This is a genomic window from Armatimonadota bacterium, from assembly GCA_022563855.1.
Classification (GTDB): domain Bacteria; phylum Armatimonadota; class Fimbriimonadia; order Fimbriimonadales; family Fimbriimonadaceae; genus JADFMN01.
Map to the genome: position 1 here is coordinate 173,015 of JADFMN010000004.1, position 55,548 is coordinate 228,562.

The following is a 55,548-nucleotide window of genomic DNA, read 5'->3' on the forward strand; positions in this document are numbered from 1 at the left end:
ACCCGTGATCCGCTTGAACGTCGAATCGCGCGCGAGCCCGGCGCTGGTCGACGAAAAGGCGGGGGAATTGCTCGGAATGATCCGATCCTAGGTTCAAATCCACCGGGTGTTGGTACTTTTTCCGGCATACCGTTGCATATCAGATTCAGTCCGAACCATAATAGGGCGAGCCAGGAGCAATTCTGGCGCATGCGAGCAGACGCAGGATGCGTCGCCAGGCTGTGACCGAGACGGCTTGGGCATTGACACGGAACTGAAGGAAAGTTGGTCAGAGCTCTTGCCTCATCGGCCCCCCCTAGGCGCTGTTCCTGTCCTGCACGCAAATCTTGACAGGAGAAATATAGCGAAAAAAATGAATCGAACGCTCAAGTTCGCGCTGGGCGTTGCCCTTAGCGTCGGCCTGGTCATGCCAGCCGCCGCGCAGAGCAACTTCCCAGACGTGCCGGACAATCACTGGGCATACGAGGCGCTGGCCAACCTGAAGGGCTCCGTGCTCTTCGGCTACCCCGACGGCTTGTACCGCCCCTCTCGTCCGATGAGTCGAGCTGAGTTCGCCGTCGCCATCAACAACCTCTATAGCTTGGCTATGGGCAAGATGGCCGGCCTCAGCGACCAGTTGAACGCCCTGGACGCATACGTGAAAGGTATGAAGACGGGCGCGACCGAGGAGCAGATGGCCGAGCTCCAGGCGCAGATCAACGCGATCAAGACCAGCATCCCCGACGTGAGCTCAATGCGGGCGGACATCGCTTCAATGAAGCGGCTCGCCGGCGAGTTCGAGAAGGAGATGGCCTCCTTCGGCGTCGACATGGACGCGATGAAGCGGGACATGGCCGACCTCGAGAACCGGGTATCCGGTCTGGAAGGGCCAGGCGACAGGGTCAACCTCAGCGGAGATCTGATCTTCGTGGGGCTCGCTGGCCACTCGACCGACGGCATGCTTGGTCTGACAAAGACCGGACGTGTAACTGGTGAAGTGGGCGGCAACCCGGTTGGCATGGACCGCACCTTCCAGGTGTATCACAACCTGAACATCACGCTTGACGGCGATGCAGGCAACGGCGCTGCGTGGAAGGCTTCCATCAACTCCTCGAACGCCTACGGAGATTTCGGCTTCGGACTCTTCGCAAACTGGAATGGCAGTTTGATGGGCGAGGGCTACGGTCAGCGAGGCCCCGAGGATATGTGGGTCGATGAGGCCAACATCACCTTCGCAACAGACTGGATAGGACAGGACGCCGACATGACCGTCGGTCGTTTCTATCACTCCAGCGGCCCGTTCTTCTTGGCCAGACCTCACTACGCGGAGTTCTACGACAATCCGCGCACGAACAATGGAAAGCACGTGCTCGACGGAATTCGATCCGTCTTCGGCTTTGGCAGCGCAGACCTTACGGTTCTGCTCGCGCGAGTCGATGACTTCATCAATTCCGGGGGTGTACCGTGGACCGGCATGATGGGCGAGACTCTGTTCGGCCTCGAGCTGGACTTTGATCTTGGCGGCAGCGGCACGCTGAAGGGCGTCCACTACTGGGAGCAGTCCAACACGATCGGCGCCTTTGGTGTCGCTGGCGAAGACCGCATGCGCACGTTCGGCGCACAGGTGGAATTCGACTTCGATAACTTCGGCGTATACGGAGTGTTCTCGCAGACTGACTTCTATCTCGGTGACGCATCCGTCCTCAACAGCGACAACACCGCTACGGTGGTTGGCCTGAGCTACGAGCCTGGCGGCAACTGGGGCGCCAGTGCGTACTACGGCATGATCGAAGGCAACTTCGGTGCTGAAGGCTCCTGGGGTCGAGTAGGACCGTACTTCAACCCAGCGAACGTCGACGTGGTCGGCGCGCATCTTTGGCTAGACGTTGGCAACGACGTCAGGCTGTCAGGTGGCTGGAGGAGGTTCGAGCCAGCCGAGAGCGCGGCCATGGGTGCCTTCGGCATCATGATGGGCAACGACGACCTCACCGCTTTTGAGGTTGGTGTCGCGTTCGACCTGAACAGCAACTGGACTGCGAACCTCGGTTGGGAGAACATTGATGGATCCATGCTCAGCGCCCAGCAGGTTGACTTCAATTGGTACTCAATTGATCTAAACTACGCGGTCAGCGACAACGCCGACGTGGCGATCCACTACCTGTTCAGCGACGGGATGATGCCGCTCAACTCGGGCACCTTCTCAGGCACCAGCGTCTGGAAGGGTGGCATTCTGGGCGTACAGGCGACTGTACGGTTCTAGACTGAACTTGACCTAAACGACAGGCGCGGGTCCGACCCCTGGTCGGGCCCGCGTCAATTTGTGACTTTCAAAACGGCGGCGATAGGACTGCGTTGTCGAGCGGTAAGCTAAGCCGTCTAATAGATAGGAGCACATCCATGAAGTCAATGAGAAGGAACGTTTTTAGAATCGGTTTGGTGACTGTCGCCTTGTTCGCTGTGTCCGCTCTCGCCGTACCGCAGATCAAGCAGATCATAAAGATCTTCGGCGTCGGCTATGCTGTCAAGCAGTTTGGCGGTGACATCAACAAGGAGTTCAACAAGCTGACGGGGCACACCGACACAGAGGACAGCTTCACGAAGGTCGTGCCGATCATCACGATCGGGCTAGGTGCCCGCGGCGCCATCGGCGCAGCACAGGTGACCGGCGCGAAGGCGAACGTCGAGAAGGTCGAGGCCGTTGCCTCGCCCGAGCTTGAGCTGTTCGGCGAGATTCATCTGCGGGCGCTGATCCCGGTCGACTCGATCGACATAACGCGCGTTCAGGATATCAAGGCCGTGGACGGAGTCGGCGTGAGCGGAATCGTCGACTTGAAAGTCTGATCTCGTGGCCGTTGGCTCACGGGCTGCCGCGCCGTTCGCCTTCGGGGTGCAAATCTGGAGACCCGCACCACGATGGATGGATCGGCGGGTGTGTTCAACGCTGACTCACGACTTTCGACTTCCCTCGGGAGGGCGAGCGTCCCCGCGAGCCGCGCCGACCGCCGGACGGTGTGCCACGGACAGTTCCGATTCGGTTTGTCCGGGCTCGCCCAGCTTGAGTATTCAGTGGACTGAGAGTCCACTGGCCTGGATGCGGGCTAAGAGCCCGCGCTCCGGGGGATTACGCCCCGGCGACGTCGGCAAGCCAGCCCCAAAACCGTCATTCTGAGCGGAACCAAGGTGCCAGTAGCCAGCCCCAAAACCGTCATCCTGAGCGGATCGAAGGAGCGCGGTTATGGGGCTGGCTAGTTGAGGTAGACACCGGATTCTGCGGCAAGTGACTGAACTACGGCCAGAGGCAGCGTGATGAGCTACTCGTCGTCTGTCAGCGACACTGGGACTGGCCGGACGACTCTCCCATCCGACGTCTCTCCACTGACAGCCAGCCGCTTCCCGTACCGCTTGACGTACATGTACCGAGTCGCCCAGACCATCAGCGCGAAGACGCAGAGGATACCAAACCAATAGGCGCCGTCGAGCTGGCCGCCGATCAGGGTGTCCGAAGGGTGGAACGAGACCAGGATGCGCGGCAGGACGAAGATCAGGAACAGCATCGGCAGCACCGTCGCGACCGAGTACGCCGATGCGGCCTTCGCGGTCTTCACCTCATCGACAAGCCCGCCGCGGATCGCGACTCCAGCGCCGCACAGCATCAGCACCATCAGGAAAGACGTCTGTCGTGGGTCGTTCTGCCACCACGCGCCCCACTGCACCCTGCTGAATACGATCCCCGACGCCATCGTCAGCGCCGCGAAAAGCAGGGCCAGCTCTGTTGCCGCAGCGTTGCGCGCGTCGAAACCGTGTTCGCGAGTCTGGAGAAACCGCATTCCCAGCCAAGCAGAGTGAATGATCAACCCCGTCGCGACGAACGCACAAGGGAGGTGGAAGAACAGGATCCGGGCCAGCTCCGGATTAGGGAACGACTTGGCGGGCGGCGCAGTCAGCGCGTAGACGACGGCGCCGATGCAGCCCAAAACGAAGAGCGGCGTCTTCCAATTCATCTTCAACCTCTATTCTGAACAAGCCGCCCGGAAATGCCCAGGGAAAGGCTCAGTCGTTCCTCCACACCTGGCCGATCAGTATCGGGCCGGCAGCCAGCGTCACGAGCGCGTAACCGGCCAGCGCGACCAGGCTCTGGTTCCCCTGCTGGTCCAGCCCAGATCCAAGCCCGGCTTGCAGAGCGCCGACGCCTAGGAAAACGACGGGCACGAGCAACGGAAGGGAGACGAGCCCCGCCAGTATCCACCGGTTCGCCGCGCCCAGCACCAGCCCTCCGCAGAAGCTCGTCCCACCGGCGAGAGCCAGCGCGAGAAGCGCAAGTCCGAGCACGAACACCGTACCCTTGACGACAGGTATATCGACCATCGCGACGAACACCCCTCCAAGCAGCAGCGAAGCAATCAGCATGTGTAGCGCGTTGAAGACCGCCTTGCCGAAGAACGCCGCCGACGGATCGGAGAGCAGTTGCAAGAGCTCGAACGTCCCCTGCTCGTCCTCGATGATCATGGTCCGGGGTAGGGTCGAGACCGCCGCAAACACGAGCGCGACCACGAGCATCCCCGCAGCGAGCGACGGGCTCGGCTTGTCGATGTAGGTCGAGAACACCATCGTCAGCACGGTCAGCACGCCGAACATGCCGGCCGTGAAGAGCCCGTGCTTCGAGCGGAACTCCGTGCGGACTTCCTTCTGGAACACCGCGACCGCCTGGTCAAGCCAGCTCGAGCTCATGCGTCGCGTACCTCCTGTCGCTGGGGTCGTTGGTCGCGATGACCACCGCGCCTTGCCTTTTCTGCTCGTATACGATGCGCGCGACGATCTCTCGCCCGTTCTCATCGAGCGAGGCCGATGGCTCGTCTAGGAGCAATACGGGAGGCTCGTGCTGGATCGCCAGAGCTAGTTTCAGCCGCGCGCGCATCCCGCTGCTGAACTGCCCGACCGGCTTCTTTCCTACGTCGGTCAGACCGACTGTGTCTAGAAGCTCAACACGAGGGGAGGCAAGCCCGCGCAACCTCCCGGCGAACTCCAGGTGCTCTCTTGCGGTCAGATGGTGATAGAGCGCCAAATCAACCGCCGCATAGCCGAGCACGCTGCGGCTGTCGCAAGGCTTCGGATCGACCGACCCCTCGCTCGCCGACAGCAGCCCCGCGAGGATGCGCAGCAACGTCGATTTTCCGCTTCCGTTGGGCCCCAGCACGCACAGCGCATTGCCACCGAACAGCTCAAACTCAAGTCCTCGGAAGATCCACCGCGCGCCGAACCGCCGCCCGAGCCCAGAAGCGCTCATCAAGGCCACGGCACAAGCTCCGATTCGACCAGCCCCGACGAAGAGTCCCAGACGTACCGTCCGATGAACCGCGCGTGCGACCCGCCCTGGCAGATCGGCGTGCCGTTGACGACCTCGGGCTGCTCTAAGACCGTGTGCGAATGTCCGCCGAGGATCAGGTCGAACTCAGTGGTCGCCTCGGCCAGAAGCCGGTCCTTTGCGAGGCCGATGTGCGTCAGCGCGATCAGCAGATCGACCTGAGGGCGGAGCGACGCCGCGAGAGAGACCGCCACGGGCACTGGCTGGTCCCACAGGTACGCGCTGGCCGCCTGCGTCTTCATCCGCGTTGTCACCATCGGCACCATCACGCCCACGATACCGACCTTCATCCCACCGGCGTCGAGAGTCCAAGTGGATGGCAGAGGATCATCACCCCGTTTGAGATGAAGGTTCGCACAGACCAAGGGGTGCGCGGCTCCCTTTAGCTTCATAGTGAAAGCGGATTTCAGAACGTGCGACTCTCGGTTGCCGATCGTGCCCGCGTCGCACGCCGCTTCGGCCAACAGCGGCCACACAGGATCTGGCTTCACAGGAACGGCGAGGTTTCCGGCCTTGATGCAGTCGCCGGTGTCGAAATACAGGTCCACCTCCGCCCGAAGCGACAGGAGAAAAGGCAGTTTCGCGGGCGTCAAGCGTCCGTGCGTGTCGTTGGTATGGATCAGGGTGATCGATGCCACCCGCACACTCCCTTTAGTTGATCCTGCTGCTCAGCATAGCCAAGATCAGCATCAAGAGCATGAACGAGCCGCCGAGGACGTAGGTGATGTTCGTGATCTTGTCGTCGAAGCTGGCCTTGCCCTTGAAAGTCGTTCGGATTCCAGCAGCGCCGCCGGCCATCGCGTCGCCTTTGCCGGTGACGAGCACTAGCAAGGTGAATATAACGGCGACGAATACGCTCACGCCGAGCAGGATGTTATAGAAGGTCTCCAACGAGCTTTCCTCGGATCAGGCTAAAAGAATACCCTCCATTCTGGAGGAACGTTGAGCAGCGCCAGGACGCCAGAAAGGACGAATTGAGCTAGGATCGCCCCTGCTATGACCGCGAAAATCCCGCTCATGGCCAGTTTCCTGTAAATCGGCGGTGAGGCGATAGGCGACACAGCGCTGGCAGCCAGCAGCTCGTTGCCAGCCTTGATCCCGCTCATGATCTGCTCGTCGGTGGGCGGTTTCGTGGTGAAGGCAAGCTGGACGAACTGGCCGACTGGCCTCCATAGGAACATGGTCGTCAGCACGGCGACCATGAGCTTGAGAGTGCCATTGTCCTCGCCGCCGAGCCAGGGCGACGAGAGAATCCCCATGAAGATCATCGCGCCGACGGCGATGTTCGTGCCGCATCGCGGGTGCGACCGCGGCATCCGGCGGACGACGTCGACGTGCAGTCGCTCACCTCGCTCGATCGCGTGCACCACCATGTGCTCTGCTGCGTGAGTTCCGCTCAGCGGCAGCATCCGCAATCCGACTAGAAAGAGCGCGGTCGTCGCGACGTTCATGCCTTGCAGGACGTTGGGAACGTCCGTATCCAGGTGGAGCATGAGGACTGCGACCGCCAGAACGAGATAGTGCGCGACGAAGATCACGCCGGTCATCAGCCCCCCGGTCAGAAGCAGCCCCCAGGCGCTGGCGCCTCCCTTCACAGCGCCGTTCGTCAGATACACTCCCAGGGGCGTCGCCATGCCACCGATCACCCTTGGGCGGTAAGACGCAGTCGCTGGTAGCAGTAGTCGCGATGGCGTGAGCAGGCCGACCGGCTCTCCCACGCTGTCAACGATCACGATCGCTCGCGCGCCGGTCTCTTGGAACACCCGCAAAGCCTGAGCGCCGGACGCTTGAGGCGGCAGCGTCGTCGGCGACGGGTCGATCAGCGCGTCGATCGGGTCGTGCGGCTCTGCGCCGTGCGAGAGCGCCTCGATGAGCTGTGCCTCGTCGAGCAGCCCGACGAAGAGCTTTCCGTGCGCGACGGCCAACGAATGAACGCCCTCGCTGGTCATCGTCCTCGCAGCGACCTCCAACGAAGCGCCGACCTGGATCGGATCGACGGGCGCGGCTAGAACGCCCACCGGAAGGGAGAGCGGATCGGACTGCGAAAACTGGTGAGGCGTCATGGGTTCTTGTCAACTGCGGCGACAGGAAGATACAGTTTACTGGATCACTTTGCTAAGTTCCAAGACGCCGGTTTATGCCGATGCGTTGCTAATCCGGGACTAACCGAGCGCCTTCGTCCGCGTTTCGCCGATCAGCCAGATCATGGCACCGGAAGTAACGACGAGCAGCAGATCGTCCAAGACCGACAGAAGCATCGCGAATCCCTCCGCGAACATTAGGTGTTGCACCAGGCCCGGGACGAAGAGCGGCCAGAAGCCGAACGCCCCTAGGCCGACCGCGATGAAGATGAAGCACACAAAGCTAGCGATCCCGCGCACTGGTTCGAGCCGGAGCACGAGTCCTAGACCTAGGGCAGCCCTGATGCTCGATACGATGATGGAGAGGGTTCGGAAGTAACTGGCGTCTCGGGCCAGCAGCAGGTAGGCCAGCATGGCGAGCCCGCTGACCAGCCAGTAAATGGAGACGGCCATGTACAGGCCGTCGACGACCCTCTGAGGAACGCCGTGCCCTGTCTTGGGCTCAGCGGGCCTTGCCCCCGGAGGGCCGAGCTGCGCGTGGCAGAACTGGCATACGTCGGTGTGGTCGGGAATCGTCTGGCCGCAACTTGGACACGTCATCATTTCTTTCTTCCCCCGCCGCTTCTCCTCCTGAGCTAGGCTACTGGGTATACGGGTTGAAGTGCGAGCTGCGTTGCGTTATGGTGCTGAGTGGTGACCTTGCCGCCTGTCCCGCTGGAGGGTGGCGCTCCTGGGACACCGCGGTTTGCGGACTGAATGTCCGCGGACCGGGGAGCGGTCTTTCGACAGGCTCAGGAGAATGCCCGCGCTCCACTTTCCGAACTCCCGAACTTCCCGAAGCCGTGTGCCACGGTCAGGCCCGGAGGGTTTGTCCGTGCTCAGACGGAGCGCGGACTTTCCAGTCCGCATCCCGGCCTATGGACTCTCAGTCCAAACACCGCGAAGCCCGCTCATAACCTCCCCCGGCCACGATTGTTCGAGGCGAATGCCAGCCCACAGGCCGAGGGAGAGATTCGGAGCGACGCAGCTTTCGCCCACAATCCCTCCCCAGACCCGACAAAGATGTGCTTGCCGCTGGCAACCGCGGTCGGGGGAGGATAGGAGGGGGCCGGGACGCTCTTGCGGTTCTGCTGCTCTCACTACGAAGTTTGTGGCTCGCAAGAGCTAAGGTCGCCCAGGAGGACGACCCTCCATCGGGGAATCTCAAATCTCAGATTTCAAATCAGAAGCAAGCTCGAACCAATCCGATCCGAACCTCCGAACTCCCGAACCCCCGAACCCCCGAACCTCTGATACAATGAACCCATGCGCTGGCGACTCGGAAGACGGTCCGGAAAGCCGCTAAGCCGGGCTAGGAAGATAGCGATCTTCAGTCTGTTCGGTCTGAGCGGCGTGGTAGCGCTGATCTTGACGGTCACAGGAATAGGGCCGTACGATATGCCGCAGCAGGCTCGGCGGTTGCCCGAACTGCTCGAGGAGAGCGAGCGGCTGGGCCTGCCGATGACGCAGGCGGACCTCAAGCCCCAAGTACAGATTCCGGACGATCAGAACGCGGCGATCGAGGTGGTTCGTCTGGCTGAAGAGGCGGCGAATACCAACGTGACTGTGATCCCGAAGTATTACCTGGCCGGAACTCCAGAGCGCGCGGATCTCGAAGCGGATATCCAGACGGTCAGCCCGTTTCTGGACGGGATCGCCGAAGAGCTTGCTGGCAAGCCAGAGTGGTTCATTGACAGAGACTACGACCTCGGCCTGGTTCTCCCCCTTGTCGAGTACGGAGACTTCAAGGCGGTCGCAAAATACTTGGCGTTCAGGTCGTTCATAAGAGCCGAGCGCTCCGATATCGAGGGAGCGCTGGGCGATCTGAGGGCAGGTCGCGAGCTTCGACTCAGGATTCTCAACGATCCAGTCCTCGTCGCCTCGTTAGTCGTCATCGCGATCGATGCGATCATGCTGCGGGCCAGCGAGCACGTTATGACGGCATGGGCTGATGACCCCGACGCGTTGGCACAGCTAGCGGCGGTACTCGCTGAGACCGACCACAGGATCGACCCCCGGCCTGCCCTGCGCGGCGAGTTCTATTATTTGTTGGCCATCATGAGAAATCTAAAGCAGTACGGCGGACTGACTGGCTTGGGGCAAGGCACCAGCGGCTACGGCGGCGTAGTACTTGATCCCGACAATGTGCGCCGCTCAGGACTGCCAAGCGACATGTTCGCCAGAGCGTTCTCGGCGGCGATTGCGGAGGAGTGGAATGCGCTGTTCCGCTCGTTCGAGGGACTGGACGAGCCGCCGCGCGGCTGGGGCGCAGGGATCGACCGCCGAGCGAAGCGGATGAAGGAGCGCTACAAAGTCAGCGAAACCTATGTTCAAATCCTGATGCCGGTTTTCGGCAAAGTCGATGTTACGCTTACCCGAAACGACGTCGTTCAACAACTGCGCAAGGCGCTCGTGAAAGTGTTGAGATTCCGGGCCGAAAACGGTCACCTGCCTGCGTCGCTTGAGGAAGCTGGGGCAGCGTTTCCCGACGTGTTCAACGAGGGCGCGCAGCTTCAAGCGATTCTCACGGAGGACGAAGTGCGAATCTGGAGCATCGGTCCAGACGGCATCGACGATCTAGGTGTGCCACGAGACACTGTGAACAGGGATCGCGACGATCTCGCCGTCTTCTGGCCCGCGACGAAGCGGACAGAGTACGAAGGCCGGTGACGATCGTGGCGCGGGTCTCCAGACCTGCACAAACGGAGTGTGGTGCCTTGCCGCCGCTCTTCTCTGCGAGGCTGGCCTCGCTCGACCTGACGTTGTCGCGTCGGGCGGACTGAATGTCCTCGGACCGGGGTGCGGACCTTCGATCCTTCGACAAGCTCAGGACAGGCTGAGCTCAGGAGAACGTCTGCGCTCCAACTCCCGAACTTCCGATCTCCCAAACCTCGGATACAATTGACCTATGCGCTGGCGTTGGGTGAGAGAGTCGTCGCGTCCGTTGAGCCTGCCGAAGAAGGTTTTCGTTTTCGGGGGTTTTACGCTGCTGATCACGCTTGTCCTCATGCTGGCGGTCACGGGCGTTGGCCCGTACGATTTTCCTGCGGCGTCACGCTCGCTTCCTGACGTCATTGCGATTAGCCAGTCGCTCGGTCTTCCAATGACAGAGGATGAAGTTGAAGAGCCAGTTGAAGACGATCAGAACGCAGCTCTCGTCGTCGTGCCGCTCGCAGAGGCACTGGATGAGATTGTCGATGCCGATCTGAGAGATCGGGCTGTTTCACGGCTCCTAAGGGAGGAATCACTCAACGAAATCCGCTCGATAGTCGACGACGGCGCCAACCTGTTGGACGCGATCCAGGCCGCGCTGGACCATCGGTCAGGCTGGTTCATTGACAAGGATCTTGAGCATGGGCCGAACCTGCTCTATCCTGAGGTGGGCCATGTTCAACGGGCTTGCGACGTGCTTCGGTGTCGCGCTTACGTCAGGGCAATTGATGGCGATGTCGATGGGGCGTTACGAGATCTTGCGACATGTCGAAAGCTCGCTCAGTACCAAGGCAGCCAGTTTGGGTTTATCGGCCTGCTGGCGGCGGTAAACATCGAAGGCAGAACGCTAATGGCGAGCACACTGCTAGCCCACCTTTGGCAGGCGGACGAGACCGCCTTACGTAGCCTGCGCGATATGTTGGCTGACACGTACGTGCCAATCGATCCTCGGCCCGCGATGAGGCACGAGTTCTTTAATGGCGTCGCAGTCGCGAGAAATCTCGACCGATACGGAGGGCTGAAGGTAGTTCTAACAATAGGCTCGGAATCTCACGGCAAGCCATTCGTGTTCGATTCGATCGGGTTGCAAAGAGAGGGTCTGCCAAAGAGAATGTGGGAGCGAGCGTTCCTGGCTCGATTCGCCGAGGTTCTTAACGCTGGCTATACCCCGATCAAAGACGATCCGCACCCGCCGTTGGACTGGACAAAACCGATGGTGGATGAGTTGTTTCAACTCGATTTCGATCAGGAATTGAGTTCACGGTACGCCTTCATCATGGTTCCGGTCCTCTCGCAACTTGATCGGCGAATGGCCGCAGTGGATGCGAGACAGGCCCTAGCCAGAGCCTATGTAGTTGCGCTGATCCACAAAGCCAACCACGGCCAGCTCCCATTGGGTCTAGAAGAGCTAGACGGCGATTACCTAGATCCATTCAACGGAGCACCGCTAAAGTTCAAACATACCGCGGACGGATTTCGAATCTGGAGCGTCGATGCCGACGGCCACGACGACGACGGCGTTTTTAGGTGGGAAGCGCCAGGTCGCGATCATGATCTCGTTGGGACATTCCCGCCGCTACCTGAAGAACCGCCCGCGCCGTAGAGTGCTCCGTTATTCGGAAAGGACTCTCACTGTTCACCCCCTCACCTCAATCCTCTCCCTCCAGGGGAGAGGAGATAGCCGCCGATCACCGCGCGCCGATTACCAGCCTCGCGGGGCGAGCAGTTCTTTCTCGTCGATCGACGAAACGTTGATCCCGACCATCGGTTCGCCGAGGTTGCGGCTGATCTCGGCCAGCCTCTTCGCATCGTCGAAGAACAGCACAGCCTCGACGATCGCCTTCGCACGCTTCGCCGGGTCGCCGGACTTGAAGATGCCGGAGCCGACGAAGACGGTCTCCGCGCCGAGCTTCATCATCAGCGCCGCGTCCGCTGGGGTCGCGATCCCGCCAGCGCTGAAGTTCGGCACGGGCAGCTTGCCTGTCTCATGCACGACGCGCAGCATATCCAGGGGAGCCCGGTGTTCCTTCGCTAGCGCGTCAAGCTCGTCCTCGCGAGCATTGTGAACGACAGCCATCTCCGACATGATCGTGCGCATGTGGTTGACGGCCTCGACGACGTCGCCGGTGCCGGCCTCGCCCTTGGTGCGGATCAGCGCCGCGCCCTCGCCACACCGCCGCATCGCCTCGCCAAGGTTCCGCGCGCCGCACACGAACGGAACCGTGAACGGGTGCTTATCGACGTGGTTTGCGTTGTCGGCGGGGGTCAGAACCTCGCTCTCGTCGACGAAATCGACCTCAAGCGCCTGTAGGATTTCAGCTTCGACGAAGTGGCCGATTCGGCACTTGGCCATCACGGGGATCGTGACGGTCTCCTTGATGTCCAGGATCATCTCCGGGTCGCTCATGCGGGCGACCCCGCCGTCGCGCCGGATGTCGGCGGGCACGCGCTCGAGCGCCATCACCGCGACCGCGCCTGCGTCTTCGGCGATCTTCGCCTGGTCGGCGCTGGTGACGTCCATGATGACGCCGCCCTTGAGCATCTCTGCAAGGCCGACTTTCTCGCGCCACGTCTTCTGGGCGCCCGAGGGCATACCGTTCTGATCCATCTAACTGTGTCTACGCGCCCAATTTGCGCAGGGTGCGTCCTGTAGGAGCATTGTACCGACGCCCACCGAGCGACCTGGGGACTGCGATCCCCCTAATGATACGGGGAAATCCCCCGAGAATCCGATTACGCCGGTTTGGAATCGGCCCAAGAAACCTAAAGTAGGTTGTGAGGAATGCAAGTTCAAAACATCGAGTGCCAGCTAGCCAAGGCGCAAATGCGCCGGTTTTTGACCGGCGAAGCCATGCCGGACGAGCTTGTGAGCGACCTGGAAGGCCATTTGAAGGCTTGCCCGGAGTGTATGGCCGATGCGAATCGCCAGCGCGGCGCGCTGAACGCGATGCTGACCGACAAGATAATCGGAGGGAAGCCGACTGCCAAAGCCGTCGTGAAGCCCAAGCCCCAGGGCGTAACCGGCAGGTTTGTCCGGCGCCGATCAGAATCGGGCACGGCTGTCGCGGACAAAGCTGTGGTTGAACCGACCTTGCGGACTCCGCGCGACGTGCTCAACGCACCTGATCGTCAGTTCAAGTCCAAGATCAAGACCAAGGTCAAGAGTTCGACCGCCAAGACGCTCGTGTACAGCTTAGGCCTAGCAGTCGTTCTCGTCCTGATGAGCACCGTTTTCAAGGATCCGACTCGTCTGTTCGGTCCAAAGGCAAACGAAGCCCAAGGCAACACCCCGCCCGCCGTTCAGGGAGAGGATAACAGCTCTGAGCCGGTGGAGAACGGAAGCACGGTTGAACCCACGGGCGACAGGGCGACGAGCGATTCTGGGGCGAATGACCTCCCGGAAGCGACGTCGAACTCGCCAGCAGCAGCGGAGAGTTCTGGCGACAATGACTCGTTTCTTGGCAGCGAAGTCATCATAGCGGACTCGATCACGGGCCAGGAAACGGTAATGATCCCTCCACCCAAGCCAAAGCCGACCGAAGGCACCGGCACGATAAAGGTGTACCTACCGGAAGGCTAGCAAAGATTCAGTAAATCCGAGGAAACAAAAATGCGAAAACTCATCCCGATCATGCTGTTAGCGGCCTCATCGCTCGCCGTCGCTCAAGGCGGAGACCAGAACGAAGCCACCGACGTATCGATTGCTGCCGAGACAGGCGTGGTTACGATCGCGTCGAAGGGGGCGGACGTGCGAAATGTGCTGTACGACCTGTTCACGCAGAGCAAGAACAACTTCGTGCTCGAGGCGAACATCCGGTTCATTCTGTACCTGTCGCTCACCGGCGTCGAGTTCGAAGAGGCTTTGAACATCGTGTGCACCGTGACGAGCCTGGAGTACGAACTCGATAACGGCATCTACTTCATTGGAAAGAAGAAAGTCGGTTCAGGTCCGTTGCCCAAACGCGATTCGCGGCCGAAACCGCAGGCAAAGCGTGGAAAATTGACCTCTGCAGAGCTTCAAAAGCATTTGACAACGAGGTTCATGAGGGCCGACTTGCGCAAGGTTTACGAGTCGTTTTCAGAGCAGACCGGCGTCGAGATCATAGTCGACGCAAACGTACCGATGTACAAAATCGACGCTTTCCTGATCGATACCTCGCTGGAGTACGCCCTGGACGTCTTGGCTAGAGCCACACAGCTGAAGTACACGCTCAACGACAACAAGCAGATCGTCATTTCGAAGAAATCCTAAAATCCCGTAACGCCAGAGAAGCGGCCAACCGCAAGGTTGGCCGTACTCTTTTGTGTCGTTGGGATGGATCGGATCAAATTGCCAGGCGTCTATTGAATTGGGAGCGGCGAGATGAGAGCTTTTGTCTGTCAAAATGCAGAAGCGGGTTGACGGAGAACATGGAAAGCAACGTGCGACGGGTCTGGATTACGGTGATCAAGTGGGTCGCTGTGCCCGCCGTCGTCGCCGCAGTCGGGTTCTTCCTCGTCGGACCGCGAATCGGCAGGCCTGATTCGAGCGCTGAATCCAGTGGCCCAGCGGTTCGCACGCCAACGCCATCCGACGTGGTCGAGATGGCATTTGAAACTGATGACAGGCCTGCGCCGCCCAGGATCATAGTGTCTGTGCAGCCGTCGGATCGACTCGACAGCGAGCCGATCGAGGAGATCCCAGGGCCGGACGATCCGGTGCCTCCGCCGCTCGTGTTCATGGATGACGACGGCGATGAGGCGTCGATTGGGGGAATCGGCAGCGACCCTCCCGACGCCGACGACTCGGACGATGACGCATCAGGCGACGACAATGGTGACGATGGCGACGATGGCGACGGCGATCAGGGGAACTGAAAGAAACGCTCGGCGTTCGACGTAGTCAGGTCGGCGCACGACTCCGGCGAGACGCCCAGCGCCTTCGCTAATTCGTCGTTCACATGCGCGACGTAAGCTGGCTCGTTCGGGTGTCCTCGGTGCGGCTCAGGCGTCAGGTACGGGCTGTCCGTCTCTATCAGGATCCGATCGCTGGGAAGGCTCGCTATCAGCGTGCGGAGTTGATCGTTCTTCTTGTATGTGATCGGGCCGTCAACGCCGATATATCCCCCCAAACTGATAACGCGCTCTGCGTGCCGCTTTCCTCCGAGAAAGCAATGCAGCAAGTACCGGCCATCTCCTCGGCTTTCGAGCAGATCAAGCAGGTCGTCGTAAGCGTCGCGGCAGTGGAATACGACGCCGCAGGAGATCCGTTCAGCCAGGTCGAGCTGCGCAATGAGACACTCGTGCTGCTGCTCCCGAGTGGCGTGATCCCAGTGGTAGTCGAGTCCGACCTCGCCGAGGGCAACGACCTTCGGGTCTGTTAGCCAGGTCTCGATCTGCGCGAGCGTCGAGGGGTCAAAGTTCGCCGCGTACGACGGGTGCCAGCCTACTGTGGCGTACACATCGTCGAACTGGTGCGCAATATCGACCGCGCGCTCGCTGCTCGGCATGTCGATGCCGATGACGATCAGCTTTTCAACACCGGCGCTGCGCGCACGGTCGATCGCAGCTCCGGGGTCTGGAAACGCTTCGCTGTCGTTCAAATGGCAGTGCGTGTCGATGAGCCGCATCACAGGTGGTTTACCTCGGTAGGCGGTTTTTGAAGCCTGGGCGTACCTAATGGCGTATTCTCTTGTTCAGGTGATTCTACGTCGCGACAAGAGATCGAAGAGGCTGCCGAACCTCACCAAGTACCTGCGGGCCGTGGTCGAAAAGCGGCTGACCAGGTTGGTGCGCGTCTCCACGGCGATCGGCTGTGGGCTGCTTGGGCTCACCTCTCCGATTTGCGCCACCCTTGCTTGGCTGATCACTGGCAATTTGGGGATTGCGCTCGTCATGGCTCTCGTCGCGTTTCCGATCAGCGCCGGTCTTTGGTACTGGATTGACAAGCGGCTGCGGCGGGCCAAGACGCCTGAAGAGGCGAAGCGCATGGAGTCGTGGCGAACTTCGAACAGCATGCTCAACATGGAGAAGCAGCGGCGGCTGCACAAGTGGCTCGACCCGACAGCATCGCAGATCCTGGAGGCTGGCTCGCACCACTACCACCGCGCGATGACCGGCCTTTCCGGCCAGTACTGGAACAGCGAGCGCTTGCCAGCGCACTGGCGCTCGGTCCGCACGCAAGCCCTGGAAGCTGCGGACCAAGCGATGGAGGAGCTTGTACTCATGTGCGCCGACTGCATGGGTGAGCCGCAGGCGGATCGCGGCCAGCATATTCAGGACGTGCTGTCGGACTTGGCCGACCTGGACTTCGTCGACGTTCTTGGCGGCCTCAAGGACATCGCTCAGGCAGACTGGACGCGGTACGCTCATCGCAGCCCGAACATGGAGCGAATCTTCAAGCCGGCGCGCTCGATCGCCGAGAGACTCATGAAGCTGGCAGACGAGATCGACAAGAAATCGGCTGAGATGGCCGAGGAGACTGGCCCGCTGGCGGTGGAGGGAGAAGTGTCAGAGTCGATCGACGTCGTTCTGAGCGAAATCTCTGCACTGGCGAAGGCCGAGGACGAGTTGCAACAGCGCGTCAAAGACTAATCCAGCAGGCCACGCAGGTCGGCGCTGCAACCGGTGCCGCCCACGGTTTCGTTCGTTACTCCGGACAGCACGAGCCAGGTGTCGCAGCCGGCTGCGCGACCGGAGGCGATGTCGGTCTCGACGCGATCGCCGACAACCAGAGCGTTCTCCTTCTGGCAGTCGCACGCCTTCAAGATTTGCTCGACCATGCGACCGCTCGGCTTGCCGAGGACCTCTGCGGTGACACCTGCGGAAGTTTCTACCGCCGCTACGATCGATCCCGCGCCGGGGCGGACCGCACCGCCTTCGACTGGGTACGTTATATCGCGATTCGTGGCCAACAGCACTGCCCCGGCCAGCAGGCACTGAAGGGCTCGGTCGAGGATCTCATAGTCGATGTGCCTGCACAGCCCCACGAGAACAACGTCTGCTTTGCCGTCCTCGACGACTGTGAGGCCCGCTGCTTCGATTGCTTGTGTGAGCGGCGCCTCGCCCACGACGTGCACAGTTCTGTACCCGCGCTCGCGGCAGACCCGCGCCGCGAGCAGTCCGGAGGTGAAGACCCACTCTGGACGGCAGGGGATTCCCATTTCGGCCAACTTTTCGCAGACCGCCTCAGGCTCGACGGCAGAACTGTTGGTGAGATACCGCACGAGCGATCCGCGCTCGACGAGCTGCGCGATCACGTCTGGGGCATGCGGAGCCGGGTCGTTGCCCAGGTACACAGTGCCGTCCAAGTCGAAGATGTACAGTTCGTACTGCTTCACGCGTCCCGCTCTACGATGTAGTGGGCTACCGACGACAGAAGCTCGCGGTCGGGCGATGTCGGCAACAGGTCTAGCGCAATGACAGATTCGTCGACGAAAGTTTGAGCCCGGTCGGCAGCACGCTCGAACACGCCGTGCTTGTCCATCCAAGAGCAGATCGTGTCAACGTCGCTGCTTGACACGGAGTCCCCGAAACGCGTCCTTGCGAACTCGGTCTCTTCATCAGTGAGCATCGGGCGCAGCAGAATGAGCGGCAGAGTCGCTTGCCCATCGCGAAAGTCGCTGGCGGCGGGCTTGCCTGTCTTCGACTCATCGCCCCTGTAGTCGAGCAGATCGTCTGCGATTTGGAACGCCATCCCGACGCGCTGGCCGAACAACCCGATTGCCTCCTCGGCCTCCTCGCTCGCGGCGGACATTCGCGCGCCAACGCGACAGCACACCTCGATAAAGGCAGCGGTTTTCATTTCAAGGATTTTGAAGTGGTCTTCTTCGTCCAAGTCGAAGTCGCCGCGCATCTCCAACTCTCTGACCTCGCCCTCAGCCATCTCCACGACGGCCTGGCTCACCATTTGTATGATCTCCAGCGTCGAGTTCTCGGCGAGCAGCCTCATCGCTTTCGACAGCAGAACGTCGCCGCTGAGTATCGCCGCTGTGTTGCCGTAAATCGCGCTGGCCGTAGGCAGGCCGCGACGGGTGTCTGAGCCGTCGATCACGTCGTCGTGAACGAGCGTCGCCATGTGGATCATCTCAAGCGCGGCGGCTACGCGGATCATGGCCTCGCTGTCGTACTCGCCTCCGGTCGCCCTCGCCGCCATTACGGCCAGCGCAGGCCGGAGTCGCTTGCCTCCGCCTTTCAGGGTTTGGCGGCAGCAGGCCTCCACCGACTCGACGTCCGAACGCATCTCGGATTGGAGCAGATCTTCGACCGTCGCGACGACCTGAAATACCTTTTCAAGAGCGTCGCCAGAGGGCCGCCCTGCGACCGTTTCGAAGAACGCGGAAGTTCTCATCGCTTGCAGCCCCAGTGCATGCAGACGTTGCCAAGATAGAAATCCCTGTGTTCGACGTGATCGAAGCCAGCCCGCTCCATTGCCGACTGCATCTCCTCTCTAGATAAGAATCGCTTGGTGCTCTTTGGCAGGTAAGTGTACGCCTCTCCCTTGCCGAACAGCCGACCGACGAGCGGAACGCAGCGGTGGAACGCAACGTCGCTCAGCCGGGCAAGGATCGGGTTGTGCGGCTGCGCCATGTCAAGCGAGACCATTCGACCCCCCGGCTTCAGCACTCTAGCGATCTCCGCGAGAACCGACGAGACGTCCGGAACGTTTCGCAGTCCCCAACCAACGGTCACCACGCTGACGGACCGGGAACAGAGGGGTAGTCGCCCAGCATCGGCAAGGCCTAGCCACGCCCGCCCTCGCAGCTTCTTGACCGCCCTTTGCAACATTGCCTGGCAGAAGTCGATTCCGATCACGGTGCCGCTCGAGCCCACGGCGCGGCGCAGCGGGAGCAGGAAGTCGCCGGTGCCGGTGCACAGGTCTAGCGCGGTATCGCCGGTCGCGGGTTGGATTGCAGCCACCGCCTTGCGCCGCCATCGCTTGTGCTGCCTCAGCGAGATCAGGCCGTTGAGCAGGTCGTAGCTCGGCGCGATGTCGGCAAACATGGTACGGATAAGTTGCCTCTTGTCGTCGCCCTCTGCCAACCACGGGGTCGTCTCAGCTTTGCTGCTCATAGCCTGGGTTATGAAGCTAATATACCGAGATTGCGCCTGAGGCACTGAGTAGCACCTTGAATAGGTCCACCGCCCGCACCGGCGAAACGGGCCCGGTGCAGGCGGGGACGGGCAGCCTTGCCGGCCGCGCTATTCGCATCGCACGGCTAGGACGCGGAACGCGTCAATGGCCGCCTCGGTGATCGAATTGTTCGGGTTGTCGGCGGTCGAGAATCGCACCTGGACGGTCGAACTAGGCGTGACGTAGTTGCCCACGATGATCTCGGCATCGAGCCAAGCGTTCTGCGAGCCGCCGTACATCACGGTTCTGACGAGGGTCCAAGTCGCGCCTCCGTTGTTGGAAATCTCGACGACGAGCGAGTCATCGCCATCGTCGTTGAAGAACCAGCGCTTGTACTCGATCACGCCGTTCCCGCCGCTGAGGTCGAAAACCGGAGACGTCAGCCTAGTCGGCCCGCCGTCGACGTCGTTGGTGCCGACCGGTGCGCCTACAGCTGCATTGCCCGTGAACAAGCACATCGACCCAGCGTCGTCAGAGTCGAATCCTGGGTTCGCCATCCGACCGTTGAGGAAGGACGCGTTCGGGGCTGCTCGCACCCAGCTGCCGGTCGCCAAGTTGAAGTCCGTGACGGTCCAACCCAGGCTGCGCTCGAACGTGTCGAAGAAGATCGTTTCGAGCGAGTGGCCGACGATCGACTCCAGCGTTTCGTCTTTTGGCCAGAGGTTTACGCGACCCTGGAAGTCGGCCGCTGAAACGAACCACTCGAGCGATGAGCCGCACGGCGGAGTCGGAATCGCGCCGTAGAACCTCGGCGCGACTGGACCGGCGGTGATGCCGTTGGTAAGCTGAAACATCGGCGATTCGTTCCAAGTGCCGCGATTCAATCGCCAGTGGAGACGGATCGTAGTCACATCGAGCTGACCGACTCCGTCGCTGATATCGAACACAACCGGTAGGAGGTTGCCGACCAGATCGAGGTCGATGAATTCAGGAAGGACAGTGACAGGCCTGATCTTGACCCACTCGAGCGGCGGAGCGTCCAGCCCCTTTGCTCCAAAGCCGTCAGCGATTTCGTCGTAGTGCGGCGTTCCGTTCAAGAGGTCGCCGTCGTCGTCGTCTAAAATGAGAACGTCGATGGTGACGCCCGGGTTGATGCCGGACGGGTGCAAGAGAATGCTGTTCAAGTACAGCATGCGCGTATGGGCCAGGGCGGCCGCAGGCCCCATCGTTACGTCGAGCTCGTCCTTGGTCAGCCAGAAGGCACCGCTGAGAACTTGACCGCACCGATGAACACTGCCGGAACACGGATAGGCAACAGAGTTGTAACTGCTTCGCAGAGCGCCGGTATCTTGTCCGCGAAAGTCCTCGGCTAAGAGCGGCGTGTTCGATGCTAGCGCAGCTGTAACGTCAGCCATGCCCTCATGGTAGTCGCCGCTCGCTCCGGGGTGTCCCCTGGAGACGATGAGGTGACCGTACTCGTGCTGAACGACAGTCGAGTAGGCGGTGTTCGGACATCCTCCTCCCGCCGTGTAGAAGTTGATCGAGCTGCCGTTGAAGTAAGCGTTGCAGTTGGAGTTGATGTTGACGTTGACGGTGATCGCAAAGTCGACCCCGGGGTACGTCGGCTCGATATCCTTGACGAAGTTGTGGATGAGGGTTGTGTGCAGGAAACCGTCAACCTGCGCCTGGTTAAACTGCACCCTCGCGGCGTTGAACACAAAGTTGACCGGCCCGGGCGGGGTTACGTTTTGCGACAGCACCTCGTTTGCGCCAGCCCGATTCACGACCCTGGCCCACGGCCCTTGCAGCCTGGCTTCGACCGTTACGGTCGTGGCTCCGCTGTTGGAGATGGTGAAATCGCCAAGAAAATCGGTCAGGGCGGAACTGCCTCCAACGACGTTGACCCGCAGGAGCGGCAGCGAGGTCAGCGCTGGAGGGTTGTTCGGCTGGTTCGGCTTCAGGCCGGGCGTGTGCCATGCGTCGACGTGGCCATTGATGTCGGCGTAACGAATCTCGTCCTTCCAGTCGAGGATTTGTCCTGTCGCGGTGTCCACGTAGGCGATCCACCTGGCGGGGTTTGCCAGGTCGTCGCTGGTCAGCGTCACCTTCCACGCTCTGTGGGTAGATGCCTCACCCTGGTAGATCACTAGATACGGGACCGTTTTTACATCGAGTCCGGGCTTGGCTCTTTGCGCAATTCGCTGGGCGCGCGCCGCGTTGACCTTTAACCCGCCAAGCGGGTTCTGCACCTTCTTTGAGGCGGAGCTTGCCAGCAGTGCCGAGCTCACTCCGTCGTTGAGAACCAGCACGGTGAGGTAGGCGTCCTCAACTCGCATCGAGTCCAGGTACTGGTCGAAGTAAACGGCGGTGAACTTGCCACGCATGACTTGCTGAGTGCCAGCCATGACGAAGTGTCCTTCGCCGGGCTCAAAAACCTCTCCGTACTCGGCGATGAACTCTTCAGCAGCTTGCTCGGGGGAGAACCCGTAGCCGAAGCGCGCACCGTACACGCGCGACACGCTTTCGCCAGACATGAGGAACTGGATCTTCGGCACGGCTGACTTGAGTCTTGCGCGAGCGTGCTCCGCTGCGTCGTCTTGAGCTGCGCAGAGGCCGCAAGCGATCGTTACGGTCGCCAAGCTGATTGCGCGTAGCGCGAAGAGGTTGTGTCGTGTCATTTCCGATGTGCTCCAACTGCCGGTACTACTGGCAGTATCCGCGATGCAAGGACGTTCTGTCGCTTGTTCTGCGTTCATCCACGCAATTTTGCTGGACAGGGGTTTAACGCCGCGACGCCGGCCGGGTCGCAGACGGAAAGGATCGGATCGTGGACCTGCGGGCAGAATTCCGCTAAAATGCTCCAGCAGACCCACCGGGGAAGACACCGGTTTAGGCCCTTGCGTATGGACTGTGATGATTCCGCTGATCTTAAACGAGCTCGAACCATGAGATGGGGCGTCGTCGTCGCTGCGGGAGGACTGGTGCCCGATCCGCTGGCTGGAGCGCTCGGCACCCCTCGCAAGGCGCTGGCCGTGATCAAAGGCAGGACGTCGCTTGCACGGACGCTGGATGCGATCCGAGACGCAGGCTACGACAACTGCGTGACGGTGAGCGGAGAGGACGTCCGTGACGAGGTCCACTTCGGAAAACTAGTGACCGAGGGCGACTCGCAGATCGAAAACGTGCGCATTGCCACCGAGGCGCTCGGTCCTGCCGACGCAGTCCTGTTCTTGCCCGCCGATGCACCGCTGCTCACGGCTGATAGCCTAACTCAGTTCGTGGCGGCAGTCGAGGGCCGGCGCGACGAAGAGCAGGTGCGATGGTTCGCTGCCGGCCTGTGCGAGCACAAGCAGTTTAGCGCCAAGTACCCCGGCTTTCCGATTCATCCGATTCGCCTGCGGGACGGGGCGTTCGTGTCCGGCGCACTGTACGCTGCGTCTCCGGCGGGCTTTTTGCACGCGGTCAACGAGATCGACCGGTTCGCACGATCGCGCAAGAGCCAGTTGGCGATGCTCTGGAAGCTGGGCCCGTGGGCGGTCATCTGTTATCTGATGCATCGCATATCGATCGCCGATGCCGAGCGCCGGGTGGGCGGCCTGATGGGCGGGCAGGCGATGATCATCACCGGCTGCGACCCGTGCATGGTCGCCGATATCGACGACGTGGCGACTTACGATGAGATCCGAGTTATCGCAAACCTCACGGACTCCATAGCAGGCGAGGAGTAGCCGATGTCTGGGCTGCAGGGCGCTTGGGGCGCAAAGTGGATCGGATACACGCAACATCCGGCGGGCGACGCTGGCGTCTTCGTCTTTCGGCGCACACTGCTCTGCCGTGCCGCGGTGCCGAGACTGCCGATTCGCGTCAGCGCCGACCAGCGGTACAAGCTGTACGTCAACGGTCGGTTCGTCGGCGAAGGCCCGCAGCGCGGGGACCTCCAACACTGGCACTACGAAAGCTACGATCTGGCCCCGTTTCTGCGAGACGGGGGGAACACGATCGTCGCGCTGGTGTGGAACTTTGGGCGGTACGCACCCATGGCACAGCATTCGGCGCGACTGGGCTTCGTGCTGAGCGGTGGCGACGTTTCGACTCCAGAGGATTGGCAGGTCGTCAAGGTCCCTGGCTGGGGTTTTGACATGCTACACAGCCTAGTCGGGCCGTTCTACATCGACGTCGGCCCCGGCGAGATCATCGACGCAAGGGACATACCGGCCGAGCTTGCGTCCGGCGAGGAGTGCGGGCTGGACTGGAAGGAGCCGAACGAGATATGCGAAGCCGTCGAACGAGGCGGCGGAGGCGGTGGCACGCCTTGGATGCTCGTGCCGCGGAGTATTCCGGCTATGCGCCGCGAACCGTTTGGTGGCACGATCTCCGTCTGCGACATCGCCTCGGGCGAGCGTGCCGCGTTTCAGTCGGAGAAGATTCGCCCAGGTGAGCCGCTGCTCTTGGATTTTGGCGAGTTGCTGAACGCCTATCCTAGTTTCAAGTTCAGCGGGGTCACCGGTACGCAAGTCTCGGTCACCTATACGGAGGCGCTTGTTGGGCAAGACGGCGCGAAGGGCAACAGGAGCGAGTTCGTTGGCAAGACCGTCTCCGGGTACCAGGACAAGTTTGTTTTCGACGGTGACGTTCGAGCCTTTGCTCCGCTGTGGTGGAGGACGTTTCGGTACGTACAGATCGAATCAGACGGGCAGGCCGAGCTACTGGGCGTGACGGCGAATGAGACGGGGTATCCGCTGTCCGTTGCTGGCAGTTTCGAGTCCGATCATCCGAGCACGAAAGACATCTGGGAGGTCGCGGTTCGCACGGTTGAGCGATGCGCTGGCGAGACGTATTTCGACTGCCCGTACTATGAGCAGCTTCAGTACGCGGGGGACGCGAGGATCCAGGCGCTGATCGGCTACTACCTCTCCAAGGATCGCGCTCTCCAGCGAAACGCCGTCGAACAGATCTCATGGTCGCAGATGCCCGACGGCCTCATGCAGAGCCGGTACCCGAGTCGGCAGCCACAGGTAATCCCGCCGTTCAGCCTCTGGTGGATCATGATGCTGTACGACCAGTGGCTGTACGACCGAGTTCGGATTCCGTCGCGAATGATCGAGCAGGCGCACGAAGTGCTCGGAGCGTGGGACCGACTGATCGAGGGGAATCAAGACGAAGCGTTTTGGACGTTCGCGGACTGGGTTCCGGAGTGGAAATGGGGCGAGCCACCGGGACGCGCGCGCTCATCGGTGCATCTGTTTACCAAATGGATGGCCGAGGCGGCGCTCGCGCGGATCGAAGGCGCGGAGCATCGGCTTCGTGCTATCCGTCACTCATTGCAAACTGCCGACCGCTCGGAGGCTGGGCTGGCGTTCCACCCGCAAGACCCGGCCCGCCAGCCGAGCGAACACGCGGCAGCAGTGTTCCGCATCGCGCAATCGATCGCCGGGATGACTCCCGACCCGTGGCCGGCGAAAGCCCTTGAGGGTGGCGCTCACAGCACGTACTACTTCAGCTACTACAACCACATCGCCCAGCGACCGGCGGACTACGTCGCCGAGCTGGGGCCCTGGGAGGAGATGGTCAAGAACGGATTGAGTACGTTTGCTGAAGGCCCGGAGCCAGCCCGCTCTGACTGCCACGCCTGGTCGGCACACCCGATCCTCGGGTTTTTCCAGATCGTCGCCGGGGTGACGAGCATCGAAGAGGGCTGGAGAAAGGCGCGGATCGCACCCCGTTCCGGCCGCCTCAGGGCCTTTCGAGCATCGATACCGCACCCCGACGGCGAACTCGTTGTGAGCCTCTCTGACGGCCGGCTCGAAGTCTGCTGTCCCGTGCCTGCGACCGTTGTTTGGGCTGATGAAGAGCGCGAAATTGAACCTGGCAAGTACAGTTTCTAAGAAAACTGGCAACCAAACGTGTGAAACCTGGCGTCTAGGGCGGAACGAACGGGACAGGGTGGCAAGCGCCCAGCACAAAGGGCGCCAGTATCCAACTCACAGGAGGTACTGACCCATGAAGAAACTCGCCCTAATCTCCCTTGCAATCTCAATCGCCGCCATCGCTTTCGCCGACTTCCCACGTGAGCACGTCATCGGAAAGTGGCTCTTGAACGGCACTAACAAGAGCACGACTTGGACCTTCAAGAAGGACGACACGTTCGCCTTCAAGGGGCCTGCCACTTCGTCGAAAGGCAAGTGGTCAACGGACGGCTCGTACGTGAAAGTCGTCTGGACAGAGATCGACGGAAAGGCCGTCAAGGAGGGGACCGTCAAAACGAAGTACAAGCTCAACGACGACGGGTCGCTCCAGATTGATAGATTCGTCTATCGCAAGAAGTAGCCTTGCTAGTGTGGTCGTGTCTTAAGTTTCACGGCCGCACTTTCGTTCGTTCGCCGAAGCCGGCCGGGTAGTAGCGGTACGTCAGGATCGCGTCCCTGTCGGACTTCTTGCGGTCGAGCTTTAGATACGCGCCGTTCGCGCCGACCTCCCAGCCCCAGTCCGGCTTGGCCTCGATCGGAACGAAGACGATCTCGCCGTCGTACTTGACGCTCATCCGGAACTGCTCAAGAGCCTGGCGCTGGTCAATATCCATCACCCGGTATCCAATGAGCCGTTCCTCTCGGTCGATCCCGCTCTTGCCGACGGGGAGGCTGAACTTCAGCCTGAGCGAATGCGTTGCGAGCCGTTTGACAGTCACGCGGTAAGTGAACTCATACAGCCCGATCTGCCCCTTTTCCGGGAGGGCGTACCGGGTCTTCAGATCGACCGGCAGCACCTCATCGTCGCTCCACAGCGCGATTACCGGGATGTTCTGTCCGAAGCCACTCCTGTACGCTTCGAAAGCGACGACCAGATCGACCTCGCCTTCGACCTTCGCGGTGTTTTTGAACAAGCTCAGAGACTCGAACGACGAGAAGTCCTTGCCTAGCTTGACGGTCATGGAGTGCAGCGTCATGTGGGTGCGGACCTTCTCGCCGTCTTCGTTGGCGACTGCGGTAAGGCGCGGCATGAGCGGATAGACCAGCTCGGCGTCTGCGGGGACGTTCTTCGGTGTTTGGGCGAGTACCAGTGCGAATGCTGCGATCATTTGATTGTCCCAGAGCTTTAACGGATACCGAGTCTACTTGCTTCGGAGCGCGTCGAGCACGCTGAGCATTTCGACTGCGGCGAGCGCTGCCTCGCGGCCCTTGTTGCCGAGCTTCATGCCGGCTCGCTCGATAGCCTGTTCCTGCGATTCCGGCGTCAGGATGCCCCACGAGATTGGCGTCTTGGTCTCGACCTGTAGCTTCATCAGTGCGGAGCTGACGTCTTCGGCGAGCATTTCGGCGTGCGCGGTCGCCCCTTGCAGGATCGTCCCGAGGGCGATCACGGCGTCGACTTGGTCGTTTTCGATCAGCGCTTGGACGGTGACCGGTATCTCCCACGTGCCGGGGATCTTTACGACCATCACCTCCGGGTCGCCGTGGGTCTTCAGCTCGTCCAGCGCCCCGTCGAGCAGCATCTGGTTGACGTACTCGTTCCAGCGGCAGACGACGATGCCCACCCGCTTTCCCGACGCATCCCTGTTGCCGCCGATGGTCTTCATCCGCTTCGATTATGGCTCTTCTGTGGTTGCGAGAGGATTCAGCGATCTGCGACCGTTCCTGTATACTGTGGGACTGAAGGTGGTTGCATATGCTTACAGCCTTACTCTTGCCTGTGGCACTCTCGCTGAGCGGCCCGTCCATTAGTGTTCTGCAAGATCAGCAGGCTAACGGAGTTCACCTGGCTGTCTACGACCTGATGACTGGCGAGTTAATCAGTGAGTCTGTCGAATTGCCGATCAAGGAGCCAGGTGCGGTGCGCACTCTAACGGTCTCTCCGGACGGACATACAGCAGTAGTAACCCAGTCGACATCTGCCTTCGATCCGCCGATCCGCCTCGTTGCGTTCGACGTGAAAGAAGGTCGTCACATAATGACCGATCTGGTAGACGTTATCGTTGGATTCACGGATTTCGTGTGGTCAAGTAATACATCCGTTCGTTGGATGCGGCACGACTTGTACCCGGATGCTGATGAGATTAGAGCAATATATCACTCGGTTTTCAAGGATAAGAATGGCCAATGGGCTTCTAGCGGCCGAATCTTGAATACTGCAGAAAGGCAGACGCAAGAGCGTCGTGCACTGTTAGTCGCTACAGCAGCGAGGATGGCGTGGGATATGGACTGGCAGTACCACGTCGGCGAATCATCAGGAATCACCCCGTTCAGCCCGGAAATCTATGGCATGGACGGATTGCACAGAGGGACGGGTGCTATGGCCGATGCGGGCCAGACTTTCGCCTGCTTCGACAGCAACATGGCGATCGAGCCAAAGAAAGCGAGCGTCAACACGTATTGGTCGGGTCGAGAGAAGAAGATCACACTCGAAATCGGCGACATGATTGCGGTTCACATGGAGCTTCAATCACCGTTCATCGTCATCACTCTCGCTGATCGCGACGACTATGTCGTCACCCGCTACGAAATGGGCTACCGTTATGTAACCGACATGCGCGCCACGAAGGTGCAGGTCTACTCGCTTGAGACAGGTGAGAAGGTTTTCGAGTTAGCGGGATCCGCTGCATTTATCAAGTGATTCGAAGTCAGTTCATCCCGCTGTAGCCGCATCCTTTAGGTTGCGTCCGGGGGCGTTCGGCACGGTCCACATGTGAAAGCGCCAGGCGAGCGCGCAAGCTGAAGCATGCGGCTACAATTCCTTTCTGCCCGGTCGGACTGGTCCGGGTTTGACCCTCGACCCTTGACCCTCAAACCTTTCGCCACTCGGGACTCAAACCGGATCACCGCTTGATCGCCAGCAACAACCCGTCGCGGATCGGGAGGAGCGTGGTGTCCCATTTCGGGCTCTGCGTCAGCATCTGCGTGAACTTGAGGATTGCGGCGGTCTCGGGGTCGTCGTCTCCGGTGAGCACTCGCCCGCCCCAAATCGCGTTGTCGGTGATGAATCCGCCCCCAGTCCGCAGCCGCTGCTCGACGACCTCCACAGTGTCCGGGTACCCCACCTTGTCGATGTCGTTGAAGACCAGGTCGAACTGCGTGTCGTAACCCTTGAACGCGGCTACCGCCTCCCCGACCGTATAGTTGATCATCGTCTGGGCGTTCTGGCCGGAGTCCGTCGCCGGGAACCCCATCGCAGCCAGATGCTTGCGGGCCATCGCGGACAGTTCCTCGTCCCAGACGACGTGGTGCACTACGCCGCCGCCGTTCTCGTTGACAGCCCGAGCGAACCACGCCGTCGAATACCCGAACCCCGAACCAAGTTCGAAGACTGCTGTGGCGCCGAGCATCTTGGCGACCATGTAGCAGAACTGGCCCGAGGCCGGACCGACGATCGGGAAGTCGTTCTCAGCCGCGTACGCCTCCATCTTCTGAAGCTCGGGATGCCGTTCGGGCACGAGGCCGTCCAGGTACGGCTTCAGGTCGGCGTACGGGAACTCAGGCATGGGCCGGAGAATACCGGACACAGATACAATGGGCTGGCGCATGAAGTCCCTCTCCGACCTGACCAGCCAGTGCATCCGATGCGGGTTCTGCCTTGAGGCGTGCCCGACGTTCGTGATCACCGGGCGCGAGACGGAGTCGCCGCGTGGACGGATCTACCTCGCCCGCAGCGCCGACGAGGGTTTGATCGCATGGAGCGACGTCAAGCAGGCGATCGACACGTGCCTCGGCTGCCGGGCGTGCGAGCCAGCTTGCCCGAGCGGCGTGAAGTACGGCCAGATTCTCGAACTCGCGAGGGAGAAGATCGACCAAGGGCCAGCGGTGAAGAAGCTGCTCGACGGCCTGAGCGACCCGAAGACGTTTCGCAGGCAGGTGGCGCTGGCGAAGCTGTGGCCTGGTAGTCGCCTGCCTGGTCTGCTGAGCCGCCAGTTGACGGACGAACCCCCGCAGGCTCGGCTTCCCAAAGTATCGACCAGGCAGCAGTGGCCCGAGCTTGAGGATGCGACGCTGCCGGACTTGACAGGCGAAGTGTATCTTCTCGAGGGTTGCGCGATGCGCGTGCTGTACCCGGGCGTGCACGACGCAACCCGTCGCCTCCTCAGGCGTGTTGGGCTCATGGTTAGGGAGACAGAAGCAGGTTGCTGCGGCGCGCTGCACGCTCACAGCGGGTTCATCGACGACGCCAAGGCAAGGGCCACCAAGCTGATCGAGGATATGCCGGACGACCTGCCTGTCATCGTCAACTCAGCCGGTTGCGGAAGCGCGATGAAGGAGTACGGCGAGCTGGTCGGTGACGCGGGATCAGCGTTCTCGGAGAGGGTCTTTGACCCTACCGAGTTCTTGGCGGAGCTCGGTCTGGCAAGCACCTTGGCAAAGTCGCGCGGCATACGGGCGAGAGTTACGTACCACGACGCGTGCCACCTCGCCCACGGGCAGCTTATCAAAGACGCGCCGCGCCAACTGATTCAAGCCGTTCCGCAGGTGGAGTTCGTTGAGCTGCACGAGAGCGATATGTGCTGCGGGAGCGCCGGGGTGTACAACCTCACCCAGCCGACGTACGCGCGCGCGCTGCTGGATCGCAAGTGGGAGAACGTCGAGGCTTCGCGCGCTGACATCGTCGTTACCGGCAACCCAGGGTGCCACTCATGGATCGAGCAGGCGAGCGACGAGAACGGCGCCAGGGTCAAGGTGCTGCACACGCTGGAGTTGTTGGAGTCGTCGTTCTCGGGTCTCACGCAATGAACAATGCACCGGGAGGGCAAGCGTCCCCGCGAGCCGCGGGTGCAGGACAGTCTCACTCTCGACTTCCCCGTCGACGGTCGTCCTCCTGGGCAACCTTAGCTGCTGGGTAATCCTTGCAAGCAGTCCCGAGCTGAACCCCCTCCCTAGCCCTCCCCTCAGGAGGAGAGGGGATTCCTTCCAACCATGGAGGGCCGTCCTCCTGGGCGACCAAAGCTGCTGGGTAATCCTTGCAAGCTGTCCTCGACCGAACCCCCTCCCTAGCCCTCCCCCAGGGGAGAGGGGATTCCTGCCAACCATGGAGGGCCGTCCTACTGGGCGACGTTAGCTCATGCACGCGACGTACGATTTGACCAATAACTCGTGAACCGACGCACGGCCTGCCTAGCGGGACAGACCGTGGCACCCGAACTAGGGGCGGAAGAACAGTCGGTGTAAGCTAGTGCAGACGCAACAAATCCGCCCCGGATGCGTATTCAAGAATGTTGCGTCGATTCGGACCGAACCAGCGAAAAACGCGATGCTAGACGAACAGAACGAACAGACGAGTCTTCCGGACGTCCAGAAGACGGAGGACCTTCGCAACATTCCGATCGACAAGGTCGGCGTGCGGAAGGTTCGTTTCCCGATCGAGGTTCTAGACCGCGCCGACGAGCGGCAGCACACGATCGGGAACTTCACGCTCACCGTCGATCTGCCCAGCCACTTCAAGGGCACGCACATGAGCCGGTTCCTAGAGGTTCTGGGCGAGCACGGCAGGGAGATCAGCGTCCACGCGCTGCCGAATCTGCTGCAGACACTCAAGGAGCGGCTGCACGCCGAGAGCGCACACTTAGAAGTCCGGTTCCCGTTCTTTATGTCCAAAGCGGCCCCGGTCACGGGCAAGAAGGGGATGATGGAGTACGAGTGCGGCTTCGACGCGGAGATCAACAGCGCTTACGAGGTCGTGATGGTCCTGCGCGTGCCGGTCACGACGCTGTGTCCGTGCAGCAAGGAGATCGCTGACCGGGGAGCTCACAACCAGCGCGGCTGGGTAACGGTGCGCGTCCGCACGAACGATCACGTTTGGCTCGAAGAGATCATTGAGACGATCGAAGCGGCCGCTTCGTGCGCGCTGTATCCGGTGCTGAAGCGGCCAGACGAAAAGTGGGTGACGGAGAAGGCGTACGACAACCCGCGATTCGTCGAGGACATGGTGCGCGAGATCGCGCTCGCCTTCGACGCCGACGGACGGTACGATTCGTACGAAATCGAGGTGGAGAACGAGGAGTCGATTCACGCACACAACGCCTACGCCTACTTGAAGCGACCTTGAAAACGGGCCGCAGTCGATGAAACTCGGCTAAACTAGCGTCGTTAGAACCTTTGGGAGGGGTCGGCTAAATCATGGACGTTGAATGGGGGAGCCTGAGCCCGTATGTCAAGGGTGTGCTGTTGGGTGGCGTCATCGGCGCCGCTCTGTTCCTGGTCGCGTCTTTCTTGCTGCACCCCGGGTTCCCGGGGGACGTTACTTGGTCGCCGCACATGATGACGATGATCAAAGTGGGCGCGCTGGTCGGCGCGGTCTCTGGCCCTGCGTTCGTGGGCGCGCTGCGATTGGTGGATGCGCGGTCTGGCCCCTCGCGGCTCCGGATACTCGCCGAGCGCCGTGATCGGAGCGTGGTCTCGAAGTTGGCCGTGCAGGTCGTTCGCGGGGACGAGACCCAGGCATGGCACGCTGTCGCTCTTCTGGCGAACTACTGCGACCCTTACATCACGACGAGGATGTTGCATCTTCTGCTTGCGCGGCTTCAGTCGGAGACCGTTGAGACCTCCGATCGGATGGCGCTTGCTCGGCACGCGATCGGTTGTGTGCTGGCGACCGAGCGGGAGGCGAACATCGCAGTCCTAGATGACTTCGCAAAGGATATTACGACGGAGGTCGGCATACAGATGCGCCGCTTGATCTCGGATCGCGAGAACGTCACGCTGAAGTAGTTGCCGCCTGCTGCCCGATCCGATGATATGATGAATGAGTGGGCAAAGAGACGCACGAGTACACGAACGGCGAGCTGACGGTCGTCTGGAAACCCAAGCTGTGCATCCACTCAGGCAACTGCGCCCGAGGTTTACCGGGTGTGTTCAAGCCCAAGGGATGTACCGTGGATTCAGATGGAGAACGCGAGCACGGAGGAGATCGAGGCGCAGGTCGGTCGCTGTCCGTCTGGGGCTCTGAGCTGTCATCGGGTCGAAGAGAATGAGGACTGAGCCGAACAAGAAAGGAAAGAGGAGGATTTGGTGGGTTGTCGCTGCAACGCTGACGGTTTTCCTGTTCGTCAGCTTTGTGTTCGATCCGTTTGGCAGCATGGGGTTGAAGGGCGAGCTTGCCAAGGCGAGGGCGGCTGGTTTCCCCGTTGAGCCGGAAGACATCTTTCTCGATTCTGCCCCACGGGACAAGGACAACGCAGCTCTGCTGTTCGATCAGATGGTTAGTATTGTCGAGTCTTCACGCGGTTTATTGTACGGGGAGGATTTGCACGTCCGAGCCGTCATCGCTGGCTACGACGACTTTGATATCGAAGAAGTGAATAAGTACTTCGAAGCGATTGTGGAGCTTCTTCTCTTAGCTGAACTGGCCGCCGAACTGCCCGAGTACCGAGCCTACAAGGACTGGTCGAACCCAGTCATAATCTTGATTCCCGAGTTTGCTATAGCCAAGCAAGTCTCCAAAGCACTTGCCGTGCGCGCAATGCTTAGTTTGGAAGACGGCGAAGTCGATGCTGCGCTCGTCGACCTGCGCCGGATGCTGCAAATCGCGAACCACATGGATCAGTCCGGCTTCTGGATCGGACACCTGGTTGCGATTGCAATTAGATCGATTTATACCGACGCAATCGAGTACACGGCTGCGCTGCCAGAAGCAAGCGGTGCTTTTGTAGATGGTGCTCTCAGCCAACTCGAATACTGGCCGAGGAGAACTGACTGGAGTCAGACGTTGAGATCGGAGGCGTATTCGGGTGTTTGGATTCCCCAGAATATGGAGCAATTGGCAGGGGCGGGATATGGCTTCTTTTGGGCCTGGAGAGATGGTATCCCCGGTGACGAGGGCGAATGGGAGGATGCCTCTGTAAGGTTGCAATCGACGCAGTCCAAGGCAACGCAGCTGACGCTGAAGCACTGGATCGAGATTCTGAACACCTACGATCAAGACGACGACGAACTGATCACCTGGGCACGTGGGATCGACGACTTGCTTCCGAGCGGAACGGGCTTCTGGCACGGCGCGGAAGCTCTCGTACGTTTCTTCTCGATCGAAATGGAATGGCTCGCCACGAGCGAAGTCAGGATGAGAGCCAGACGCGAGGTCTTGAAATCGTCTCTCGAAGCTCTGCTCGCGATGCGGAATAGCGCCCAAGACCCTTTCGAGAACATCGGCCTTGATCCGTTCACGGGTGCAAGTCTGTTGTACAAGAAGACGAAAGACGGCTTTGTGATATACAGCGTCGGCGAGGACAGCGTAGATGATGGTGGTCAAGCTGTTCGAACATCGGGCCACAGCGATATCGTGTTTGAATACCCAAAGAAGCGAAAGCCAGCCCCACCCGATTTCTACACGAATGGGTTTTAGCGCTTGTTCGCAGCCCCGGTGCCAGCCATCGCCAGCGCGCGGCGATGAAGGTCGGCATCAAGAAGAAGACCTCACTCCGTATCCTCATCCAGTTGGTCTGCTTCGATCAGATCGAAAAACAGGACTCGGTTTCGATCGACGATGACAAGGAGCGACGCAATCGGTTGTCCGCCGATGTGTTCGACCGTGATTTCGTGAACGTCGTAAATGTCGTTGACCGGCTCGCACTCGCTGGCAAAGAACTCGCACTCCCGCTGTATCAGCTCGGCGCAGATCGGGTCAGCCGATCGCAGGTCAGCAAGCTTGCTTAGGAACCGGTCGGTGTAGTCAGACGTCAAACGATGCCTTGGGCTTTCAGCGATTCCTCGGCATAGTCGAGCATCTCTCCGGACGCTTTGGATGACTTGATCAGATATGGATACTTGAGAAGCTCCTCGTCGATGACCTTGTCAGGCTCAGTCCAGCGCCAAGCTGGTATTCCGTGGCTCAGTTCGCTGACGCCGTCGGCCGTATGACCGCTGACAATTCCGATGGCCATCTGCAGTAGATTGACCTCCTCGTCCGAGAACACAGAAAGGTCCGGTTTTCTGTGTGCCACGACGCGCTTCATGGTCCTGTTGTGAACAGGTATCTCCAAGATGGACAGAAACTCGTGTTCATCGATGATTCTGTGAGCATCGACCGGAACTGGCCCTTTTTCGAACCGGAGGTACTTCCACCTTGTTACTGTTTCGCCGAGAGTAGATTTTGCGAGGATATCGGCGATGATCAGAGCCTTGTACATCTTGGTCATACCGAAGCGCGGTAGCTCAGCACATTCGCGCGCTAGGTAGATGATCGACTCTTCCAGTCGCTTCGCATTGCTCATGATTTCTTCTCTTCAAGACTGATTTCGTACCCGCTACGCTTCTATTGTATCAGAAACAGTAGACATTCGGCGCACGCCATCGGCGGCCTAGCGGTTGTTCGCAGCCCCGGTGCCGGCCATCGCCAGGGCGCGGCGGGTGGCGATGTGGACGGTGGGCCAGTCGTCGGCGGTGAACTCGATTGCGTAGGCGTCGAGCCGCGTCCAGCCGAGCATCTGGCAGGCGACGTCGCACTCTTCGGTGCGGTTGAACTCGATCTTGACGGTCACCGGCTCGGTCGGCTTCCAAGGTTTGATTGCAGAAGTCGTCGCCACCTTCGCCGCTTCCTCGATCAGTGGCCCAGTCTCAGATGGGTGCAGAAGCCGGCCCATGTACCGCCCGAGCCCTTCCTTCACGGCGGCAGTATGCAAACCCTGAACCACGGTCGATGCCTCGGCGCAACCAGCCTGATCGCTACTGACCATCACGACGGGAACGCCGCAGACGCCGGCCGTCGCGACGCTCATCGCGATCTCCCCCGAGGGCACGTCGTTGATCCAGTACCGGTGCACGTTCCCGCTGATCGTATGCTCCATGATTCCGTGCAGCGTGCCCGCCATCCCGTGATATCCGACGAGCATGGCGCAGTCGAATCCACCGTCGACCCCTTCCATCATCCCGAGCACGCCAGACCCAGCGCCAGAGATCAGCTCGACGCCATCTTCGAGATCTGGAACGAGGAGGTTTTTTCCGCCGCCGTGGCTGTCCTTCACAACCACACGGTTAGCGCCGGCAGCGCGCGCGCCGCGCACAGCGGCGTTCACGTCGTGGGTCATCATCTTGCGGGCGTGCGGCCAGTCATAGTGCTCACTGCTAGGGCCTCCAGCCTGGCCCCAGGTGACGACGCCGGTCACGCCCTCGATGTCGGCGGAGATGAAGACCTTCATGCCGCCGATTCTACTAGGGGCTAGAAGTCGTTTTCCGCCTCGAACGCTTCTTTCTTCTCGGCGATGTCTATGGCCTGGTCCTTGGACCTCATCCCGCTTTGGAACGCATTCGCGCCTTCGTCGGCAGCCTCAACGGCGGCGCCACAGCCGGTCATCGCTACGGCGAGACCCAGCAAAACTGCTAGGAGTGTGGTTTTCTGCTTCATGGAGACGTCCTGCCTCGGTATTCCACGATTAGCGGGGCAGGAGGACAAACCTCTCGATTCGCCACTCGTCTTGCGACATAGCGCGTCGGCCCGCGGTGAACTCGAGGCGAACGGTCTCCTCTTCGAACTCGACGTCGGCAACCAGGTCTGTAAGGTGCCACTTCATGTCGGCACGGTCGATCACCTTCGAACTCTCCGGGGTGAACGCTCCGACCTCGACCAGCTCTCCGTACTGCTCCTGCCACTCGCGGAACTGCTCTTCGCTGGCGCCTTGCTTGACAGACAGGGTTCCAAGCTCGTACAGCGTTTGCCAATCCCAGCCGCCGAGGATCTTAGGCGTGACCTCGCTGGCGAACTCGCCGCCCAATCTCTGGATGCTCCGGTGAGAGTACAGCCAAATGCCGTACGTGCCCGCCAACGGAAAGAACAACAGGAATGCGATCGTGACAATAACCCAGGGCCGTCTCTTCATTCCGATGGCTTCATTATGCCGCGCGGGTCAGCTCGCTCCAGGACCGACAACCATGTCCCACACCACGGATTGGATGATCCACAGGCACGCGGCCATTGCAACTCGAACGAGCACGGCGGCAACGCCGCGCAAGCCCGGAAGCGGCACGCGGAACAGCAGATACGTCACGAATATCTGGGCGCCGAGAAGGCCCATGTTGTTGATCGGACTTCTCGGCAAATCCTGAAGCTGGAAGAGGGCGTCGCGCTGAACCTCGAGCGCTCGCACCAACTCGATCCAGCATAGCGACGCCCCAACGCCGCTGGCTATGACCGGTACGACGCTCACGGCGGACTTCCAGCGCGTGACGAGCCACAGGAACATCGAAAGCAGGATCAGCCCATCGAGCGCCATGGCCGCGCGGTGGAATACAAGGACGCCCGGGGTAGAGAAGTAGTAGCTGTGCGCCGTCTGGATCTGGGCGGTGGCTCCGAGCATCTTGATCTCGCTGGCCAGCAGCACCGTGCAGCACAGCGCGATGATCCAGTCGGCAGCGCCAGGCCCGTCGTAATCCCACTCTCGAACGGTGACTTTCAACACAGGTGTGCTCAGGAGAAGTTCGGTGTCTGGCGCCCATTGTGCATCAAATGCGGAACCGCGCTCAGGTCTCCTTGCGTTCTGACTGGAAGGCCCGCGTGAAACGCGGCATAATCCCTTAGAATTGGTCACACATTATCAGATACTGGGCGTGTCGGCGAAGGCACTAGTAGAAGCGGTGCGCGACGCGTACCGTGGGCTCGCTCGCGAGTTCCATCCAGATGTGAACTCCGATCCCTTGGCGCACGAGCGAATGGCCGAGATCAACGCTGCGTTTGAGGTCTTGAGCGACCCCGTGCGCCGCATGGAGTACGACTACTCCATCGGCCAGCCAGTGACCCTCGACCCGAAGCAGGGGGTCTACGGTGAGGTGCGGCCGGGGTTTGTGCAGCTCAGACTGCTTCATCGGCATCGCCAGCACAGAACGCCTGTATATTCAGCTGCCTACGACCCGGCGCAGAATCGGCTTGTCACCAGTTCGTTCGACAACGTTGTGCGGTGGTGGAACTCCGGCAGTTCTAGCGTTGAGCGATCGATCAGGCTGACGGGCGGTGTGGTGAACGCCATCCAGCCCGGTCGAGGCGATGTGCTTGTCGCCACCGGATCGACGGAGCAATCGCTGTTCTGTTGGCTCGTCGAAGGCGGAGAGGTCTCGAGCTGGCGCGTCTCGCCGAACTCCTGGGTTTGCACCTCCGTTCCATCGCCGGACGGCAAGAGCTTGGCTGTCGGCTCGATCGATCGCGTGCTGCGAGTGTTCGGCGTAAGAGATTCGCAGATCCAGTTCACCTCGTTCGGTCACGCGGACTCAGTGACGGCGTTGGCTTGGTCCCAGGACTCGAGTCTGCTGGCATCGGGCTCTGCGGATGCGTCGGTTCGCGTTTGGTGCGGTCGGACTGGGGCTGAGATGTTGAGGCTGGACAACGTGCGGTCGGCCGTGACGGCGGTCGCGATCAGCTCGGACAAGCGCTGGGTTGCGGTCGCCGCAGTGGATTTCTCGGTTCGCGTCTTCGACTTGCGCTCAGGTGATCTGCGGCATAAGTTCTTCGGGCATACCAAGCCGATCGAGTCTCTGGCGTTTCACCCTGGCAACTGGTTGCTGGCCAGCGCAAGCAGGGACGGGAGCCTCGGTCTGTGGAACGTTGAGAAAGGGATCGGTCACGGCCAAATACGCGCATCTCACCAAGCGCTCCTGAGCCTGGCTTTCCGGAACGACGGCAGGCAGATCGTTTCGGGCGGCCTAGACAAAGTGCTGCGTATTTGGGCGGTCGGATCGCCAGACTAGTTTGGGCTCACCCACTCGCTGACCATGTCGCTGGTCAGCTTGAAGTAGCCTGGCTCTGAGAGTTCGCTCGTGTGTTCCTGCAAGATCGGGATGAGTTCGGCGATGCGCTCCAACGTGTCGGTCGTTTCAAGCAGCAGTTGCTTGGCGAGGTTCTCGATTCTCAGAAAGTTGGCGATGACGAACGAAAGCGCAACCGGGTCTTCAGGAAGGTGAACCTCCTCCCGCGGCGCGTCGATCTGCTGAAGGTACGAAATAACGAATTGGTCGGCGCATTCGCGCAATCTACTGGTCAGGGCGATGGCGCGGGGCGAGTCCTCCAATTCCGATTCCATGACGGCTTCTGTATGCCCGACGAGGTGCGATCCAGACTCGTTGATGCTTCGTATTCTAAATCGCTCCCCGCCTCGGATCACAACGTTCATTCCGCCGTCCGGATAGGACTCCACGCTTGCAATCAGACCAGCAGTCCCGACGAGGTACGTGGCCGTCTTTCCATGAGAACTGGCCTGAGAGCGCGATAGGACGACGCCAATCGCTAGTCTTTGTTGCTGACATTCGTGGATCAGCAGCTTACAGCTACTGTCGCCAATGTGGAGCCGCATCGTCGCATACGGAAACAGAACATCATCGAGCGGCAGTAGCGGTAGGCCGTCTGATAGCTTCGTCACGCAGCCATTATGACTGGCAGTTGTACGAGGATCAGCTCAGTTCGGCCTGAATACAGGGCCAATTTTTCGGGCTCAGGCCGCAGGCGCAGGTATTCTCATTCGGGCGATGCCGCCCTTTCTTTTTGACAGGCTAAAGAATGGCGATTCAGACGAGCAGTGGTGAAGATTTGGACGACTTGAAACCGGAACTAGAGCGACTAAAGGCAGAGGTCGAACGACTCAGAGGCGAGAACTTCGTTCTTAGGGGTTCCAGCGATGATGTCACTGGAGAAGTGCCGAAGGCGATTCCGGCGGAAAGTGCGACCGAGGTCGCCCCGATTCAGGAGGGCGAGATCGCCTTGCGGCGATTGGTCCAGCGAATCGCCATGATCCTTCAGGCCGAGAAGATCGCGATCATGTTTTATGACCGCGAGTCGGGCCAACTGATCGGAATTCCTCCTGCTTACGGCATCGACGAAGAGCGCCTGCCGATGTTCAAGGTCCGGGCGACCCAAGGTGTATCGGGCGAGGTGTTTCGTGAAGGCGAGCCGGTGATTTTCCACAACGCCACCACCGATCCTCGGACGAAGAAGGACTTGGTCTCGCTGATGCACATCGACAACGGCATCACGGTGCCGTTGGTCATCGAGCGGCGAGACGAGGAGAATCGGGTCATCGAACGCCGGACGATCGGAGTGCTGCATGCGTGGAACAAGCGCCACGGCGAGGACTTCAACGACGAGGACGTGCGGCTGCTCGAGCGGATGGCCCGAAACGTCGGTTCCATCATCGCCAATCAGCAACTGTACAAGGAGATCGTCGAAGAGCGCGAGGAGCTGCTCCAGACCTTTGAGTCGATCACTTCTGGTCTGATTCTGGTTTCGCCCGAGGGGAAGATCAATCAGATCAACGCCTCGGCGCGACGCATGTTTCGGTATGGGCCTGAGGCGGCGGGTCAACCTTACGATTCCGTTTTCACCGACTCGGAGTTGCTGGAGTTTATCAAAGGAGGGTTGGAAGGTGCCGAACAGGGGGCCGTTGAGTTCTTGACGACGATCGGCGGCGTGGAGCGCGACTTCATGATTCAGGGCGCCGGAGTGCAGAATGAGGACGGCAAGACGCTGGGTTACGTTGTGATCCTCAATGACGTGACCGAACAGAAGAACCTGGATCGGATGAAGAGCTCCTTCGTCGCGATGGCGTCGCACGAACTTCGGACGCCGTTGACCGCAGTGAAGGGCTTCATCAGCACGCTGCTCATTCACGATGACTTTGAACCAGTCGAGCGCCGCGAGTTCTATCAGATCATCGATCACGAGTGCGATCGGCTGACAAGGCTGATCAACGACTTGCTCAACACGGCGAGAATCGAAGCCAACGAAAGCCTGAAGCCGAATTACACGCGAGTAAACATAGAGGAGTTGATCGAGAAGGTCGTCATCATTCAAAAGCAGACGGCTCACCGGCACAACGTGTACCACCAAATCTCTGCGGACCTGCCAAAGGTGATCGGTGATGAGGACAAGCTGGATCAGATTCTGACGAACCTCGTCAGCAACGCGATCAAGTACTCGCCTGACGGCGGCGATGTTGTTATCTCGGCGCAAGTTGACGGCGACGATATGTTGATATGTGTGGAGGACTCGGGAATCGGCATTCCGGACAGCCACTTGCCGCGCGTGTTCGACAAGTTCCACCGTGTCAATAACGAGGACAACCGAATGATTTACGGAACCGGTCTCGGTCTGTTCTTGGTGAAGCACCTGGTCGAGAAGTTGCACCTTGGAAAGATCTGGGTTGAGTCGGAAGTCGGGAAAGGGTCTAAGTTCTGGTTCCGGTTTCCTATCGAATTGGACGTCGAAAAGGGGAAGGAGCAGAACGAATAGCAGAAGTCAAGGCGCTCATATTTGACTTTGACGGGCTGATCTGCGATACCGAGACGCCCGAGTTCGACTCGTGGAGCGGTGAGTTTGAAGCGCACGGCGTCGAACTTTCCTTGCACGAATGGATTCAGTGCGTGGGCGGCGGCCTCGACGCCTGGGACGCGTTCGATCACCTGCAGTCTCTGGTCGGCGCTCGGCTTGACCGCGAGCTTGTGGATTCGAGTAGGCGCGGCCGATTCAACGAGCTGATCGGAGCGTTTGGCGTGCTGCCGGGCGTCGCCGAGCTGTTGTCAAGCGCCGAGGCCGAGGGTGTGCTCGTCGCGATCGCCTCCAGCTCGACCTCGGTCTGGGTCGATGGTCATTTGCAGCGGTTGCGGCTCGATGGGCTGTTTCCCGTCGTGATCACGCGAGACCAGGCGGGCGCTGCGAAGCCTGACCCAGCCGTGTACCTAAAAGCTTGCGAGGGACTCGGCGTTCTTCCAAGCGAGGCGGTCGCGCTTGAGGACTCCGCGAACGGGGTCGAATCGGCGAAGCGCGCCGGGTTGAGCGTGATCGCCGTGCCAAATCGCATCACGGAACGGTTCGACCTGTCAAAGGCAGACCTGGTTGTTCCGTCGCTGGCGGACATCAGCCTTGAGCGGGTGCGCGACGTGCACGCTAGTCGATCTTTGCTAACTCGCTCTTCAGGGTGTTGATAGAGTCGATGCTCTCCGGATCGACGCCGTTGAGCGAGGCAAGGTACAGCGAAACGAAGTCTCCCATATAGGTCAGGCTCAGCGCTTTTTCTAGCAGCGTGCCCCCTATCGCTTGCGCCGAGTGAACTGAGGTCGTCTTGGCGATCAGTTGCGCCGTGACGCGGGCCCGAGCGCGCATTTTCTCGCTCTCCGTGCCATCTTCCAGCATGATCGTCGTCCAGCGATCGACTCCCTGTCCGTCTGCCTTGACCCAGCCGAGAATCTCGTTGTGGCAAAGCTCAGGGAACGCGTTTGCGAACGCCATGTTCTTGGCGTTTTCGTTGATCTGCCCCTTCCAACGATTTGCGACGATGGCCTGCCAAGATCCCAGTCCATATAACAGTCCGACGCTTCGATGCAACGAGCGCGCTATCTGCTTCGCGGTGTTATCGGACTCCGGGGGTTCTACGCCCCACAGCTTGGCGCCTTCGTCGAGCGCACGGAACGCTGCGTCGAACGGTAGATTCGACAGTAGGTCGAGCTGAACGCACGCCGATGCGACGGGCACGAAAAGGTAGCCGAGGGCCGTTCGCGGAGGCTGTCCCCCAGGGACTTTGATCACCTCGTCCCCGCAGGCCGACGCACGCTCGGCCAGTTCGCCTCCGCTCGTGATCGCGATCACACGAGCCCCGCGACCCTTGGCCGCGTCGTACGCCGCAAGCGTCTCCTCGGTGTTGCCCGAGTAGCTGACGGCGAAGAGCAAGCTTCGGCGATCGACGAATTTTGGGAGGTCGTACTCGCGATTCACCGAGAACGGAACGGTTCCGTCCGCCTCAAAAAGAACCTTAGTCAGATCTCCGCCTGCAGCGCTGCCGCCGAGCCCAGCGAGTACCACGACGTTCGGCTGTTGCTTGAGCGGCTCGATCGAAGTCGCCAGCGCGATCTCGAGCGCCTCCCGGCATTGGTCAGGAAATTTCTCGGCCAGGCGGAGCATTCCGCCCGGATCGAGGCGCTCAACGGTTGCCCGGTCATCCAGCGACTGCATGGCAGACGCCTAGTCGTCGGCGAACGGATCGTACTCGTCTTCGGACGCAGAGACCGCCACGGGCTCAGGCTCGCCGCCGCCCCCGCGCTGGCTGGCGCCGTCGTCGTCGCGCGGGCGGTCAAGCGCTTGCACGATCTCGGCGACGACCTCCACTACCTCGCGGTTCACGCCTTCCTTCGTCGTGTACTTTCGCGACTGGATTCGACCGTCTATGGCGACCAATCGGCCCTTGGTCAGGTAGTTCGCCACGAACTCCGCAGACTTGCCCCAGGCAGTTACTCTGAAAAAGTCTGCGTCAGGGCCCCCGTCCTGCGGCTTGAACCGCTTGGTGACGGCGAGGCCGAAATCGGTCACGCTCTTACCCGTGGTGGTTGTCCTTAGCTCGGGGTCGCGCGTCAGGCGACCGACCAAGACGACTCTGTTGATGAACATGCTTCTATTAATCCTCCCTCGAGAAAATCCGATGGCGAACTACATCGTCACTGATGCCCAGAAGGCGTGCCAACTCCTTCGGAACCTGGGTGTCGCACTCAAATTCCATCAGGATGTAGTTGCCTTCTGTCAGGTCGTCGATTTCAAACGCTAGCTTGCGCTTGTCCCACTTTTTCGCAGAGTCGACTGACCCGCCGTTGGTCTCGACGACCTGCTTGAAGCGGTCGGCGATCTCCTGCACTTGATCGTCGGTCAAGCTGGGCTTGACGATGTAAAAGGCCTCGTATTTTGCCGTATTCATTGCTCTCTCTGGTCTCAAACTCAGCACCGCCTCGAAGGGCGGTGCAGAGAGCTCGTTTGCAGTCGAAGATGATACCAGGAAGATCCGTGGGCCATAGGTCGATTACTTGGAACTACTGGAGCCACCAGGCCGTAGGGACGTGAGAGACGAGTCAGTCTCGGAGAAAATGATCGATGTTGATTAAGCATAGGATTCGAGTGGGAATCGCGGCTCTGGCAGTTGCCGCCATAGCAGGAATAGGCGCAAACGTCGCCCTTGGCAGCGCGACGCAAGCCTTGGCCAAGGAGGGCCAAGAGAAGACTGCGAAGGCAGTGTGCTCGCTGGACGGCAAGGCGAAGCGTTTTGAAAACGCCGAGGCCGCAAAGGTCTTCGCCTGGCTCCGCGAAAACGGGGTTCGTCTCGCCATCGAGGACGAGCACATCTATACTGGCGCTCTGCTCACCCTCGCACTGGACACCGGCAAGCCAGCAACGGCAGTGGCAAAGTTGGCGAGCGCCCTGCACCTCCAGCCGACCAAGCGCGGAGAGTACTACGCTCTAGTCCGCGGCATCGGGTCCGAGTCGGCCTCGGAAACGCTCGGCGGAGAGGACTTTGCGCGCGGTTACGACCAGGAGAACCCTTGGCGGGCTTGGATCGAGCAGCAGCGCAAAGGTGAGGATGGCGACCAGAGATGGCGTATCTACTCAGACGATGAAGAAATTGACATCGAAGTACTGATGCAGGAGTTCGAGGGCTTCGACTTCGATTTCGAGTTTGACTTTGACTTCGACGTCGATGACTTCATGCAGGAGCACGGCGACTTCGACTTCGACTTTGACTTCGAGGACTTCATGGAGGAGCACGGTGGCTTCGACTTCGACTTTGACTTCGAGGACTTCATGGAGGAACACGGTGGCTTCGACTTCGACTTTGACTTTGACTTCGATGAGATGTTCGACAGCGAGTTCATGTCGGAGTGGGAGTCTGCAGACGGGACGTTCGGGTTCCTGCAGTCGAGCGACCAGGTCGCCAAGAGATTGCAAGAGGCGAACGAGAAGATGAAGAACAAGCTCTCCAAGGAACAGATTGCGGAGCTCGCCGAAATTCTGTCGGAGATGCCTCACCTCATGGTCGTGCCACAGATGGGCCGTCTTGGCAGGGGACTCGAGCTCGGCGAACTCAGAGAACTGATGGGCGAGCGCGGCGAGCTCTTGAAACGGCTAGAACTAGGTGCTGGCGAACGTAGCGAACTCTTGAAGAGACTCAAAGAGGGCGGTGGCGCACGGGGCATAATCCTTGGGCGCGACGGTCAGATGCTTGAATTGAAGCATCTCGAGGAAATGCAAGGTGACGTGTCCAAGGCGATGGCTGAGGCCATGAAGCACCTGAAGCTGCACCTGGGCGAGCGCGGCGAGATGAGCAAGGAGATCGAGCGTGCGATGAAGGCACATGTAGAGGCGCTAAAAAACCTCTACGGCGAAGAGGGCGCTATGAAGCTCGATGTTGAGCGCGCGATGAAGGCCCGCGAAGAGGCGATGAAGGAGCTCAAGAGGCACTTCGGCGAGGGCGGCGACTTCAGCAAGCGGATGGAGAAGATGCAAGCCGAGCTCAAAGAGAAGATGGCTGGCGTCGCGATCAAGCTTGAGAACCTGAAGGAGTTCATGAAGAGCCTGACCCCCGAGCAGAGGAAGCTCGCCAAGGAGCAAGGCTATCTCAAGCTCTCAGACCTGACCAAAGAGCAGCGAAAGCTGCTCGGCGGTTTTGACGATCGTGACGAGCTGCACATGAAGTTCAGGATCGATGACGAAACGATCGTCATCAAAGGCGACGGTAAATAGGCTTCGAATCCATTAGCAAATCCACGAGTAGCGGGGGCGTCGAAAGGCGCTCCCGTTCTTTTACTCCAAATGGGTGCCGTTGACGGTGAGTCCGAAGTCGTAGCCAACGAAGGTCGCCGCGCGCCGGCACATCACCATGCGGCTAATGAAGATCTCGAAATACTCCATCACCGACGCGAATTTTGTGTCGATCTCCAGCCTGAGCGAGATGCGCTTCTTCTCGTTGTTCATTTCGACCCGGCTCTTCTGCACCGCGAAGTTGACCCTGTCGTGAATGTCGAACGTCTCCCGCAGCGGGTTCTGAACGCGGGAGCTGTGGACGTCGCTCTTGTCGGCGATGATGACTGCGGCGGACATGACGCTCACGGCCTCGCCGTACGCCTCCTCGTGATTGCCGATCGCACCAAGGATCGGGGCGATCTCCTGCGGCGGCATGCCCATCTTGTCCAGTATGCGAAACGCTATGTTCGCGCCTGACGAGGGGTGGTTTTCGCGGCTGATGACGTTTCCGATATCGTGCAGGTAGGCGGCGATCATTCCGAGCTCGATGTCCCTTTGCGGAGCGCCGAGGTTCTCCATGATGTAACGCGTGATGCTGCTGACGATGCCGACGTGTCGGTGTCCGTGCTCGGTGTAGCCCATCGACATCATGACTGCGTTCGCGCCGACGATCAGCTCCTGCACCCTGTCGTTCGCCTTGACGTCCTTGAGCGTGACTGGCGCGGCGGCTTGGGTCTCGGTTTTGTCGGGCATCGCGTTACAGTATAGGCTTTACGGCTGTACGTACGGCGCGACGCGGCCATCTTCAATGAGATCGAGCCAGAACGTCAACCCGTACTCGCCGTCGAACGCTTGTATGCGCGGAAGCCAGTGCAGATCGCGCTCCGGGTCGCCGGGGGAGGGAGCCGGTCCAGCCCCGACCTTTACGGCAGCTTCGTGTCTGACGACGGTTCCGTCCAGCTCAAATTCTACGAGGAGTTCGTGGTTCTCGGGCCGGATTCCAAACGGCAGACTCAAGAACCTCGGCTCAGACCCCAGCGATCGTATGTACTCCTGAGCCTCAGAGAGTTCGGCCATGATCTCGACCTCCGTCAACTTGCGGAGGTTGGGGTGCCGGATGGTGTGAGGCTGGATTTCGCAGCCCCAAGCTAGAAGCTGATCGACCTTCTTCTGGCCGTCCGCACCGAAAGGACCGTTCTTGAGTACAAAGAACGTTCCGCGCACCGGGAAGTCGGGATGCTCCTCTGCGAACTGACGCCAAATCCCGACCCCGCACTCTGGATCGATGGAGCCGTCTTCGAGATACCGAAACTGATCTCTGTTCGAGTCGTCCCACGTCAAGATCACCGGCGACGCGCCCGGCGGCAGATCCATTGCGTCGTCTGCGTACTCAGCGAGCGTCACCGGCCGAAATCCTAGATCGTATAGTCGTTGCAGGTCGCCCCTGAAGTTCTCGATGGATCGCTTGTAAGAGCCCTCTTGCTCTCCGATGTGGTGGTACATCACGATGAGCACCTTGCCGTCCTCGTTGCCGGGTCTATCGGTGATCCTCTCGATCACCTCCTCTTCTGCTGGCGGCTCGACGACAGAGTTCGATGGGGAAGGGTTATCAGGCTTCCCGGAGCAGCCCACCAGGAGGCAGACGAGCAACGCAGCCAACATCGCGCAAAGGGTGCGGGTCTTCTCCATGATCTTACTGTCAGACCATTATCCACTAGTTCGCAGCGCGGGCTGTGCAGGTTCAAAAAGGTACAGTCAATCCATGCTCGACCGCCAGCTCATCCGGCACGATCCTGAGATCGTGCGCGCAGGCGCTTTGCGGAAGGGCATTGAAGCGCCGATCGACCAGTTCCAACTGGCTGACGCGGCTTGGCGCGCCAACACGCACGAGCTCAACGAGCGGCAGGCGGAGATGAACCGGGTGAGCAAGTCGATCGGGCAGCTGTTCTCCGAAGGCAAGAAAAACGAGGCTGCGACCGCGCGCGAAGAGGCTCAGAACCTCAAACAGCAAATCCAGAATCTGGAGGAAAAGGGCCGCGAGCTGGAGTCCGAATTGCGAGCGATCGAGCTGGCGTTTCCTAATCTGCCGCACGAATCGGTGCCGGATGGGAGCGAGCCGGAGGAGAACGTCGTGATCAGAGAGTGGGGCGAGAAGCCGTGCTTCGACGAACGCCCGGTGCCGCACTTTGAGATCGCGGAGGAGCTGAAGCTGATCGACTTCGACCGCGCGTCGAAGGTTAGCGGCAGCGGATTCGCCATTTACACGGGGCTCGGCGCCAAGCTTGTGCGGTCGCTGTACTGCTGGATGTTGGACTTCAACGTGCGCGAGAGCGGATACACTGAGGTGCTCCCGCCATTTCTCGTGCACACGGACTCGATGATCGGTACGGGCAACTTGCCAAAGTTCAAAGACGAGCTGTACAAGGCGACCGACGACCTGTGGCTCATCCCGACCGGCGAGGTGCCGGTCACAAACATGTACCGCGACGAAGTGTTCGACGGAGCGGACTTGCCGGTCAAGCACTGCGCTTACACAGCTTGCTTCCGGCGCGAATCTGGAGCGGCGGGCCGGCTTACTCGCGGCATTCTGAGGATGCACCAGTTCGACAAGGTTGAACTGGTGAAGTTCGTTCTGCCAGAGACCAGCTACGACGCCCTGGAGCGGCTCGTTGCGGACGCTGAGAAGCTGTTGCAGGCGCTCGGTCTGCACTATCACGTGCTTCTGCTGTGCGCCGGAGATATGGGCGAGAAGAGTACGAAATGCTACGACCTTGAGCTGTGGTCTCCGGGCGAAGACCGGTTTCTCGAGATTTCGAGCTGCGCCAACTTTGAAGCGTTTCAGGCCAGGCGTGCGAACATACGGTTTCGGCGCGGCCAGGGCGAAAAGCCGGAGTTCGTCCACATCCTGAACGGATCGGCACTGGCCGTCCCGCGACTGATGGTGGCGATCTTGGAGACGAATCAACTCGCCAGCGGCGACGTGGTGATTCCGGAGCCGCTGCGGCCGTATATGGGTACGGACGTCATCGAGAAGCCGTAGCGCCGGATAAGAGGTCATGCCAAACAATCCTCCCGCAAAATGCAAACTTCCGGAGCTTTCTGGCTGGGGTAGGTTTCCGCGCGTCGAGCAGACGGTGGTGAGGCCGGAAAAGGCTGCGCAGCTCGCCTACCAAAGCGGCAAGACGCTGGCTCGCGGTCAGGGCAGGAGCTACGGGGATGCTGCGCTGAACTCGGAGGGGGTCGTGCTGCTGACCGAGCGCTTGAACCGGTTCTTGGAGTTCGACGAAAAGACGGGAGTGCTTCAGGCTGAGGCGGGCGCGACGTTGGAACGCGTGCTCGAGGCGATGGTGCCGCGCGGGTGGTTCCTGCCAGTCACGCCCGGAACGAAGTTCTGTTCGCTAGGCGGATGCGTCGCTACCGACGTTCACGGAAAGAACCACCATCGCGACGGCCCGTTCAGCAACTTCGTCCGCGAGATCGAGCTTGTGCTGCCAGGCGGCGAGACCGTGAAGTGCTCGCGTGAAGAGAGGGCCGATCTTTATTGGGCGACCGTTGGCGGCATGGGGCTGACCGGAGTGATTTCAACCGTCACCTTGCAGTTGAAGAAAATCGAAACGGCGTATATGAAGGTCAATCATCGGCAGGCCGCGAATCTCGACGTCGTGTTCAATCTCCTCCAGACGCCCGCGTGCGACGATGTGTACAGCGTGTGCTGGCTCGACTGCCTAGCCAAAGGGAAGCACCTGGGACGCGGCGTGCTGATGACCGCGCACCACGCGAAGCGATCCGAGATTCCGCTGATGACGCGAGATGCCCTGAAGCCGAAATTCAGGAGGCAAAGGAGGATCAAGCGAGATTGGCCGACGATTTACCTGAACCGTTTCACCGTCGGGCTGTTCAACGCCCTCTACTACCGGGTTCAAGGCCGGCGCGGCGAGTTCCACGTTGACTACGATCGGTTCTTCTATCCGCTGGATGCCGTCAACGATTGGAACCGCATGTACGGGAAGGCAGGGTTCGTGCAGTATCAGTTCGTCGTTCCGACAGAAAGGGCGCGAGAGGCGGTCCGCAAGGCGATGCTGCTGATCTCCAAGTTCAAGCGGGCGTCGTTTCTCGCAGTGTTGAAGCGGTTTGGCCCCGCCGGCAAGGGGCTACTCTCGTTCCCGGCCGAGGGGTACACGCTCGCGGTCGACCTGCCGGTGTGCAACGCCCTGCCTAAGTTGCTCAAGCGCCTCGACGAGATCGTTCTAGAGTACGGCGGTCGCGTCTATCTGGCAAAGGACGCATGTCTGCCCGTGCCGGCGTTCAAGGCGATGTATCCCAAGCTCGACGAGTTTCTCAAGGTGAAGAGGGAGGTCGATCCTGAGAACCGGTTCAGTTCAGACTTGGCTCGCCGTTTGGAGATCGCGCCTTGACGTCAAATCCCGTGCTCGTGATCGGTGCGACGTCTGCAATCGCGCGCGCGGTGGCCGAAGAGTTCGCGAGCCGCGGTTACAATCTGTACTTGGCCGGTAGAGACTTGCCTGAGCTGTGGCGTCTTGCCAGCGACTTCGAGATCAGACACGGAGTCAGCGTGCAGGTCGGAGTCGTCGATGCCGAGGACTTCGCAGCGCACGGCGAGTTCGTGAAACACGTTATCAAGAGGGCCGGCGGCCTAGCGGGCGTGGTCGTCGCGCTCGGCTACCTCGGCGATCAGTCGGCTGTCGAGAAAGATCCGAGGGACTGCGTGGACGTAGTCACGCGGAATTACTCGGGCGGGATGTCTCTGTTGCTGCACTTGGCCAATCACTTTGAAGAGACCAGAACGGGGTTCGTCATCGGCATTTCGAGCATCGCTGGCGACCGCGGCCGAGTCAAGAACTACGTTTACGGATCGGCGAAAGCCGGCATGAGCGCGTTCTTGCAAGGGTTGCGAGCTCGGCTCCACAAGGTCGGCGTCCACGTGATGACCGTCAAGCCCGGCTTCGTCGACACCTCCATGACGTACGGCATGGACGGCCTCATGATGCTGGCGACTCCAGAGGACGTAGGCAAGCAGATCGTGCGGGCGCTCGAACGGCGAAAGGACATCGCGTACGTACCTGGGATTTGGAAGTGGGTCATGCTCGCCGTCCGCACGATTCCGGAACGCATCTTCAAAAAGATGAAGTTCTAGGGAGGAAGTTCGGGGGTTCGGAAAACTGCAAACTGCCGACTGCCGACTGAGAACTGTGTTCGGGTTGGTTCGGTTTGGAGTGCGCGGACGAGTCCGCGCTATCTATAGTGCCAGTCGCTGGGGCACTGATTAGCCTACACGCTTCGCTTTGAACGCCCCAAGTCAGTCACGAGTAGAATTCGTGACCGAGGATATGCCATGAAAGATCTCGAAGAACTTGCAGTAGCGATTTCGCAAGTGAATATAGCGTCTGATCGGGTCGCTTCGATCATCGGAAGACCCGCCTTGCGTGGGCACATTGGTGAGTTCATCGCTTCCAAGGTGTTCAATATACAGCTTCATGAGTCCGCTGCACATAAGGGCTCAGACGGAGTACTTTTAGACGGTGTGCTCGCAGGAAGCACTGTCAACGTGAAGTTCTATGGCCAACACGATGGCCTGCTTGACATGAGCGAAGATGCGCTCCCTGACGTATTCCTTGTGCTGACTGGTCCCAAAGGGTCCGCCGCTTCAAGCTCTGGACAGGTCAGACCAATCTGTATCGAGCACCTCTTCCTTATACCGGGGACGGAAGCACTGGCCGACGCTAAGTCTCGAAATGTATTGATTGGCGTCACAACGAGCTTTCCAAATGCGTTCTGGGACGAACGCGAGGTCTATCCAATGAGTCGTTCAAAGGAGCTCAACCTCACTCAAGATCAGATACCGTTGCTGAAACTGTTCTCGTTCAAGCCTTCATAGCGGCGTGCGCCACGGTCACGCCCGTATCCCTCCCCCGGCCTGCAGCCTGACACTGGTCGCATGCCTTCGTGGCCGGGGGAGGATAGGAGGGGGCAGGCGATATCTCAGATTTCAAATCTCAGATGTCGGGCTCGAAGTCTGTCGCTTGCTGAAGCTAAGGTCGCACAGGAGGACGACCCTCCATCTCACGAGCGCAAACCTCTAGGTCAATCAGAACGCCTTGCAACTATTGCAAGCAGCACCCCGAATTCGCGCTAAACTACTATCGTTATGCTCACACGGCGCGAACTGTTGATATCTGGCATGGTGACCGCTGCGTTCAGGGACGACACGCTCGACTTGGTGGCGAAGGCGGTTAGCTGGGCCGACAAAGACGCGGTGATCAGCGCGCAGGACGAGGACTTCTGGGCGAAGATTCAGTCGGCGTTTACCCAAGACCGCAACCTGATCAACTTCAACAACGGCGGCGTCTGCCCGTCGCCGCGGATCGTGAACGAGGCGCTCAGGCGACAGATTGAGTACTCCAACCAGGCTCCGGCCTACCATATGTGGAAGCATTTGGAACCGGAGGTAGAGCATGTGCGACTTCGGCTGGCACGGCACTTTGGGTGCGACAAGGACGAGATGGCGATCACACGCAACGCGAGCGAGGCGCTGGAGATATCCCTGCTTGGCATCGACCTCGAACCTGGCGACGAGATATTGACGACAGACCAGGACTACGGCCGGATGATCAACACGATCAAGCAGCGCGAGCGACGAGAGGGCATCAAGCTGGTGCAGGTCAGCTTTCCGACCGTGCCGAACAGCCTGCAAGAGCTGGTCGACGCGATCGAGAGCGGCATCACGAGCCGCACGAAAGTCATTCTGATCTGCCACGTGATCAACCTGACGGGGCAGATTTGGCCGGTGAAGGCGGTCTGTGAGCTGGGGCGCAGTCGCGGAATCCCGGTCATCGTGGACGGCGCACACGCGTTTGCACAGTTCCCGTTCGAGCGCGACGACCTGGGCTGCGAATACTACGGAACGTCGCTGCACAAGTGGCTGATGGCGCCGATCGGCACCGGCTTTCTGTACGTGAAGCGCGACAAGATCAAGGACCTCTGGCCGCTGACGCCTGCGACCGAGGAGCAGGACGACGATATCAGAAAGTTCGAGGAGATCGGCACGCACCCGGCGGCGAACCACAACGCGATCGGCGAGGCGCTGACGTTCCACGAGATGATCGGCGCGGAGCGAAAGGCCGCGCGATTGCGCTATCTGCGCACAAGATGGATCGACAAGATAGCGGAGGAGAAGAACGTCCGGTTCAACACGAACCTATCCGACGAGCACTCGTGCGGGATCACCAACGTCGAGATACTTGGCCTAGATCAGGGAGAGATCGCGGCTTGGCTGCTGAAGGAGTACGGGATTTTCTGCACGACGATCAACCACAAGCAGTACCAAGGCCTACGCATCACGCCGAACGTCTACACCACCCTCAGCGAGATCGACCTGTTCGCCGAGGCGATGCTCAAAGCGTGTCGCGAAGGGATCGGCTAGGGCTAGATCTCCGGCGTTGCGCCGACGACGATGTCGAAGATCACTTCGATCTCGCCCAGCTTGGAGTTCTCAGAAGGCTTGAACGAGCGCAGGACTAGTTCGCGCAGCTCGGGGTCCCGCACGGAGCGGAGAACGCCATCCCGGGCGGTCATACGGTGGTCGCGGTCGATGATCTGGGTCGCGAGCCGCCTGTGCCCTTTGCGATCGACCGCAATGTGGATGTGCGGCGTGCGGTTGGCGTAGGGGACCGGTCGGATCGTGCGGAAGCGGTACTCGCCCTTCGAGTCCGTCTCGAACCGCCCGTACCCCTGGAAGTTCGAGTCGCGGTTCTGGAAATTGCTCGAGGAGGGCACTAAGTAGGCGCCCCGCGAGTCGGTCTGCCAGAGGTGGACTTCTGCGTTCGGGACCGGTTCGCCGTTCTTTGTAAGAACCTTGCCGCGCAGGTTGAGGATTTCTCCGAGCGCGTCTATCGTACTGTCGCCCAGCCTGACGAGGTCGTTGTCCTTGTCGAGCGGCATGTAGCGGTACGGGAAGAACGGCCCTTCGGTGAGGTGGGGTGTGAGCCGCAGTTCGTCTGTCAGCGCCTCGCGCACAAGGGGGTCGTCGAGCATCTCGCCCGCGACGCGGTAGGCCAGCTCCGGATCGGTCAGCAGTTGGGCGGCTACGCTCTTAGCGCCGACGATGCCGGCGCCGAAGAGTGCGACTCGCAGGAGAAACTGCCTGCGGGTGGCTCGGTCTTGCTCAGTCAGGCGGAGCGCCTTCTGGCCGGGCTCATAGGGGAAGTCAGACGGCATAGCGGCCTCTCTTGGCGATACTGGCTGAGACGCCGCGGGGTTCCGGTTGTTCAATACGTTCGCAAGGCGCAGGTAGACTATCGTTTCGAGTTCCCGGCGCGGAAGCTCGATGGTTTAGGATCCAGGCGGCACCGACCAGCAGTTGCCCTCGTGCCGTGGGGCATCGGATGGCCTGGGCGGTTCGTCGCAACTCAATGGGTGCGTGTTGCAGAGCGCACTCAAAGGAAGTGTAACGCCGATGATGCGTGTTGTATTCCTGGTCACTTCGCTTGTCAGCCTCGGGCTGATTCTAGCGCTCGCGTTCAACTACCCGTGGGTGTGGTGGTTCATGCTCCTGGTCGGGCCGTACGTTCTGATCGGAATTCACGACATGGTCCAGCGCGACCATTCGCTGTTGCGCAACTACCCCGTGATCGGCCACGGGCGGTACGTGATGGAACTGGTGCGGCCGGAGATCCAGCAATACTTCGTGGAGTCGAACCTCGACGGCCGGCCGTTCAGCCGCAACGAACGGTCGATCGTCTACCAGCGCGCCAAGGGCGTCATCGACACGATGCCGTTCGGCACCCAGTTCGACACCTATGTGCACGGGTACGAGTGGATGAACCACTCGCTCGACCCGGCGACGCCGCTCCCCGAGGAGCCGCGCGTGATGGTCGGCGAGGGCCGATGCTCCAAGCCTTACGCTTGCAGCCGGTTCAACATCAGCGCGCTGAGCTACGGCTCGCTCTCCCTGCGCGCGATCCAGGCGCTCAACAAGGGCGCGGCCGAGGGCGGGTTCTGCCACAACACAGGCGAGGGCGGGATCAGCCCGCACCACCTGAGCCACGGTGGAGACCTCATTTGGCAGGTAGGCACGGGCTATTTCGGCTGCCGGAGCGCGGACGGCGGTTTCGACGCGGAGAAGTTCAAGGAGAACGCCTCCCGGGAGAGCGTGAAGATGATCGAGATCAAGCTTTCGCAGGGTGCGAAGCCGGCGCACGGCGGCCTCCTGCCAGCGAAGAAGGTGACGCAAGAGATCGCGGATATCCGGGGCGTACCGAAGGGCGAACGCGTCGTCTCGCCGTCGACGCACAGCGAGTTCTCCAACCCGCTAGAGATGCTGGAGTTCATTGAGCACCTGCGCGAGCTGAGCGGCGGCAAGCCTGTGGGCATCAAGATCTGCATCGGCCAGCCCGAGGAGTTCGTCGCGGTCGTCAAGGCGATGCGCGAAACTGGAAAGGTGCCGGACTTCATCACAATCGACGGCAGCGAGGGTGGCACGGGCGCGGCGCCGTTCGAGTTCTCCAACTCGATCGGGATGCCGCTGCGTGACGCGATCGCCTTCGCGAACAACGTGCTGATGGGCGCCGGCGTGCGCGACCAGTTGAAGATCTTCGCCAGCGGCAAGATCATCACCGGGTTCCACATGTTCCGCGTGATGGCGCTCGGTGCGGACGTGTGCCTGTGCGCGCGCGGCATGATGTTCGCGCTCGGCTGCATCCAGGCGAGACGGTGCAACCACAACGACTGCCCGGTCGGAGTCGCAACGACGGACCCGAAGCTCGACAAGGCGATCAACGTCGGCGACAAAGGGCAGCGGGTCGCGAACTACCACGCGAAGACCGTGCACTCGTTCCTTGAGATCCTGGCGGCAGCGGGGCTGACCGCGCCAGAGCAGATCAGGCCGGAGCACATCTTCCGGCGAGTGGACGAGACGCGGTGTCTGCGGTACTCCGAGTTGTACGAGTGGATCGCGCGGGGCGCGCTGGCGGCCGGGAGCGGCCCGCAGACGTGGCAGGCGATGTGGGACTACGCCAAGACCGACCGGTTCTGCCACCCACCCGAGGTCGTGGGGTCTGTGCACTAGCGGTTGGTTTTGTTCGGTTTTGGAGTGCGCGGGCTTGAGCGCGCTTTGCCTTCGAGCAGCTTGAGGCGCCTTCTAGGCGGGTAGTCGCACGGACAGACCCTCCGGGCCTGACCGTGGCACACGATCAATCGAGCGACCAAACCACCCGGCGCGCAGTAAACTGCCCGTCATGCAATCAGGCTTAAGCGGACTCCTGAAGATCGTCGATGCGAAGTCGAGGCGGATCAGCAGCTACGACCGGAGCGGGGGGAACGCGGACTACATCAAGTTCAAGAAGGGCGAGACAGCTGTGCTCGCCGAGATGGACGGCGCGGGGATCGTCAAGCACATCTGGGTCACGATCAGCAGCAAGGACGAGATGGCGCGGCGAAACCTCGTGCTGCGCATGTACTGGGACGGGCAGGAGCACCCGAGCGTCGAGGCGCCGATCGGCGACTTCTTCGGGCAGGGGTGGGGCATGAAGTACAACTTCATCAGCCTGCCGCTCGCAGCCGCGCCGAAGGAGGGGAACGCGCTCGTCTGCTACTTCTCGATGCCGTACGGAAACGGTGCGAAGATCACGGTCGAGAACCAGGGGCCGGAGGACGTCGACGCGTTCTACTACTACATCGACTACGAGGAGCACGCTTCGATCGGCGACGACGTGCCGCGGTTCTGCGCTTGGTACAACCAGGAGCTGACCACTCCCGAGGGCGGCGTCGAGAACGAGTGGGGCATCTTCGGCGACACTCCGAAGAACCCATCGGACGCTGCGAACTATCTGTTCTGCGAGTGCGAGGGGACGGGGCACTACGTC

56 protein-coding genes and 2 pseudogenes (2 of these 58 only partly in view) are annotated in these 55,548 nt (G+C 60.6%); 30 read left to right on the forward strand and 28 right to left on the reverse strand.

Annotated features, from left to right (window positions below; genetic code table 11):
- From IH944_06780 to IH944_06790, 3 genes are all read left to right on the forward strand, one after another.
- On the forward strand, nucleotides 1-91 hold the 3' end of the coding sequence (locus IH944_06780) for a phosphomannomutase (protein MCH7904258.1). Its footprint begins 1,253 nt before the window's first position; 91 of the gene's 1,344 nt are visible here — the last part of the coding sequence; the start codon falls outside the window, past its left edge; its stop codon occupies nucleotides 89-91.
- 261 nt (nucleotides 92-352) lie between these two features.
- Complete coding sequence (locus IH944_06785; GenBank protein ID MCH7904259.1) at nucleotides 353-2,239, forward strand: S-layer homology domain-containing protein; 1,887 nt, start codon at nucleotides 353-355, stop codon at nucleotides 2,237-2,239.
- Between the two features lie 137 nt (nucleotides 2,240-2,376).
- Complete coding sequence (locus tag IH944_06790) at nucleotides 2,377-2,820, forward strand: hypothetical protein (GenBank protein ID MCH7904260.1); 444 nt, start codon at nucleotides 2,377-2,379, stop codon at nucleotides 2,818-2,820.
- Nucleotides 2,821-3,290: 470 nt separating this feature from the next.
- Here IH944_06790 and ccsA read toward each other — a convergent pair whose 3' ends face one another.
- From ccsA to IH944_06825, 7 genes are all read right to left on the reverse strand, one after another.
- A complete protein-coding gene (gene ccsA, locus IH944_06795; GenBank protein MCH7904261.1) occupies nucleotides 3,291-3,980 on the reverse strand; it encodes a cytochrome c biogenesis protein CcsA in 690 nt (229 codons plus the stop codon).
- A 49-nt stretch (nucleotides 3,981-4,029) separates the two neighbouring features.
- Complete coding sequence (locus tag IH944_06800; GenBank protein MCH7904262.1) at nucleotides 4,030-4,707, reverse strand: heme exporter protein CcmB; 678 nt, start codon at nucleotides 4,705-4,707, stop codon at nucleotides 4,030-4,032.
- Nucleotides 4,688-5,263, reverse strand: a complete 576-nt coding sequence (locus IH944_06805) for an ABC transporter ATP-binding protein (GenBank protein MCH7904263.1) — start codon at nucleotides 5,261-5,263, stop codon at nucleotides 4,688-4,690. The genes IH944_06800 and IH944_06805 overlap by 20 nt, the downstream gene beginning before the upstream one ends.
- On the reverse strand, nucleotides 5,263-5,979 hold the full coding sequence (locus IH944_06810) for a bifunctional metallophosphatase/5'-nucleotidase (GenBank protein ID MCH7904264.1): 717 nt from the start codon (nucleotides 5,977-5,979) through the stop codon (nucleotides 5,263-5,265). Before IH944_06810 ends, IH944_06805 begins: the two co-directional genes overlap by 1 nt.
- 13 nt (nucleotides 5,980-5,992) lie before the next feature.
- Nucleotides 5,993-6,232: a preprotein translocase subunit SecG gene (locus IH944_06815; GenBank protein ID MCH7904265.1), complete on the reverse strand. Its 240-nt coding sequence runs from the start codon at nucleotides 6,230-6,232 to the stop codon at nucleotides 5,993-5,995.
- A gap of 20 nt (nucleotides 6,233-6,252) precedes the next feature.
- Nucleotides 6,253-7,404, reverse strand: coding sequence for a DUF1385 domain-containing protein (locus tag IH944_06820; protein ID MCH7904266.1), 1,152 nt, complete (start codon nucleotides 7,402-7,404; stop codon nucleotides 6,253-6,255).
- A gap of 99 nt (nucleotides 7,405-7,503) precedes the next feature.
- Complete coding sequence (locus tag IH944_06825; GenBank protein MCH7904267.1) at nucleotides 7,504-8,025, reverse strand: hypothetical protein; 522 nt, start codon at nucleotides 8,023-8,025, stop codon at nucleotides 7,504-7,506.
- 702 nt (nucleotides 8,026-8,727) lie between these two features.
- Between IH944_06825 and IH944_06830 the strand changes: the two genes are divergently transcribed.
- Together IH944_06830 and IH944_06835 are read left to right on the forward strand one after the other, a co-directional pair.
- A complete protein-coding gene (locus IH944_06830) occupies nucleotides 8,728-10,131 on the forward strand; it encodes a hypothetical protein (GenBank protein MCH7904268.1) in 1,404 nt (467 codons plus the stop codon).
- Between the two features lie 238 nt (nucleotides 10,132-10,369).
- Entirely contained in the window at nucleotides 10,370-11,776 is a 1,407-nt protein-coding gene (locus IH944_06835; GenBank protein ID MCH7904269.1) for a hypothetical protein, read from the forward strand.
- Nucleotides 11,777-11,875: 99 nt separating this feature from the next.
- Here IH944_06835 and pdxS read toward each other — a convergent pair whose 3' ends face one another.
- A complete protein-coding gene (pdxS, locus tag IH944_06840) occupies nucleotides 11,876-12,766 on the reverse strand; it encodes a pyridoxal 5'-phosphate synthase lyase subunit PdxS (protein MCH7904270.1) in 891 nt (296 codons plus the stop codon).
- 189 nt (nucleotides 12,767-12,955) lie between these two features.
- Between pdxS and IH944_06845 the strand changes: the two genes are divergently transcribed.
- The 3 genes from IH944_06845 to IH944_06855 all read left to right on the forward strand — a co-directional run bounded on the left by IH944_06845 (nucleotide 12,956) and on the right by IH944_06855 (nucleotide 15,030).
- A complete protein-coding gene (locus tag IH944_06845; GenBank protein MCH7904271.1) occupies nucleotides 12,956-13,753 on the forward strand; it encodes a hypothetical protein in 798 nt (265 codons plus the stop codon).
- Between the two features lie 30 nt (nucleotides 13,754-13,783).
- Nucleotides 13,784-14,425 carry a hypothetical protein gene (locus IH944_06850; GenBank protein MCH7904272.1) on the forward strand — a complete coding sequence of 214 codons (642 nt, stop codon included), beginning with the start codon at nucleotides 13,784-13,786 and terminating at the stop codon, nucleotides 14,423-14,425.
- A 158-nt stretch (nucleotides 14,426-14,583) separates the two neighbouring features.
- The gene (locus IH944_06855) at nucleotides 14,584-15,030 is read left to right on the forward strand and encodes a hypothetical protein (GenBank protein ID MCH7904273.1); all 447 of its coding nucleotides are present in this window, start codon (nucleotides 14,584-14,586) and stop codon (nucleotides 15,028-15,030) included.
- Here IH944_06855 and IH944_06860 read toward each other — a convergent pair.
- A complete protein-coding gene (locus tag IH944_06860) occupies nucleotides 15,018-15,782 on the reverse strand; it encodes a TatD family hydrolase (protein ID MCH7904274.1) in 765 nt (254 codons plus the stop codon). The genes IH944_06855 and IH944_06860 overlap by 13 nt on opposite strands.
- A gap of 70 nt (nucleotides 15,783-15,852) precedes the next feature.
- On the opposite strand from IH944_06860, the gene IH944_06865 reads away from it, so the two are divergent.
- Nucleotides 15,853-16,746, forward strand: a complete 894-nt coding sequence (locus IH944_06865; GenBank protein MCH7904275.1) for a hypothetical protein — start codon at nucleotides 15,853-15,855, stop codon at nucleotides 16,744-16,746.
- On the opposite strand, the gene IH944_06870 is transcribed toward IH944_06865, so the two are convergent.
- The 4 genes from IH944_06870 to IH944_06885 all read right to left on the reverse strand — a co-directional run bounded on the left by IH944_06870 (nucleotide 16,743) and on the right by IH944_06885 (nucleotide 21,903).
- Nucleotides 16,743-17,492, reverse strand: coding sequence for an HAD-IIA family hydrolase (locus IH944_06870; GenBank protein MCH7904276.1), 750 nt, complete (start codon nucleotides 17,490-17,492; stop codon nucleotides 16,743-16,745). The two genes, IH944_06865 and IH944_06870, sit on opposite strands and share 4 nt — an antisense overlap.
- The gene (locus IH944_06875) at nucleotides 17,489-18,502 is read right to left on the reverse strand and encodes a polyprenyl synthetase family protein (GenBank protein ID MCH7904277.1); all 1,014 of its coding nucleotides are present in this window, start codon (nucleotides 18,500-18,502) and stop codon (nucleotides 17,489-17,491) included. Before IH944_06875 ends, IH944_06870 begins: the two co-directional genes overlap by 4 nt.
- Complete coding sequence (gene ubiE / locus IH944_06880; GenBank protein MCH7904278.1) at nucleotides 18,499-19,224, reverse strand: bifunctional demethylmenaquinone methyltransferase/2-methoxy-6-polyprenyl-1,4-benzoquinol methylase UbiE; 726 nt, start codon at nucleotides 19,222-19,224, stop codon at nucleotides 18,499-18,501. Before ubiE ends, IH944_06875 begins: the two co-directional genes overlap by 4 nt.
- A gap of 129 nt (nucleotides 19,225-19,353) precedes the next feature.
- Nucleotides 19,354-21,903, reverse strand: a complete 2,550-nt coding sequence (locus tag IH944_06885; GenBank protein MCH7904279.1) for a hypothetical protein — start codon at nucleotides 21,901-21,903, stop codon at nucleotides 19,354-19,356.
- Between the two features lie 267 nt (nucleotides 21,904-22,170).
- Between IH944_06885 and IH944_06890 the strand changes: the two genes are divergently transcribed.
- The 3 genes from IH944_06890 (at nucleotide 22,171) to IH944_06900 (ending at nucleotide 25,552) form a co-directional block, all read left to right on the forward strand.
- Nucleotides 22,171-22,953 carry a nucleotidyltransferase family protein gene (locus IH944_06890; protein MCH7904280.1) on the forward strand — a complete coding sequence of 261 codons (783 nt, stop codon included), beginning with the start codon at nucleotides 22,171-22,173 and terminating at the stop codon, nucleotides 22,951-22,953.
- A gap of 3 nt (nucleotides 22,954-22,956) precedes the next feature.
- Nucleotides 22,957-25,110, forward strand: a complete 2,154-nt coding sequence (locus tag IH944_06895) for a family 78 glycoside hydrolase catalytic domain (GenBank protein ID MCH7904281.1) — start codon at nucleotides 22,957-22,959, stop codon at nucleotides 25,108-25,110.
- 115 nt (nucleotides 25,111-25,225) lie between these two features.
- A complete protein-coding gene (locus IH944_06900; protein ID MCH7904282.1) occupies nucleotides 25,226-25,552 on the forward strand; it encodes a hypothetical protein in 327 nt (108 codons plus the stop codon).
- A 28-nt stretch (nucleotides 25,553-25,580) separates the two neighbouring features.
- On the opposite strand, the gene IH944_06905 is transcribed toward IH944_06900, so the two are convergent.
- Together IH944_06905 and IH944_06910 are read right to left on the reverse strand one after the other, a co-directional pair.
- A complete protein-coding gene (locus tag IH944_06905; protein ID MCH7904283.1) occupies nucleotides 25,581-26,300 on the reverse strand; it encodes a hypothetical protein in 720 nt (239 codons plus the stop codon).
- 33 nt (nucleotides 26,301-26,333) lie between these two features.
- Nucleotides 26,334-26,798 (reverse strand): 6,7-dimethyl-8-ribityllumazine synthase, encoded by a 465-nt coding sequence (locus IH944_06910; GenBank protein MCH7904284.1) that lies wholly within the window; start codon nucleotides 26,796-26,798, stop codon nucleotides 26,334-26,336.
- Nucleotides 26,799-26,887: 89 nt separating this feature from the next.
- On the opposite strand from IH944_06910, the gene IH944_06915 reads away from it, so the two are divergent.
- Nucleotides 26,888-27,832 (forward strand): hypothetical protein, encoded by a 945-nt coding sequence (locus IH944_06915; GenBank protein MCH7904285.1) that lies wholly within the window; start codon nucleotides 26,888-26,890, stop codon nucleotides 27,830-27,832.
- Nucleotides 27,833-28,034: 202 nt separating this feature from the next.
- Here IH944_06915 and IH944_06920 read toward each other — a convergent pair whose 3' ends face one another.
- A complete protein-coding gene (locus IH944_06920; GenBank protein MCH7904286.1) occupies nucleotides 28,035-28,697 on the reverse strand; it encodes an O-methyltransferase in 663 nt (220 codons plus the stop codon).
- Between the two features lie 40 nt (nucleotides 28,698-28,737).
- Here IH944_06920 and IH944_06925 point away from each other — a divergent pair, with 40 nt between their 5' ends.
- From IH944_06925 to IH944_06950, 6 genes and pseudogenes are all read left to right on the forward strand, one after another.
- Nucleotides 28,738-29,937 carry a (Fe-S)-binding protein gene (locus IH944_06925; protein ID MCH7904287.1) on the forward strand — a complete coding sequence of 400 codons (1,200 nt, stop codon included), beginning with the start codon at nucleotides 28,738-28,740 and terminating at the stop codon, nucleotides 29,935-29,937.
- A gap of 517 nt (nucleotides 29,938-30,454) precedes the next feature.
- Entirely contained in the window at nucleotides 30,455-31,249 is a 795-nt protein-coding gene (locus tag IH944_06930; protein ID MCH7904288.1) for a GTP cyclohydrolase I FolE2, read from the forward strand.
- Between the two features lie 71 nt (nucleotides 31,250-31,320).
- Complete coding sequence (locus IH944_06935; protein ID MCH7904289.1) at nucleotides 31,321-31,911, forward strand: hypothetical protein; 591 nt, start codon at nucleotides 31,321-31,323, stop codon at nucleotides 31,909-31,911.
- Between the two features lie 38 nt (nucleotides 31,912-31,949).
- Nucleotides 31,950-32,181: pseudogene (locus IH944_06940) on the forward strand ((4Fe-4S)-binding protein).
- Nucleotides 32,171-33,541, forward strand: a complete 1,371-nt coding sequence (locus IH944_06945) for a hypothetical protein (GenBank protein MCH7904290.1) — start codon at nucleotides 32,171-32,173, stop codon at nucleotides 33,539-33,541. The pseudogene IH944_06940 and the gene IH944_06945 overlap by 11 nt, the downstream one beginning before the upstream one ends.
- A 44-nt stretch (nucleotides 33,542-33,585) precedes the next feature.
- A complete protein-coding gene (locus tag IH944_06950) occupies nucleotides 33,586-33,852 on the forward strand; it encodes a hypothetical protein (protein MCH7904291.1) in 267 nt (88 codons plus the stop codon).
- Nucleotides 33,853-33,875: 23 nt separating this feature from the next.
- Here IH944_06950 and IH944_06955 read toward each other — a convergent pair whose 3' ends face one another.
- The 5 genes from IH944_06955 to IH944_06975 form a co-directional block, all read right to left on the reverse strand.
- Nucleotides 33,876-34,409, reverse strand: coding sequence for a DUF4065 domain-containing protein (locus IH944_06955; protein ID MCH7904292.1), 534 nt, complete (start codon nucleotides 34,407-34,409; stop codon nucleotides 33,876-33,878).
- An 87-nt stretch (nucleotides 34,410-34,496) separates the two neighbouring features.
- Nucleotides 34,497-35,333 carry a M55 family metallopeptidase gene (locus IH944_06960; GenBank protein ID MCH7904293.1) on the reverse strand — a complete coding sequence of 279 codons (837 nt, stop codon included), beginning with the start codon at nucleotides 35,331-35,333 and terminating at the stop codon, nucleotides 34,497-34,499.
- Between the two features lie 20 nt (nucleotides 35,334-35,353).
- A complete protein-coding gene (locus IH944_06965) occupies nucleotides 35,354-35,539 on the reverse strand; it encodes a hypothetical protein (GenBank protein ID MCH7904294.1) in 186 nt (61 codons plus the stop codon).
- A gap of 28 nt (nucleotides 35,540-35,567) precedes the next feature.
- Nucleotides 35,568-36,011, reverse strand: a complete 444-nt coding sequence (locus tag IH944_06970; GenBank protein MCH7904295.1) for a hypothetical protein — start codon at nucleotides 36,009-36,011, stop codon at nucleotides 35,568-35,570.
- 27 nt (nucleotides 36,012-36,038) lie between these two features.
- Nucleotides 36,039-36,590: a hypothetical protein gene (locus IH944_06975; protein MCH7904296.1), complete on the reverse strand. Its 552-nt coding sequence runs from the start codon at nucleotides 36,588-36,590 to the stop codon at nucleotides 36,039-36,041.
- Between the two features lie 121 nt (nucleotides 36,591-36,711).
- Between IH944_06975 and IH944_06980 the strand changes: the two genes are divergently transcribed.
- Nucleotides 36,712-37,869: a DnaJ domain-containing protein gene (locus IH944_06980; protein ID MCH7904297.1), complete on the forward strand. Its 1,158-nt coding sequence runs from the start codon at nucleotides 36,712-36,714 to the stop codon at nucleotides 37,867-37,869.
- Here the strand turns inward: IH944_06980 and IH944_06985 are convergent.
- Nucleotides 37,866-38,537 carry an LON peptidase substrate-binding domain-containing protein gene (locus tag IH944_06985; GenBank protein ID MCH7904298.1) on the reverse strand — a complete coding sequence of 224 codons (672 nt, stop codon included), beginning with the start codon at nucleotides 38,535-38,537 and terminating at the stop codon, nucleotides 37,866-37,868. The two genes, IH944_06980 and IH944_06985, sit on opposite strands and share 4 nt — an antisense overlap.
- A 137-nt stretch (nucleotides 38,538-38,674) precedes the next feature.
- Here IH944_06985 and IH944_06990 point away from each other — a divergent pair, with 137 nt between their 5' ends.
- On the forward strand, nucleotides 38,675-40,402 hold the full coding sequence (locus IH944_06990; GenBank protein MCH7904299.1) for a GAF domain-containing protein: 1,728 nt from the start codon (nucleotides 38,675-38,677) through the stop codon (nucleotides 40,400-40,402).
- Entirely contained in the window at nucleotides 40,345-41,094 is a 750-nt protein-coding gene (locus IH944_06995; GenBank protein ID MCH7904300.1) for an HAD-IA family hydrolase, read from the forward strand. The genes IH944_06990 and IH944_06995 overlap by 58 nt, the downstream gene beginning before the upstream one ends.
- Here the strand turns inward: IH944_06995 and IH944_07000 are convergent.
- From IH944_07000 to rpsF, 3 genes are read right to left on the reverse strand one after another with little or no spacing between them, the layout of a single operon-like run.
- Entirely contained in the window at nucleotides 41,057-42,118 is a 1,062-nt protein-coding gene (locus IH944_07000) for a bifunctional phosphoglucose/phosphomannose isomerase (protein ID MCH7904301.1), read from the reverse strand. The two genes, IH944_06995 and IH944_07000, sit on opposite strands and share 38 nt — an antisense overlap.
- Nucleotides 42,119-42,127: 9 nt before the next feature.
- The gene (locus IH944_07005; protein ID MCH7904302.1) at nucleotides 42,128-42,550 is read right to left on the reverse strand and encodes a single-stranded DNA-binding protein; all 423 of its coding nucleotides are present in this window, start codon (nucleotides 42,548-42,550) and stop codon (nucleotides 42,128-42,130) included.
- Between the two features lie 7 nt (nucleotides 42,551-42,557).
- A complete protein-coding gene (gene rpsF, locus IH944_07010; protein MCH7904303.1) occupies nucleotides 42,558-42,851 on the reverse strand; it encodes a 30S ribosomal protein S6 in 294 nt (97 codons plus the stop codon).
- Nucleotides 42,852-43,567: 716 nt separating this feature from the next.
- Between rpsF and IH944_07015 the strand changes: the two are divergent.
- Nucleotides 43,568-43,795, forward strand: a pseudogene (locus tag IH944_07015) (hypothetical protein).
- A 933-nt stretch (nucleotides 43,796-44,728) separates the two neighbouring features.
- Here the strand turns inward: IH944_07015 and IH944_07020 are convergent.
- Entirely contained in the window at nucleotides 44,729-45,421 is a 693-nt protein-coding gene (locus IH944_07020) for an HD domain-containing protein (protein ID MCH7904304.1), read from the reverse strand.
- A gap of 18 nt (nucleotides 45,422-45,439) precedes the next feature.
- Nucleotides 45,440-46,357, reverse strand: a complete 918-nt coding sequence (locus IH944_07025; protein ID MCH7904305.1) for a polysaccharide deacetylase family protein — start codon at nucleotides 46,355-46,357, stop codon at nucleotides 45,440-45,442.
- 73 nt (nucleotides 46,358-46,430) lie between these two features.
- On the opposite strand from IH944_07025, the gene serS reads away from it, so the two are divergent.
- The 5 genes from serS to IH944_07050 all read left to right on the forward strand — a co-directional run bounded on the left by serS (nucleotide 46,431) and on the right by IH944_07050 (nucleotide 52,109).
- Nucleotides 46,431-47,708: a serine--tRNA ligase gene (serS, locus tag IH944_07030; GenBank protein MCH7904306.1), complete on the forward strand. Its 1,278-nt coding sequence runs from the start codon at nucleotides 46,431-46,433 to the stop codon at nucleotides 47,706-47,708.
- Nucleotides 47,709-47,724: 16 nt separating this feature from the next.
- Nucleotides 47,725-49,083 carry an FAD-binding oxidoreductase gene (locus tag IH944_07035; protein ID MCH7904307.1) on the forward strand — a complete coding sequence of 453 codons (1,359 nt, stop codon included), beginning with the start codon at nucleotides 47,725-47,727 and terminating at the stop codon, nucleotides 49,081-49,083.
- Entirely contained in the window at nucleotides 49,080-49,823 is a 744-nt protein-coding gene (locus tag IH944_07040) for an SDR family oxidoreductase (protein ID MCH7904308.1), read from the forward strand. Before IH944_07035 ends, IH944_07040 begins: the two co-directional genes overlap by 4 nt.
- Before the next feature lie 198 nt (nucleotides 49,824-50,021).
- Nucleotides 50,022-50,564, forward strand: a complete 543-nt coding sequence (locus IH944_07045; GenBank protein MCH7904309.1) for a hypothetical protein — start codon at nucleotides 50,022-50,024, stop codon at nucleotides 50,562-50,564.
- A 270-nt stretch (nucleotides 50,565-50,834) separates the two neighbouring features.
- Nucleotides 50,835-52,109 carry an aminotransferase class V-fold PLP-dependent enzyme gene (locus IH944_07050; GenBank protein MCH7904310.1) on the forward strand — a complete coding sequence of 425 codons (1,275 nt, stop codon included), beginning with the start codon at nucleotides 50,835-50,837 and terminating at the stop codon, nucleotides 52,107-52,109.
- A gap of 2 nt (nucleotides 52,110-52,111) precedes the next feature.
- On the opposite strand, the gene IH944_07055 is transcribed toward IH944_07050, so the two are convergent.
- The gene (locus tag IH944_07055) at nucleotides 52,112-52,903 is read right to left on the reverse strand and encodes an intradiol ring-cleavage dioxygenase (protein ID MCH7904311.1); all 792 of its coding nucleotides are present in this window, start codon (nucleotides 52,901-52,903) and stop codon (nucleotides 52,112-52,114) included.
- A gap of 241 nt (nucleotides 52,904-53,144) precedes the next feature.
- On the opposite strand from IH944_07055, the gene IH944_07060 reads away from it, so the two are divergent.
- Nucleotides 53,145-54,752, forward strand: a complete 1,608-nt coding sequence (locus IH944_07060) for an FMN-binding glutamate synthase family protein (GenBank protein ID MCH7904312.1) — start codon at nucleotides 53,145-53,147, stop codon at nucleotides 54,750-54,752.
- 169 nt (nucleotides 54,753-54,921) lie between these two features.
- Nucleotides 54,922-55,548, forward strand: partial view of a DUF2961 domain-containing protein gene (locus tag IH944_07065; GenBank protein MCH7904313.1) — the 5' portion only. 501 nt of this gene lie beyond the right edge of the window; only the first 627 of its 1,128 coding nucleotides appear in the window; its start codon is at nucleotides 54,922-54,924; its stop codon lies beyond the right edge, outside the window.

What these genes read in the sequence shown, in the direction of transcription:
- IH944_06785 (MCH7904259.1), top strand. Translation starts at nt 353, where the DNA reads ATGAATCGAACGCTCAAGTTCGCGCTGGGCGTTGCCCTTAGCGTCGGC.
- IH944_06790 (MCH7904260.1), top strand. Translation starts at nt 2,377, where the DNA reads ATGAAGTCAATGAGAAGGAACGTTTTTAGAATCGGTTTGGTGACTGTC.
- ccsA (MCH7904261.1), bottom strand. Translation starts at nt 3,980, where the DNA reads ATGAATTGGAAGACGCCGCTCTTCGTTTTGGGCTGCATCGGCGCCGTC.
- IH944_06800 (MCH7904262.1), bottom strand. Translation starts at nt 4,707, where the DNA reads ATGAGCTCGAGCTGGCTTGACCAGGCGGTCGCGGTGTTCCAGAAGGAA.
- IH944_06805 (MCH7904263.1), bottom strand. Translation starts at nt 5,263, where the DNA reads ATGAGCGCTTCTGGGCTCGGGCGGCGGTTCGGCGCGCGGTGGATCTTC.
- IH944_06820 (MCH7904266.1), bottom strand. Translation starts at nt 7,404, where the DNA reads ATGACGCCTCACCAGTTTTCGCAGTCCGATCCGCTCTCCCTTCCGGTG.
- IH944_06825 (MCH7904267.1), bottom strand. Translation starts at nt 8,025, where the DNA reads ATGATGACGTGTCCAAGTTGCGGCCAGACGATTCCCGACCACACCGAC.
- IH944_06830 (MCH7904268.1), top strand. Translation starts at nt 8,728, where the DNA reads ATGCGCTGGCGACTCGGAAGACGGTCCGGAAAGCCGCTAAGCCGGGCT.
- IH944_06835 (MCH7904269.1), top strand. Translation starts at nt 10,370, where the DNA reads ATGCGCTGGCGTTGGGTGAGAGAGTCGTCGCGTCCGTTGAGCCTGCCG.
- pdxS (MCH7904270.1), bottom strand. Translation starts at nt 12,766, where the DNA reads ATGCCCTCGGGCGCCCAGAAGACGTGGCGCGAGAAAGTCGGCCTTGCA.
- IH944_06845 (MCH7904271.1), top strand. Translation starts at nt 12,956, where the DNA reads ATGCAAGTTCAAAACATCGAGTGCCAGCTAGCCAAGGCGCAAATGCGC.
- IH944_06850 (MCH7904272.1), top strand. Translation starts at nt 13,784, where the DNA reads ATGCGAAAACTCATCCCGATCATGCTGTTAGCGGCCTCATCGCTCGCC.
- IH944_06855 (MCH7904273.1), top strand. Translation starts at nt 14,584, where the DNA reads ATGGAAAGCAACGTGCGACGGGTCTGGATTACGGTGATCAAGTGGGTC.
- IH944_06860 (MCH7904274.1), bottom strand. Translation starts at nt 15,782, where the DNA reads ATGCGGCTCATCGACACGCACTGCCATTTGAACGACAGCGAAGCGTTT.
- IH944_06875 (MCH7904277.1), bottom strand. Translation starts at nt 18,502, where the DNA reads ATGAGAACTTCCGCGTTCTTCGAAACGGTCGCAGGGCGGCCCTCTGGC.
- ubiE (MCH7904278.1), bottom strand. Translation starts at nt 19,224, where the DNA reads ATGAGCAGCAAAGCTGAGACGACCCCGTGGTTGGCAGAGGGCGACGAC.
- IH944_06885 (MCH7904279.1), bottom strand. Translation starts at nt 21,903, where the DNA reads ATGACACGACACAACCTCTTCGCGCTACGCGCAATCAGCTTGGCGACC.
- IH944_06890 (MCH7904280.1), top strand. Translation starts at nt 22,171, where the DNA reads ATGAGATGGGGCGTCGTCGTCGCTGCGGGAGGACTGGTGCCCGATCCG.
- IH944_06895 (MCH7904281.1), top strand. Translation starts at nt 22,957, where the DNA reads ATGTCTGGGCTGCAGGGCGCTTGGGGCGCAAAGTGGATCGGATACACG.
- IH944_06900 (MCH7904282.1), top strand. Translation starts at nt 25,226, where the DNA reads ATGAAGAAACTCGCCCTAATCTCCCTTGCAATCTCAATCGCCGCCATC.
- IH944_06905 (MCH7904283.1), bottom strand. Translation starts at nt 26,300, where the DNA reads ATGATCGCAGCATTCGCACTGGTACTCGCCCAAACACCGAAGAACGTC.
- IH944_06910 (MCH7904284.1), bottom strand. Translation starts at nt 26,798, where the DNA reads ATGAAGACCATCGGCGGCAACAGGGATGCGTCGGGAAAGCGGGTGGGC.
- IH944_06915 (MCH7904285.1), top strand. Translation starts at nt 26,888, where the DNA reads ATGCTTACAGCCTTACTCTTGCCTGTGGCACTCTCGCTGAGCGGCCCG.
- IH944_06920 (MCH7904286.1), bottom strand. Translation starts at nt 28,697, where the DNA reads ATGCCTGAGTTCCCGTACGCCGACCTGAAGCCGTACCTGGACGGCCTC.
- IH944_06925 (MCH7904287.1), top strand. Translation starts at nt 28,738, where the DNA reads ATGAAGTCCCTCTCCGACCTGACCAGCCAGTGCATCCGATGCGGGTTC.
- IH944_06930 (MCH7904288.1), top strand. Translation starts at nt 30,455, where the DNA reads ATGCTAGACGAACAGAACGAACAGACGAGTCTTCCGGACGTCCAGAAG.
- IH944_06935 (MCH7904289.1), top strand. Translation starts at nt 31,321, where the DNA reads ATGGACGTTGAATGGGGGAGCCTGAGCCCGTATGTCAAGGGTGTGCTG.
- IH944_06945 (MCH7904290.1), top strand. Translation starts at nt 32,171, where the DNA reads ATGAGGACTGAGCCGAACAAGAAAGGAAAGAGGAGGATTTGGTGGGTT.
- IH944_06950 (MCH7904291.1), top strand. Translation starts at nt 33,586, where the DNA reads ATGAAGGTCGGCATCAAGAAGAAGACCTCACTCCGTATCCTCATCCAG.
- IH944_06955 (MCH7904292.1), bottom strand. Translation starts at nt 34,409, where the DNA reads ATGAGCAATGCGAAGCGACTGGAAGAGTCGATCATCTACCTAGCGCGC.
- IH944_06960 (MCH7904293.1), bottom strand. Translation starts at nt 35,333, where the DNA reads ATGAAGGTCTTCATCTCCGCCGACATCGAGGGCGTGACCGGCGTCGTC.
- IH944_06965 (MCH7904294.1), bottom strand. Translation starts at nt 35,539, where the DNA reads ATGAAGCAGAAAACCACACTCCTAGCAGTTTTGCTGGGTCTCGCCGTA.
- IH944_06970 (MCH7904295.1), bottom strand. Translation starts at nt 36,011, where the DNA reads ATGAAGAGACGGCCCTGGGTTATTGTCACGATCGCATTCCTGTTGTTC.
- IH944_06990 (MCH7904299.1), top strand. Translation starts at nt 38,675, where the DNA reads ATGGCGATTCAGACGAGCAGTGGTGAAGATTTGGACGACTTGAAACCG.
- IH944_07000 (MCH7904301.1), bottom strand. Translation starts at nt 42,118, where the DNA reads ATGCAGTCGCTGGATGACCGGGCAACCGTTGAGCGCCTCGATCCGGGC.
- IH944_07005 (MCH7904302.1), bottom strand. Translation starts at nt 42,550, where the DNA reads ATGTTCATCAACAGAGTCGTCTTGGTCGGTCGCCTGACGCGCGACCCC.
- rpsF (MCH7904303.1), bottom strand. Translation starts at nt 42,851, where the DNA reads ATGAATACGGCAAAATACGAGGCCTTTTACATCGTCAAGCCCAGCTTG.
- IH944_07020 (MCH7904304.1), bottom strand. Translation starts at nt 45,421, where the DNA reads ATGCCCGACAAAACCGAGACCCAAGCCGCCGCGCCAGTCACGCTCAAG.
- IH944_07025 (MCH7904305.1), bottom strand. Translation starts at nt 46,357, where the DNA reads ATGGAGAAGACCCGCACCCTTTGCGCGATGTTGGCTGCGTTGCTCGTC.
- serS (MCH7904306.1), top strand. Translation starts at nt 46,431, where the DNA reads ATGCTCGACCGCCAGCTCATCCGGCACGATCCTGAGATCGTGCGCGCA.
- IH944_07035 (MCH7904307.1), top strand. Translation starts at nt 47,725, where the DNA reads ATGCCAAACAATCCTCCCGCAAAATGCAAACTTCCGGAGCTTTCTGGC.
- IH944_07045 (MCH7904309.1), top strand. Translation starts at nt 50,022, where the DNA reads ATGAAAGATCTCGAAGAACTTGCAGTAGCGATTTCGCAAGTGAATATA.
- IH944_07050 (MCH7904310.1), top strand. Translation starts at nt 50,835, where the DNA reads ATGCTCACACGGCGCGAACTGTTGATATCTGGCATGGTGACCGCTGCG.
- IH944_07055 (MCH7904311.1), bottom strand. Translation starts at nt 52,903, where the DNA reads ATGCCGTCTGACTTCCCCTATGAGCCCGGCCAGAAGGCGCTCCGCCTG.
- IH944_07060 (MCH7904312.1), top strand. Translation starts at nt 53,145, where the DNA reads ATGCGTGTTGTATTCCTGGTCACTTCGCTTGTCAGCCTCGGGCTGATT.